Origin of the sequence: Streptomyces sp. NPDC090106 (assembly GCF_044747265.1) — a bacterium.
Lineage (GTDB): Bacteria > Actinomycetota > Actinomycetes > Streptomycetales > Streptomycetaceae > Streptomyces.
Window position 1 is genome coordinate 115,344 of the sequence record NZ_JBIVDS010000018.1, and the last position, 56,472, is coordinate 171,815.

51 protein-coding genes (2 of these 51 running past the window's edge) are annotated in these 56,472 nt (G+C 72.5%); 20 read left to right on the forward strand and 31 right to left on the reverse strand.

Annotation, left to right across the window (positions count from 1 at the left end):
* The 3 genes from dapF to miaA all read right to left on the reverse strand — a co-directional run.
* Positions 1-240, reverse strand: the start of a protein-coding gene (dapF, locus tag ACIPSE_RS41335; protein ID WP_401673814.1) for a diaminopimelate epimerase. 630 nt of this gene lie to the left of the window's left edge; the window shows 240 of its 870 coding nt (coding positions 1-240); its start codon is at positions 238-240; the stop codon falls past the left edge of the window.
* Positions 241-381: 141 nt separating this feature from the next.
* Positions 382-885 (reverse strand): hypothetical protein, encoded by a 504-nt coding sequence (locus ACIPSE_RS41340; protein ID WP_401673941.1) that lies wholly within the window; start codon positions 883-885, stop codon positions 382-384.
* Between the two features lie 108 nt (positions 886-993).
* A complete protein-coding gene (gene miaA, locus ACIPSE_RS41345) occupies positions 994-1,932 on the reverse strand; it encodes a tRNA (adenosine(37)-N6)-dimethylallyltransferase MiaA (RefSeq protein WP_401673817.1) in 939 nt (312 codons plus the stop codon).
* A gap of 125 nt (positions 1,933-2,057) precedes the next feature.
* Between miaA and ACIPSE_RS41350 the strand changes: the two genes are divergently transcribed.
* Positions 2,058-2,297, forward strand: a complete 240-nt coding sequence (locus tag ACIPSE_RS41350) for an antitoxin (protein WP_401673819.1) — start codon at positions 2,058-2,060, stop codon at positions 2,295-2,297.
* 25 nt (positions 2,298-2,322) lie between these two features.
* On the opposite strand, the gene ACIPSE_RS41355 is transcribed toward ACIPSE_RS41350, so the two are convergent.
* From ACIPSE_RS41355 to ACIPSE_RS41380, 6 genes are all read right to left on the reverse strand, one after another.
* Positions 2,323-3,036 (reverse strand): class III extradiol dioxygenase subunit B-like domain-containing protein, encoded by a 714-nt coding sequence (locus ACIPSE_RS41355; RefSeq protein WP_401673822.1) that lies wholly within the window; start codon positions 3,034-3,036, stop codon positions 2,323-2,325.
* Between the two features lie 64 nt (positions 3,037-3,100).
* Positions 3,101-4,627, reverse strand: a complete 1,527-nt coding sequence (gene miaB, locus ACIPSE_RS41360; RefSeq protein WP_401673825.1) for a tRNA (N6-isopentenyl adenosine(37)-C2)-methylthiotransferase MiaB — start codon at positions 4,625-4,627, stop codon at positions 3,101-3,103.
* Positions 4,628-4,714: 87 nt separating this feature from the next.
* Positions 4,715-7,642: an AfsR/SARP family transcriptional regulator gene (locus ACIPSE_RS41365; RefSeq protein WP_401673828.1), complete on the reverse strand. Its 2,928-nt coding sequence runs from the start codon at positions 7,640-7,642 to the stop codon at positions 4,715-4,717.
* Positions 7,643-7,748: 106 nt separating this feature from the next.
* Positions 7,749-8,585, reverse strand: coding sequence for an alpha/beta fold hydrolase (locus ACIPSE_RS41370; RefSeq protein ID WP_401673831.1), 837 nt, complete (start codon positions 8,583-8,585; stop codon positions 7,749-7,751).
* Between the two features lie 260 nt (positions 8,586-8,845).
* Complete coding sequence (locus ACIPSE_RS41375; RefSeq protein ID WP_401673833.1) at positions 8,846-10,207, reverse strand: glycosyltransferase; 1,362 nt, start codon at positions 10,205-10,207, stop codon at positions 8,846-8,848.
* A 184-nt stretch (positions 10,208-10,391) separates the two neighbouring features.
* Entirely contained in the window at positions 10,392-11,273 is an 882-nt protein-coding gene (locus tag ACIPSE_RS41380; protein ID WP_401673836.1) for a LysR family transcriptional regulator, read from the reverse strand.
* 181 nt (positions 11,274-11,454) lie between these two features.
* On the opposite strand from ACIPSE_RS41380, the gene ACIPSE_RS41385 reads away from it, so the two are divergent.
* The 3 genes from ACIPSE_RS41385 (at position 11,455) to ACIPSE_RS41395 (ending at position 15,616) form a co-directional block, all read left to right on the forward strand.
* Positions 11,455-12,669 (forward strand): MFS transporter, encoded by a 1,215-nt coding sequence (locus tag ACIPSE_RS41385; RefSeq protein WP_401673838.1) that lies wholly within the window; start codon positions 11,455-11,457, stop codon positions 12,667-12,669.
* Positions 12,670-12,736: 67 nt separating this feature from the next.
* A complete protein-coding gene (locus ACIPSE_RS41390) occupies positions 12,737-14,866 on the forward strand; it encodes a hypothetical protein (RefSeq protein WP_401673841.1) in 2,130 nt (709 codons plus the stop codon).
* 135 nt (positions 14,867-15,001) lie between these two features.
* Positions 15,002-15,616, forward strand: a complete 615-nt coding sequence (locus ACIPSE_RS41395) for an FxLYD domain-containing protein (protein WP_401673844.1) — start codon at positions 15,002-15,004, stop codon at positions 15,614-15,616.
* Positions 15,617-15,632: 16 nt separating this feature from the next.
* Here the strand turns inward: ACIPSE_RS41395 and ACIPSE_RS41400 are convergent, their stop codons facing one another.
* Both ACIPSE_RS41400 and ACIPSE_RS41405 read right to left on the reverse strand, forming a co-directional pair.
* Positions 15,633-16,283 (reverse strand): response regulator, encoded by a 651-nt coding sequence (locus ACIPSE_RS41400; RefSeq protein WP_401673846.1) that lies wholly within the window; start codon positions 16,281-16,283, stop codon positions 15,633-15,635.
* A complete protein-coding gene (locus tag ACIPSE_RS41405; RefSeq protein ID WP_401673849.1) occupies positions 16,280-17,218 on the reverse strand; it encodes a sensor histidine kinase in 939 nt (312 codons plus the stop codon). The genes ACIPSE_RS41400 and ACIPSE_RS41405 overlap by 4 nt, the downstream gene beginning before the upstream one ends.
* Positions 17,219-17,402: 184 nt before the next feature.
* Here ACIPSE_RS41405 and ACIPSE_RS41410 point away from each other — a divergent pair, with 184 nt between their 5' ends.
* Together ACIPSE_RS41410 and ACIPSE_RS41415 are read left to right on the forward strand one after the other, a co-directional pair.
* On the forward strand, positions 17,403-17,888 hold the full coding sequence (locus ACIPSE_RS41410; protein WP_401673851.1) for a cation:proton antiporter regulatory subunit: 486 nt from the start codon (positions 17,403-17,405) through the stop codon (positions 17,886-17,888).
* A 6-nt stretch (positions 17,889-17,894) separates the two neighbouring features.
* Positions 17,895-19,115 (forward strand): cation:proton antiporter, encoded by a 1,221-nt coding sequence (locus ACIPSE_RS41415; protein WP_401673853.1) that lies wholly within the window; start codon positions 17,895-17,897, stop codon positions 19,113-19,115.
* Between the two features lie 478 nt (positions 19,116-19,593).
* Here the strand turns inward: ACIPSE_RS41415 and ACIPSE_RS41420 are convergent, their stop codons facing one another.
* Positions 19,594-20,007 carry a MazG nucleotide pyrophosphohydrolase domain-containing protein gene (locus ACIPSE_RS41420; RefSeq protein WP_401673855.1) on the reverse strand — a complete coding sequence of 138 codons (414 nt, stop codon included), beginning with the start codon at positions 20,005-20,007 and terminating at the stop codon, positions 19,594-19,596.
* Positions 20,008-20,116: 109 nt separating this feature from the next.
* Between ACIPSE_RS41420 and ACIPSE_RS41425 the strand changes: the two genes are divergently transcribed.
* Positions 20,117-21,106: a TAXI family TRAP transporter solute-binding subunit gene (locus ACIPSE_RS41425; protein ID WP_401673857.1), complete on the forward strand. Its 990-nt coding sequence runs from the start codon at positions 20,117-20,119 to the stop codon at positions 21,104-21,106.
* 14 nt (positions 21,107-21,120) lie between these two features.
* On the opposite strand, the gene ACIPSE_RS41430 is transcribed toward ACIPSE_RS41425, so the two are convergent.
* A complete protein-coding gene (locus ACIPSE_RS41430) occupies positions 21,121-22,506 on the reverse strand; it encodes an ATP-binding protein (RefSeq protein WP_401673859.1) in 1,386 nt (461 codons plus the stop codon).
* A gap of 9 nt (positions 22,507-22,515) precedes the next feature.
* On the reverse strand, positions 22,516-23,202 hold the full coding sequence (locus tag ACIPSE_RS41435; protein WP_401673862.1) for a response regulator transcription factor: 687 nt from the start codon (positions 23,200-23,202) through the stop codon (positions 22,516-22,518).
* A gap of 288 nt (positions 23,203-23,490) precedes the next feature.
* Here ACIPSE_RS41435 and ACIPSE_RS41440 point away from each other — a divergent pair, with 288 nt between their 5' ends.
* The 8 genes from ACIPSE_RS41440 to ACIPSE_RS41475 all read left to right on the forward strand — a co-directional run bounded on the left by ACIPSE_RS41440 (position 23,491) and on the right by ACIPSE_RS41475 (position 30,088).
* Positions 23,491-24,267, forward strand: coding sequence for an amino acid ABC transporter ATP-binding protein (locus ACIPSE_RS41440; RefSeq protein ID WP_401673865.1), 777 nt, complete (start codon positions 23,491-23,493; stop codon positions 24,265-24,267).
* Between the two features lie 105 nt (positions 24,268-24,372).
* Entirely contained in the window at positions 24,373-25,221 is an 849-nt protein-coding gene (locus tag ACIPSE_RS41445) for a glutamate ABC transporter substrate-binding protein (RefSeq protein WP_401673868.1), read from the forward strand.
* 123 nt (positions 25,222-25,344) lie between these two features.
* A complete protein-coding gene (locus tag ACIPSE_RS41450) occupies positions 25,345-26,013 on the forward strand; it encodes an amino acid ABC transporter permease (RefSeq protein ID WP_401673870.1) in 669 nt (222 codons plus the stop codon).
* Positions 26,010-26,951 carry an amino acid ABC transporter permease gene (locus ACIPSE_RS41455; protein WP_401673872.1) on the forward strand — a complete coding sequence of 314 codons (942 nt, stop codon included), beginning with the start codon at positions 26,010-26,012 and terminating at the stop codon, positions 26,949-26,951. Before ACIPSE_RS41450 ends, ACIPSE_RS41455 begins: the two co-directional genes overlap by 4 nt.
* 184 nt (positions 26,952-27,135) lie before the next feature.
* The gene (locus ACIPSE_RS41460) at positions 27,136-28,779 is read left to right on the forward strand and encodes an FAD-dependent monooxygenase (protein WP_401673873.1); all 1,644 of its coding nucleotides are present in this window, start codon (positions 27,136-27,138) and stop codon (positions 28,777-28,779) included.
* Positions 28,780-28,876: 97 nt separating this feature from the next.
* The gene (locus tag ACIPSE_RS41465; protein ID WP_401673943.1) at positions 28,877-28,963 is read left to right on the forward strand and encodes a putative leader peptide; all 87 of its coding nucleotides are present in this window, start codon (positions 28,877-28,879) and stop codon (positions 28,961-28,963) included.
* A gap of 91 nt (positions 28,964-29,054) precedes the next feature.
* A complete protein-coding gene (locus tag ACIPSE_RS41470) occupies positions 29,055-29,588 on the forward strand; it encodes a cysteine dioxygenase (RefSeq protein WP_401673875.1) in 534 nt (177 codons plus the stop codon).
* Complete coding sequence (locus ACIPSE_RS41475) at positions 29,585-30,088, forward strand: rhodanese-like domain-containing protein (protein ID WP_401673877.1); 504 nt, start codon at positions 29,585-29,587, stop codon at positions 30,086-30,088. The genes ACIPSE_RS41470 and ACIPSE_RS41475 overlap by 4 nt, the downstream gene beginning before the upstream one ends.
* Here ACIPSE_RS41475 and recX read toward each other — a convergent pair.
* Both recX and recA read right to left on the reverse strand, forming a co-directional pair.
* Complete coding sequence (gene recX, locus ACIPSE_RS41480) at positions 30,082-30,912, reverse strand: recombination regulator RecX (RefSeq protein WP_401673879.1); 831 nt, start codon at positions 30,910-30,912, stop codon at positions 30,082-30,084. The genes ACIPSE_RS41475 and recX overlap by 7 nt on opposite strands.
* Positions 30,913-30,918: 6 nt before the next feature.
* A complete protein-coding gene (gene recA, locus ACIPSE_RS41485) occupies positions 30,919-32,046 on the reverse strand; it encodes a recombinase RecA (RefSeq protein ID WP_401673882.1) in 1,128 nt (375 codons plus the stop codon).
* 221 nt (positions 32,047-32,267) lie between these two features.
* On the opposite strand from recA, the gene ACIPSE_RS41490 reads away from it, so the two are divergent.
* The gene (locus tag ACIPSE_RS41490) at positions 32,268-32,429 is read left to right on the forward strand and encodes a hypothetical protein (RefSeq protein ID WP_401673885.1); all 162 of its coding nucleotides are present in this window, start codon (positions 32,268-32,270) and stop codon (positions 32,427-32,429) included.
* A gap of 138 nt (positions 32,430-32,567) precedes the next feature.
* On the opposite strand, the gene ACIPSE_RS41495 is transcribed toward ACIPSE_RS41490, so the two are convergent.
* Together ACIPSE_RS41495 and ACIPSE_RS41500 are read right to left on the reverse strand one after the other, a co-directional pair.
* Positions 32,568-34,034 (reverse strand): AI-2E family transporter, encoded by a 1,467-nt coding sequence (locus ACIPSE_RS41495; RefSeq protein WP_401673887.1) that lies wholly within the window; start codon positions 34,032-34,034, stop codon positions 32,568-32,570.
* Between the two features lie 126 nt (positions 34,035-34,160).
* Positions 34,161-34,355, reverse strand: a complete 195-nt coding sequence (locus ACIPSE_RS41500; protein ID WP_401673890.1) for a DUF3046 domain-containing protein — start codon at positions 34,353-34,355, stop codon at positions 34,161-34,163.
* 80 nt (positions 34,356-34,435) lie between these two features.
* Here ACIPSE_RS41500 and ACIPSE_RS41505 point away from each other — a divergent pair, with 80 nt between their 5' ends.
* A complete protein-coding gene (locus ACIPSE_RS41505) occupies positions 34,436-35,380 on the forward strand; it encodes a hypothetical protein (protein WP_401673892.1) in 945 nt (314 codons plus the stop codon).
* 16 nt (positions 35,381-35,396) lie between these two features.
* Here ACIPSE_RS41505 and ACIPSE_RS41510 read toward each other — a convergent pair whose 3' ends face one another.
* From ACIPSE_RS41510 to ACIPSE_RS41520, 3 genes are read right to left on the reverse strand one after another with little or no spacing between them, the layout of a single operon-like run.
* Entirely contained in the window at positions 35,397-35,705 is a 309-nt protein-coding gene (locus ACIPSE_RS41510) for an AzlD domain-containing protein (protein ID WP_401673895.1), read from the reverse strand.
* On the reverse strand, positions 35,702-36,430 hold the full coding sequence (locus tag ACIPSE_RS41515; RefSeq protein ID WP_401673898.1) for an AzlC family ABC transporter permease: 729 nt from the start codon (positions 36,428-36,430) through the stop codon (positions 35,702-35,704). Before ACIPSE_RS41515 ends, ACIPSE_RS41510 begins: the two co-directional genes overlap by 4 nt.
* Positions 36,334-37,311, reverse strand: coding sequence for an AraC family transcriptional regulator (locus ACIPSE_RS41520; protein WP_401673900.1), 978 nt, complete (start codon positions 37,309-37,311; stop codon positions 36,334-36,336). The genes ACIPSE_RS41515 and ACIPSE_RS41520 overlap by 97 nt, the downstream gene beginning before the upstream one ends.
* A 113-nt stretch (positions 37,312-37,424) precedes the next feature.
* Between ACIPSE_RS41520 and ACIPSE_RS41525 the strand changes: the two genes are divergently transcribed.
* The 3 genes from ACIPSE_RS41525 to ACIPSE_RS41535 all read left to right on the forward strand — a co-directional run bounded on the left by ACIPSE_RS41525 (position 37,425) and on the right by ACIPSE_RS41535 (position 44,159).
* Entirely contained in the window at positions 37,425-42,437 is a 5,013-nt protein-coding gene (locus ACIPSE_RS41525) for an ATP-dependent helicase (RefSeq protein WP_401673902.1), read from the forward strand.
* 41 nt (positions 42,438-42,478) lie between these two features.
* Positions 42,479-43,285 (forward strand): Fpg/Nei family DNA glycosylase, encoded by an 807-nt coding sequence (locus ACIPSE_RS41530; RefSeq protein ID WP_401673905.1) that lies wholly within the window; start codon positions 42,479-42,481, stop codon positions 43,283-43,285.
* 112 nt (positions 43,286-43,397) lie between these two features.
* A complete protein-coding gene (locus ACIPSE_RS41535) occupies positions 43,398-44,159 on the forward strand; it encodes an SDR family NAD(P)-dependent oxidoreductase (protein WP_401673908.1) in 762 nt (253 codons plus the stop codon).
* Here the strand turns inward: ACIPSE_RS41535 and ACIPSE_RS41540 are convergent.
* From ACIPSE_RS41540 to ACIPSE_RS41585, 10 genes are all read right to left on the reverse strand, one after another.
* Positions 44,107-44,376, reverse strand: coding sequence for a hypothetical protein (locus ACIPSE_RS41540; RefSeq protein ID WP_401673910.1), 270 nt, complete (start codon positions 44,374-44,376; stop codon positions 44,107-44,109). The two genes, ACIPSE_RS41535 and ACIPSE_RS41540, sit on opposite strands and share 53 nt — an antisense overlap.
* Positions 44,377-44,488: 112 nt before the next feature.
* Positions 44,489-44,959: a Dps family protein gene (locus ACIPSE_RS41545; protein WP_401673913.1), complete on the reverse strand. Its 471-nt coding sequence runs from the start codon at positions 44,957-44,959 to the stop codon at positions 44,489-44,491.
* Positions 44,960-45,137: 178 nt separating this feature from the next.
* Entirely contained in the window at positions 45,138-45,518 is a 381-nt protein-coding gene (locus ACIPSE_RS41550) for a helix-turn-helix domain-containing protein (RefSeq protein WP_401673914.1), read from the reverse strand.
* Positions 45,519-45,627: 109 nt separating this feature from the next.
* Positions 45,628-46,164, reverse strand: coding sequence for a CinA family protein (locus tag ACIPSE_RS41555; protein WP_401673916.1), 537 nt, complete (start codon positions 46,162-46,164; stop codon positions 45,628-45,630).
* Entirely contained in the window at positions 46,161-46,898 is a 738-nt protein-coding gene (gene pgsA / locus ACIPSE_RS41560) for a CDP-diacylglycerol--glycerol-3-phosphate 3-phosphatidyltransferase (protein ID WP_401673918.1), read from the reverse strand. Before pgsA ends, ACIPSE_RS41555 begins: the two co-directional genes overlap by 4 nt.
* A complete protein-coding gene (gene rimO, locus ACIPSE_RS41565; RefSeq protein WP_401673920.1) occupies positions 46,895-48,364 on the reverse strand; it encodes a 30S ribosomal protein S12 methylthiotransferase RimO in 1,470 nt (489 codons plus the stop codon). Before rimO ends, pgsA begins: the two co-directional genes overlap by 4 nt.
* Positions 48,365-48,475: 111 nt before the next feature.
* Entirely contained in the window at positions 48,476-49,312 is an 837-nt protein-coding gene (locus tag ACIPSE_RS41570; protein ID WP_401673923.1) for a helix-turn-helix domain-containing protein, read from the reverse strand.
* Positions 49,313-49,557: 245 nt separating this feature from the next.
* A complete protein-coding gene (locus ACIPSE_RS41575; protein WP_401673925.1) occupies positions 49,558-52,260 on the reverse strand; it encodes a DNA translocase FtsK in 2,703 nt (900 codons plus the stop codon).
* A gap of 124 nt (positions 52,261-52,384) precedes the next feature.
* On the reverse strand, positions 52,385-53,068 hold the full coding sequence (locus ACIPSE_RS41580) for a two-component system response regulator (protein ID WP_401673927.1): 684 nt from the start codon (positions 53,066-53,068) through the stop codon (positions 52,385-52,387).
* Between the two features lie 322 nt (positions 53,069-53,390).
* On the reverse strand, positions 53,391-56,472 hold the 3' portion of the coding sequence (locus ACIPSE_RS41585; RefSeq protein ID WP_401673929.1) for a HAMP domain-containing protein. It continues 2,372 nt past the right edge of the window; only the last 3,082 of its 5,454 coding nucleotides appear in the window; its start codon lies off the right edge, out of view; its stop codon occupies positions 53,391-53,393.

Sequence of the window (56,472 nt, forward strand, 5' to 3'; positions counted from 1 at the left end):
CGAGCCGTCGCCGTTGCGGTAGTCCATGAACCACTCGGCCTCGGCCGCCATGCCCTGGGCCTCGGGGTGCGCGGCGGACCGCACGACGTGCAGCAGGCCGTCCCCGCCGATGCCCGCGCGGCGGTCGCACAGGGCGGCGACGGCGGCCGGGGGGAGGTCGAGGGCGTTCTCGGGGTCCGGGACGATCACGAAGTCGTTCTCGGTGCCGTGACCCTTGAGGAAGGCGATCCGCGTGCTCATTCCTCGATCGTACGGGGTGGGTACGACACCGGGTCACGGCCGCCGGAAGGGCACCCGCACGCACGCGTGGCCGTACGGCACCCGCACGCACGCGTGGCGTCACGGCACCGGCACACGCGCGCGTGGAGAGCGTTCGGCGGCTCAGCGCAGCCGGGCCACGCGCCAGACGGCCAGCGCGATCACGGCGGCGACGAGCGCGATGTACAGCAGCGCGACCCGCCAGTCCGCGCGCCGGCCCGACCCCCGCTGGGGCAGGCCGGGCCAGGCGTGACCCACGCGGCGGGCGGCCATCATGCCCCAGCCGGCCGCGCAGGAGCAGATCAGCAGACCCAGCATGGCGATCACGGCCCCGCTGTCGCCGAAGTCGAAGGCGAGCGGGAAGGCGAACATCAGGGAGCCCAGCGCGGCCAGGGCGACGATGGGGGCGAGCTGCCAGATGCGCAGCCTGCGCTGCGGACGCAGCTCGACCTCGACCTCGGGGCCGTCGGCGAACATCTCCTCGGGCTCGGGGCCGTCGTCGATCACACCGCCCGGCACCTCGTCGGGTTCGTCGGAGCTCAGCGGGCCGCCGTCGAACTCCGGTTCACCGCTGTCGGCGGTGCGGGGCTCGGTGCCTTGTGCGGTGTCGCGAGGGCCGGCCTCCATCGCCACGCGCCCTCCCAACTCGGACTCCACTTGGTCGATCGAAGCTCGATGATGGCACGGCGCCGGAGGGCCGGATGACGGCCTGAGCGTCCCGATGCCATGACGTGATCAGGCTGTGACCGGTCGTTCGACCAACGCCAGTGCGAGCTTTGGAAGTTCTGTGAGATCCGCCGCGGCCCCACTGAGCCAGTGCACCCGGGGATCGCGCCTGAACCATGAATCCTGGCGGCGCGCGAAGCGCTTGGTGGCACGGATCGTCTCCGTCCGCGCCTCCTCCTCGGCGCACTCCCCCGTGAGCGCCGCGAGCACCTGCTGGTAGCCGAGCGCGCGCGACGCCGTGCGCCCCTCGCGCAGTCCTCGCGCCTCCAGCGCGCGCACCTCGTCGACCAGGCCCGCGTCCCACATCCGGTCGACCCGGCGGGCGATGCGCTCGTCGAGTTCGGGGCGGGCGACGTCGACGCCGATCTGGACGGTGTCGTAGACCGAGTCGTGGCCGGGGAGGTTGGCGGTGAAGGGCTTGCCGGTGATCTCGATGACCTCCAGGGCGCGCACGATCCGGCGTCCGTTGCTGGGCAGGATGGCGTGGGCGGCCTCGGGGTCGGCGGCGGCGAGGCGGGCGTGCAGGGCGCCGGAGCCGCGCAGCGTGAGCTCCTCCTCCAGGCGGGCCCTGACCTCGGGGTCGGTGCCGGGGAACTCCAGGTTGTCGACGGCGCCGCGGATGTACAGGCCGGAGCCGCCGACCAGGACCGGCCAGCGGCCCTCGGCGAGCAGCGCGTCGATCCGTGCGCGGGCCAGGCGCTGGTACTCGGCGACGGAGGCGGTGACGGTCACGTCCCAGATGTCCAGGAGGTGGTGCGTCACGCCGCCGCGTTCCTCGGGCGTCAGCTTGGCGGTGCCGATGTCCATGCCCCGGTAGAGCTGCATGGAGTCGGCGTTGATGACCTCGCCGCCGAGCCGCTGGGCCAGGAAGACGCCCAGATCGGACTTTCCGGCCGCGGTCGGTCCGACGACGGCGATGACGCGAGGGGCGGGGAGTGCGGTGCTCACCGGACCAGTCTCCCAAAGGTCGTGGGGTGGACTCGAACGAGTACCGTGTGAACGGAATGAACTGTATGAAGTGTTATGCGAGCTTTCGCATCACTTGTTCGTCAGTCGAGTCGAGAAGGTGAACGATGGGCCTGCTGGACAATCTCAAAGCCAAGCTCAACCCCGCCAAGGACAAGGTCTCCGGTCTCGCGCAGCAGCACGGGGACAAGATCCAGGGCGGAATCGACAAGGCCGCGAAGGTCGTCGACGAGAAGACCAAGGGCAAGTACAGCGACCGGATCCAGACCGGCACCGGCAAGGCCAAGGACGCCGTGGACAAGCTGGCCCAGAAGGACGAGGGCGGCACGCGGCCCCCGGCCTCCTGACCGGCGCCGCCGCCCCCGGGCCCCGTCAGGACCAGGCGGCCACCACGTACCCCACGCCGTAGGGCGCGTCCTCGTAGAGCAGGTCGCCGCCGAGTCCCGCGCCCTCGGCGGCACCGGCCAGCACCTGCCAGGGGGCGCGCCCCGACACCTTCAGCTCGTACGCGAGCCCGGCGTCGACCGCCGCGAGGGCCGCCACGTCGGCCGTGCCGAGCGCACGCGAGAGCTCCGCGTCGAAGGGCTGCGCGCGCTCGTCGAGGTAGCCGGGCGCCTTGAGCGTGCGGCAGGCGCTGGCGTCGCCCATCACCAGCATCGCCACCCGCTCGGCCCGGGCCGCGAGGTCTCTTCCAGTACGGATACACCGCTCGGGCTCCAGCGGTTCCCCCACACCGAGTCCCTCGATCGGGGCGTCGGACCAGCCGGTGCGGCCCAGCAGCCACGCGGCGACCGCGAGCGAGGGCGGCAGCGCCCGCTCGGCCGGGGCGCCAAAGCCTTGGCCGAGCGTCACGTCGAGGTCCACGCCGAAGGTCCGGAACGAGCCCCGCGCCCCCTCGGGGTGCGGCCCTCTCCCGGCCTGTCCGGCGGGCCCGACGACGAGCAGCAGATCGGGCCGGGCCGCGGCGAGCACGCCCAGCGCGTCCGCGCAGGCGGCACGCGCCGCGTCCAGTTCGGGTGCGGCGCCCGCGGCGACCTCCGGCACGAGGAGCGGCGGACAGGGGCAGACAGCGGCTGCGACAAGCATGATCAGCAGCGTAACGCCGCCCGGCGCCGACGCGTGACTCCGCGCTCCCCGATACCGGACCGGGTCAGTTCACCGCGCAGCCGCCCGTGGCCGCCGGCAGGGGCTCGGGGACGCCGATCTTCGGCAGACCCAGCAGGACACCGGCGGGCTTCGCGGCCTCGGCTGCGTTGCGCTTGTCCCAGGCGTCGCCCGCGCGGGTGCGGCGCACGCCGAGGACGGCACCCTCGGCGAGGAGGTGGTGCGGGGCGGCGTAGGTGATCTCGACGGTGACCACGTCGCCGGGGCGGACCTCCTGGTCCGGCTTGGTGAAGTGGACGAGACGGTTGTCGGGGGCGCGGCCGGAGAGCCGGTGGGTGGAGCCGTCCTTGCGGCCCTCGCCCTCGGCGACCATCAGCTCCAGGGTGCGGCCGACCTGCTTCTTGTTCTCCTCCCAGGAGATCTCCTCCTGGAGGGCGACGAGCCGCTCGTAGCGCGCCTGGACGACCTCCTTGGGGATCTGGCCGTCCATCGTGGCGGCCGGGGTGCCGGGGCGCTTGGAGTACTGGAAGGTGAAGGCGTTGGCGAACCGGGCCTCGCGCACGACGTGCATGGTCTGCTCGAAGTCCTCCTCCGTCTCGCCGGGGAAGCCCACGATGATGTCGGTGGAGATGGCGGCGTGCGGGATGGCCGCGCGGACCTTCTCGATGATCCCGAGGTAGCGCTCCTGGCGGTAGGAGCGGCGCATCGCCTTGAGGATCGGGTCCGAGCCGGACTGGAGCGGCATGTGCAGCTGCGGCATCGCGTTGGGGGTCTCGGCCATCGCCGCGATCACGTCGTCCGTGAAGTCGCGCGGGTGCGGGGAGGTGAAGCGGACCCGCTCCAGGCCCTCGATCTGCCCGCAGGCGCGCAGCAGCTTGCTGAACGCCTCGCGGTCGCCGAGGTCGGAGCCGTAGGCGTTGACGTTCTGGCCGAGCAGGGTGATCTCGGAGACGCCCTCGGCGACCAGCGCCTCGACCTCGGCGAGGATGTCGCCGGGGCGGCGGTCCTCCTCCTTGCCGCGCAGGGCGGGGACGATGCAGAAGGTGCAGGTGTTGTTGCAGCCGACGGAGATCGACACCCAGGCCGCGTAGGCGCTCTCGCGGCGGGTCGGCAGGGTGGAGGGGAACGCCTCCAGCGACTCCGCGATCTCGACCTGCGCCTCTTCCTGCACGCGCGCGCGTTCCAGCAGGACGGGCAGCTTGCCGATGTTGTGCGTGCCGAAGACGACGTCGACCCAGGGCGCCCGCCGGACGATCGTGTCGCGGTCCTTCTGCGCGAGACAGCCGCCGACCGCGATCTGCATGCCGGGCCGCTTGGTCTTCATCGGCGCGAGGTGACCGAGGTTGCCGTACAGCTTGTTGTCGGCGTTCTCGCGGACCGCGCAGGTGTTGAAGACGACGACGTCGGCGTCGCCGTTGGAGCCCTCGGGGGCGCGGACGTAGCCCGCGTCCTCCAGCAGTCCGGACAATCGCTCCGAGTCGTGGACGTTCATCTGGCACCCGTAGGTACGAACTTCGTAGGTCTTGGGCGCTGAGAGGTCCACTGCCGGGCTCCGGTCGCTGCTGATGGTCATGGGTCAAGGGTAGGCGCTCCCGGAGGGGCACCACCCCGGCCTCGCTCCGCGCACCCGTGACCGCGCTCCGTCCGTGCTGGGGCGGGCTCAGGGCCCGGTGTCCCCCCGTTCGGTTCGCCGGGTGACCGCCGTGATGCGGGGGGCGGGGACCTCGTCGCCGAGGGCGAGGAGTCTGGTGCGGATCTCGGCGGCGGCCGTGGGGTCGGCGCGCGCGAGGAGACGCAGGGCGCGTTCCCAGACGGTGCGGGCGGAGCCGGGGTCGCCGGTGGCGAGATAGGTGTCGCCGAGGTGGCGCAGGGTGCCGGCCTCCCCGAAGGCGTCGTCGACCTCGCGGTAGAGGCGCAGCGCGCACTGGTAGGCGGCGACGGCACGGGCGTGCTCGCCGAGGTGGTGGCGGGCGATGCCGAGGCTGTCCCAGGTGCCGGCCTCGCCGTACCGGTTGCCGTCGGAGAGCCGGTCCAGGCCGTCGAGGGTCTCCTCGAAGTAGGCGGCGGCCCGGCGGTGTTCGCCGCGCAGGACGTGCGTCCAGCCGAGGGCGTGCAGCGCGCTGGTCTCGGCGGCGAGGTCACCGAGGTCGCGGTACAGGGCGAGGGCCCGGCCGGACGCGTCGAGCGCCCCGTCGAGGTCGCCGAGCCGGTCCAGGAGCCAGCCGTGGCTGCGGTGGGCGTGCGCGAGGCCGATCCGGTCGCCGAGGGCGGCGAACCGGTCGAGGGAGTGCCGTATGTGGGCGCGGGCGTCGTCGTACCGTTCCAGGCGGGCCGAGGCACGGGCCAGGCCGCGGTGGAGATGGGCCCGCGCGGTGGGATGGCCGTCGCGGACGGCGGCGTCCAGGCCGAGGCGTTGCAGGGCGGCGGAGTCGTGCCAGTGGCCCTGCCGGTCCATGAAGCGTTCCAGGGCCCAGGCCAGGCCCCACACATGGGCGTGCTCGCCGAGCGCGCGGGCCCGTTCGACGACGGCGGACAGGACCTGGCTCTCGGCCGTGTACCAGCGCAGCGCCCGTCCGTCGCCGGCGAACGCCTCGGGGCGGGCGCCCGGGGCGGCCTCGGGAGGCGGGTGCAGCCGCCAGAACGGGGAGTAGGCGCCGCCCGCGGCGTGGGCGGTGTGCAGGTAGTGGTCGAGGAGCCGGCGGACGGCTGCCTCCCGTTCGCCCTCGCTGTCGTGCTCCGCGGCACGTTCGGCGGCGTAGGTGCGCAGCAGGTCGTGGCAGGCGTAGCGGCCAGGTGCGTGCTCGGTGAGCAGGTGGGCGCGGGCGAGTTCGGCGAGCAGGGCGCGGGTGCGCGCCGGGTCCGTGCCCGCGACGGCCGCCGCCGCGGACGGGGTGACGTCCGGTCCGGGGTGCAGGGACAGCAGCCGCAGCAGGCGGGCGGCGTCCGGGGTGAGCGCGCGGTACGACCAGGACAGCACCGCCCGTACGTCGCCGGCGGGGTCGGCGTCGGTGAACGCGTCGAGGCTGCCGTGCGCGTCGCGCAGTTCCTCGGCGATCACGGCGAGCGGGAAGCCGGGGTGGGCGGCGGCGCGGGTGGCGACGACGGCGAGGGCCAGCGGGAGCCCGGAGCAGTGGGCGACGATCTCGTCGACGGCGGCCCGCTCGGCGAGCACCCGGTCGGCGCCGAGGCGGCGGGTGAGCGACTCGCGGGCCTCGGCGTCGGGCAGCCGGTCCAGGGCCAGGGGCCGGGCGGCCTCCGCGGTGACCAGGCCGTGGAGGTGGTCGCGGCTGGTGACGACGACCAGACAGCCGGGGCTGCCCGGCAGCAGGGGCCGCACCTGTTCGGCGTCCCGCGCGTTGTCGAGCAGGATCAGCACCCTGCGCCGGGCCAGCAGGCTGCGGTAGAGCCCGGCCTGGGCGTCGGCCCCGCCGGGTATGCGCTGCGGGGGCACGCCGAGGGCCTCCAGGAAGCCGCGCAGCACCTGCGCCGGGTCCGCGGGGGCGCCGCCCGGGTCGAAGCCGCGCAGGTTCGTGCAGAGCTGCCCGTCCGGGAAGCGGTGGGCGACGCGGTGCGCCCACCGTACGGCCAGGGTGGTCTTGCCGATGCCGCCCATCCCGCTGATCACGGCGATCCGGGTGCCGGGCGCCGCCGCACCGGACACCTCCATCACCTGGGCGAGCTGAGCCCGCCGCCCGGCGAACGCGGGCAGGTCGGCGGGGAGTTGGGCGGGCCGCACGAAGGGGGCGTCCGGGGCGGGGGGCGATGTGGCGTCGGGGACCACGGTCAGCCGGAACGGCGTCTCGCGCCCCCGGGCGGCGCCACGACCGCCGCCTCGCCCTGCCTCCTGACGGTGGTCGTCCCCGCTCAGCACCTCCCGCTGGGCGGCGCGGAGTTCGGGGCCCGGTTCGACGCCCAGTTCCGCGTCGAGCCGGGCCCGTACCCGGTGCCAGGTGTCGAGGGCCTCGGCGCGCTGGCCGGTGGCGCCGAGCGCGCGCACCAAGCGGGCCTGGACCGTCTCGTCGAGGGGGTGTTCGGCGGCGACGCGGTGCAGAACGGCCAGCAGCTCTCCGGCCGCCCCCGTGGTCAGCGCCGCGTCCGCCGCCTCCTTCACGACCGCGAGGTGCTCGCGTTCCAGGGCGTTGAAGGCGGGGTGGGACCGTGCCTCCACGGGCACGCCGGTGGCGACGGGCCCGGTGCGCAGGCCGATCGCCTCCAGCAACAGCGGCACCCGGGGCTCCTGTTGCCGTGCCCGGCGGACCAACTCCCGGAAGCGCAGCAGGTCCAGTGTCTCCGGGGTCGCGTTGAGCCGGTAGCCGCCCGCCTCCCGGACCAGCCAGCGGCCCGGTGCCCTGACCGGCAGGCGGGGTTCCAGCAGCCGGCGCAGGACGCCGATGTGCCGGTAGACGGCGTTGGCGGGCGAGCCCGGCGGGGACTCGCCCCAGAGCGCGTGCTGAAGCTCCTCCATGGCCACGGGCCGCCCCGCGTGCGCCATCAACTGGGCGAGCAGCAACCGCTGCTGGGCGGCGCCGAGCCCCACCTCCGCGCCGTCGCGCCAGACCCGCACCGGTCCCAGTACCTCGAACCGCATCGTCACCGTCGTAGTCCCCGTGTGCCCATGTCCCCGTGTCCCCGTGTTCCCGTGTCCCCGTATCGCTCAGGAGCGTCCCCGCCCCCGAACCGCCCTCCCCCTGAGGTCAGTCGGCGGGCAGTCCTTCCAGCCATCCCAGCACCAGCGCGTTGAACTCGGCGGGCCGTTCCTGGAACAGCCAGTGGCCCACCCCTTCCACCACCACCGACACGCTGTACGGGTGCCGGCCGAGCGTCTCCTCCCAGTCGCCGTCGATGCCCTTGGCCTTGAGCGAGGCCGCCGCGTTCAGCGACAGCACCGGGCAGGCGCGGCGGGCGAGATACGCCTCGACGCCGGGCCGGGCGGTCAGTGGGGCGGCGGCCGTGTCGAACAGGCCGTGGAAGACGTCCCGCACCGTCATCGGGTCCATGGCGAGGATGCGGCGCCGGTGCCAGACCCGCAGCGCGTCCGTGTCGGTCCCGGCCGTGGCCGGGTTCTCCAGACCGCCGAGGACCGCGACGGCGGTGCCGACCGGGTCCGGGACGCGGAAGGCGGCGGCGAGCTGCGGCCCGAACCCGGCCTCGAAGCCGTAGCCCGGGTCCACCGCGACCACCGCCCGTACCAGGGAGGGGTGTTCGACCGCGAGGACGGAGGCGACGACGGCGCCGAGCGAGTGCCCGACGACGACCACCGGTCCGGTGCCGATGCCGTCGAGGAGTTCGGCGAGGTCGGCGGCGAAGTCCCTCGGCCGCATGCCGCCGGTGAGCCCGCTGGACCGTCCGTGGCCGCGCAGGTCCGGCGCGATGACCCGGTGCCGGGCCGAGAACGCGGCGATCTGCGCGGACCAGTCGTGCGAGTCGCAGGTCCCGCCGTGGACCAGCAGCACCGTCTCGCCGCCGCTCTCCGCGGTCGGCCCCTCGTCGGTGTGGAACAGCCGGTTCCCGTTGATCATCGTGTACGTCATGTGTGTCGCTCCCCCTGGACGGGTGTGGATGGGTGGCGGGAGCGTAGGCAGGCGGCAGTGGACGAAAAGTGCCCGCCTTGTTGGCCCCCCGGCCTCCGCCCCGTCCCCGTCCCCGTCCGGCCCTGCCCCGTCCCCATCCGCCCCGCCCGCTCCCACCTGTCGTAGCTCGTCGCGGCCCGTCGCGTCCTTCACCCGGCCGCCCTCCCCCGGGCGGAGCCACATGCTAGGGAGCGGCGGGGCGCCTCTCACGGGGCTGGACATTACGGGCGTGCCGCGCCCCTTTCCGGCGGCCTGACGCCCTCGCGCGAGCGCTCCGGAACGTCCTGGGCGACCCGTGCGACCAGGTCCGCGACCGCCGCCAGCGCGTCATGGCGCCCGCACTCCTCCCGCAGCTCCCCCGCCCGTGCGCGGAACCCCGGCTCGGCCAGCAACCTCCGCACCGCGTCGCGGAGTTCGGCGGGCGACGGGTCGCCGGTGCGCAGGTCGAGACCGGTGCCGCTCCACTCGACCCGGGCGGCCACCTCCCGCTTGTCCTCGCCGTCGCCGCCGACCAGGAGCGGGACGCCGTGCCGCAGGGCCTCGTGGACTCCGCCGTAGCCGCCGTTGGTGACCAGCACGGACGCGTGGGGCAGCAGCGCCTCGAAGGGCAGGTAGCCGCCGACGCGGGCGTTCGCCGGTACGGCTCCGGCGGCCTCGATCTCGGCGGGGCCGTCCGCGCGGCCGGTGGCGGCGACGACGAGGACGTCCTCGCCGGCGAGCGCGTCGAGGGCGGGCCGGACGAGCCGGCCGAGGTCCCGGTTGGCGAACGAGCCCTGGGTGACCACGACGACCGGCCGCCCGGTCCCTTCCACCTCCCCCCACCAGGACGGCAGCGGGCGCGGCGGGCGGGGCGCGGCGGGCAGCGGCCCGATGAACCGGAAGCTCCGCGGCAGATCCCCGCGCGGGTACTCGAACCCCGGGACGGTGAGCTGGAGATAGTGGTCGGGCACGGTGACCAGGCAGTCGAGGACGAACCCGGGCAGCCGGGTGCCGGCCTCCCCGAAGTTCTCCTCGATGTGCCGCTGGGCGCCCGCCAGGACCTCCTTGATCTGGTCGTTCATCTCCCGGTGCCGTTTCCCGGCGCCCTCGCCGACCAGCGGCGGCATCCCGAACCCGATGGGCGGCGCGTCCTCGCTGAGCAGGGTCGGCATGGTGATGCCCAGACCGACGGTGACGGGGCGGGCGCCGGCCGGCGCGGACAGGGTCAGGGCCGTCGTCCCGAGGAAGAGCGGGTCGCCGATGACGGCGGCGACGGGCGACCGGCGCTCCAGCAGGGTCCGCAGGGCCCGGTACTGGGCGGCGGTCGGGTCGCCGAAGACGTGCTTCATGTCGTACTCCAGCTGGGCCGGGCCCGGCGGGAAGGCGGCTCGGTCGGGGAAGTACAGGTCGAGCTGACGGTCGTCGAAGTCGGCGGCGGGCGGCAGCGACACATGCTGGGCACCGGCGGCCCGCACGTCCTCGGCGAACCGGCTCCCGGTCAGCACGACGACCTCGTGTCCGCGCCGCACCAGGTCGGCCGCGACGGTCAGGACGGGCTGGACATGTCCGTGGAAGGGCGACGCGGCGGCGACGATCAGTGCCATGGAGGGCTCCCTGGGCTCGGTGGTCGGTGTCGCCGGGAGCGTAGGAAGACGTTGTGCACAAGAAGTGCGCTTCCGACCGCGCCGCTTCCGACCACGCCCTGCTTGCCGCGCCGCTACCAGCCGGCCGCCGCTACCAGTCGGCCGCCGCTACCGGCCCCGCCGCGTGGGCGGCCCGCCGCGTTCCTTACGGTGTCCGCGCGTCGGACGGGCCGACGTGGCGCAGGAGTGCGGTCACCGCCGGTGGCAGTTCGCCCCGCGGGTGGACGACGCTGATCCGCCAGTTCGGGGCGTGCGCGGCGAAGCGACGTACCGACAGGTCGGGGAAGCGGGCGGCGAGGGAGAGCGGGAGGACGCAGACGCCGAGGCCGTGGCGGACCAGGTCGACGGCGCCGAGGATGTCGTTGACCTCGAAGGTGGTGGCGCGTTCGACGGCCGCCGCGCGCAGGGCCCGGTCGACGGAGGCGCGGATCGCCCAGCCCAGCGGGAAGTCGACCAGCGGCAGCGCGACCGCCTCGGCGAGGGTCACCGGCCGCTCGGGCAGCCGCCCGTCGCCGGGGGCGGTCACCAGGACCATCTCCTCCCGGGCCAGCGAGCGGGAGACGAGTCCGCGCAGCCGCTCCGGTTCGAGCGCGACGACGGCGAGGTCGACGGTGCCGTCCCGCAGCGCCTGCGGGATCTCCCCGGCCGGCGCCTGGCGCAGCCGGACCACCACGGCCGGGTGTTCCCGGTGGAAGGCGGCGAGTCCGGGGGCGAGCCCGGCGTGCAGGCTGGTCATGATCCCGACGGTGATCTCGCCGCGCAGCTCGCCCTGGGCCTGGGCGACCGCCGCGCGGGCCTCCTCGGCGGCCTGCAGCGCCGCGCGCGCGGACGTCAGGAACGCCCGCCCGGCCGGGGTCAGGGAGACCCGGTGGGTGGTGCGGTGGAAGAGGCGCGCGCCCAGTTCGCGCTCCAGCGCCCGCACCGTCCCCGAGACGGCCGACTGGACGACGTGCAGCCGCCGGGCCGCCGCGCTGAACCCGCCCTCCTCGGCGACCGCGACGACGACCGCCATCTGCCGCAGCTCCACGCGCCCTCCCCCTCTCCGGCTCGCTCATCTCCTTCGGAGATTACCGTCATCTTCGATCATCTCCACCGGAGGGGAAGCAGGAGTCCCTGGCAGCCGTTGGCAACGACGCACAGGGCAGCGCAGGGCGGTGAGGCAGCCGCCCGTCCCGCGATCGCCCGGAATCGGAGAACCCCTCATGTCGATGTCCACGCTCACGCGCCCCGCCCGGACGGCGACGCCCGCCGCCGGTTTCTGGGCCGTCGCCGCCGTGTTCGTCACGGCCATGGCGTTCTCGACGGTCCCGACCCCGCTGTACCCGCTCTACCAGGCGCACGACGGGTTCTCGACGTTCACGGTGACCGTCGTGTTCGCGGTGTACGCGGTCGGCGTCCTGGTCAGTCTGCTGCTCGCCGGACACGTGTCCGACTGGGTCGGCCGCCGCCAGGTGATCGCGGCGGCCCTGTCCCTCGAACTGCTGGCCACCGCGCTGTTCCTGGCCGGCACGTCCCTGCCGGTGCTGCTGGTGGCGCGGCTGGTCACGGGGCTCGGGGTCGGCATGCTGAGCGCCACGGCCACCGCGTACCTGCACGATCTGCACCGGGCCCACCGGCCCGACGGATCGCCGCAGCGCTTCGAGATCGTGTCGACGGCGGCGAACATCGGCGGCCTCGGGCTCGGCCCGCTGCTCGCCGGTCTGCTGGCCCAGTACGCGGTCGCGCCGCTGCGCCTGCCGTACGCCGTCGTCGGAGTCCTGCTGCTGCTCGGGCTCGTCACCGTGGCGCTGGTGCCGGAGACCGTGACGAAGCCGGAGACGCGGCCCGCGTACCGGCCGCAGCGGGTGAGCGCCGACCACGGCGACCGGGCCGGGTATCTGGCGGCGTCCGCCGCGGGCTTCGCGTCCTTCGCGGTGTTCGGGCTGTTCACCTCGCTGGCCCCGGGGTTCGTCGGCGGCACCCTGCACCACCCGTCGCGCGCGCTGGCCGGGCTGATCGTGTTCGTGGTGTTCGGCGCCGCCGCCGCGGCCCAGGTGTCCACGGGCACGCTCGCCCCGCGTGTGCGGCGGGACGCGGGCCTGGTCGCGCAGGCCGCCGGGGTGATCGTCCTCGCGGTGGCCGTGCGCACGGCGAACCTCGCCCTGTTCGTGGTGGCCGGGGCCGTGGTCGGCGCGGGCGCGGGCATGCTGTTCAAGTCCGCCGTGGGCGCGGTCGCGGCGATGGCGGCACCGGCGCGGCGCGGTGAGGCGCTCGCGGGGCTGTTCCTGGTGTCGTACGTGGGCCTGGCGCTGATGCCGGTCGGGCTCGGGGTGGCGACCCTGTACGTGACGACGGCGACCGCGCTGACCTGGTTCGCCGGGGTCGTCCTCGCCCTCCTCGCCGGGGTGGCGCTGCTGGGCCGGCGGGTGCGCGCCGCCCACTGAGCCGCGCGGCGGCGCGAATTGCGGGATGCGCGGCCCGAGATCACCATGAGGACCAGGTAGGTGCCCCATGGATCCCTCCGCCCCGCGCGCCTGGCCGCGCGTCCTGGCCTTCGCCGTCGCGGCGCTGTGCACGCTGGTCGTCGCGCTGACGGCCACGGCCCGCGCCACGGTCCTCTCGCCCGGCTTCCACCGGTCGGTGCTGGACGGGCAGTCGACGTACGACCGGCTCTACGACGAGGTCCTCACCGAGCCTCAGTCGGCGGCCGTGGTCCGGGACCTGCTGGCCGGGCTGCCGGTGCCGGAGGCGGTGGTGACCTCCAACATCAAGCTGGTGGTGCCGCCGGAGACGGTCCGGGACCTCACGAACGAGCAGATCGACAACGTCGTCGGCTATCTCGCGGGCGACCGCGCGACCCTCGACACCACCGTCGACCTCGGGCCCGTGCTGGACAACGTCGACGATCTGGCGCAGCTCTACTTCGGCGACCTGGTCGCCTCGGTGCAGAGCAGGACCGAGCCGGACTTCGAGGCGTTCTCGGACGACCTCTCGGCCGCGCTGCGGGAGGTGGTCGCGGGCCGGGCCCCGGGCGCGCTGCCGGCCCTCCCGCTCTCCGAGGAGCAGGCCGCCACGGTGGCCGGGCATCTGGTGAGCGCGCTGCCCGAGGCGGACCGCGAGGCGCTGCGCCCGGAGGTCGAGGTGGCCCTGGGCGACGGGGACGTGGCCACCGCGCTCGCCACGGTGGCGCCCGCCCTGGTGTCGGAGCGCACGCACGACGCGGTCGCCCGGCTGCGGACGCTCACCGACGGCGGCCACTGGAGACTCGACGTGGACACGGCCGCGATCCACGACGTCCGCCCCTGGACGGCGGTCGGCCTGGGCCTGGTGGAGGCCCTCGCCGCCGCTCTCCTGGTCGCCGCCCTGGCCGCGCTGTGGGTCCTCACCGCGCCCGCCCGCCGGCCGCTGCTGCTGGGCTGGGCGCTCGCCGCCGGGGGCGCCCTGACGGCGCTGACGGTCCTCGTCGTACGGCTGGCCGGTGACGGGCGGGTCGTCGATCCGCCCGCGGGGTGGCCGCCCGCCCTGGCGCGGCTGGTGGACGACCTCCAGGACGCCGCCGTGCACGACGTGACCCTCACCGCGCTGGGTGCCGCGCTGATCCCGGTGGCCGCCGGGGCGCTGCTCGCCGGGTTCGGCTGGGCGATCCAGGTCAGGCCGCGGCTGCGGACCGCGTCGGCGTACGCGCGTCCCGCGGCGCTCGGGGCGAGCACGCTCGCCGTCGCCGGTCTCCTGCTGGCGCCGCTCGCGGCCCCCTCGGCACCGCGCCGGTGCGAGGGCAGCGCGGCGCTGTGCGACCGGCCGTACGACGAGGTCGCCTTCCTGACCTCGCACAACGCGATGTCGACGACCGTGGACCGGTTCATCGGCCCGCTCCAGGACCCGGCGATCACCACCCAGCTGGACGGCGGGGTGCGCGGGCTCCAGCTCGACACCTACCGGTGGGAGCAGCCGCAGCAGATCACCGCGCGGCTGGACGGCTCCGACTTCTCCGTGGCGCAGCGGGCGCTGATCGCGAACGTCGTGAACAAGGTGAACCCGCCGCGCGAGGGGCTGTGGCTGTGCCATGCCGTGTGCCGGGCGGGGGCGGTCGAGCTGGAGCCGGAGCTGCGGGAGATCGGGGACTGGCTGCGCGACCATCCCACGGAGGTGCTGACGCTGATCGTCCAGGACGCGATCTCGGGCGAGGACACGGCCGGGGCGTTCGAGCGGGCGGGCCTGTCGGACCTGCTGTTCACCCCGTCCGAGGATCCCGCCGACCCCTGGCCGACACTGGGCGAGATGATCGACAGCGGGCACCGCCTGGTCGTCTTCGCCGAGGAGGCCGACGGCCCGGCCGCCTGGTACCGCAACTTCTACCGCTACGGCATGGAGACCCCGTTCTCCTTCAGGCGCCCCGCGCAGATGAGCTGCGAGCCGCACCGGGGCGGCACCGGCAAGCGGCTGTTCCTGCTCAACCACTTCATCACCTCGGGCGGCGGCAGCCGGCTGGACGCGGGCGAGGTCAACACGGAGCGGTTCGTCCTCGACCGGGTCGAGGAGTGCGAGCGGCAGCGGGGCCGTCCGGTGAACTTCGTCGCGGTGGACTACACGACGATCGGCGACGCGCAGGCGGCGGTGGCCGCGCTGAACGCCGCCCGATAGCCGCGGACCCCCGTCCGCTGTCCGTCAGCCGTCAGCCGTTAGCCGTTAGCCGTTAGGGCTCGCCGAGGTGGCCGGGGGGCCGGACGGCACGCACGATGGGAACGAATCGCCACAAAAGCCGCCCGAGGGGACTCCATGTCACAGCCCACGCACCGACGCCGGATCGCGACCGCGCTCACCGGACTCGTCCTCACGGCGGTGAGCGCCGCCTCGCTCGTCGCGTGCGGCGACGACGACTCCTCGTCCTCCTCCGACGCGACCAGGAGCGCGGCGGTCACGGCGTCGTTCTCCGGCTCCGCCCCCTCCGCGCTGGCCTCCGTGAAGGAGTCCGTCAAGGAGTCCGTCACGGCGGCGGCCTCCTCCGCCGCGGCCAGCGTCTCGGCCCGCGCCTCGGAGTGGCTGGCCTCGGTCGACGCGAACACCGAGCGGTCGCGGCAGGCCGCGCAGGACGCGCTCGAGGACGTCGACGGCAAGGGCAACGCGACCGCCGACGTCTCCCTGACCGGCAAGCCGCGCTCGGAGACCTCCGGGTTCCTGGCCGTCGTCGTGACCATCAGGAACAGCACCGACGACACCGCCTCCTACGCCGTCCAGGTCGACTTCCGCGACGCCGACGGCAAGGTCGTCGAGACCCGTTACGTCGGCGCGGAGGACCTCGCGGCCGGCGCGAAGGTCCAGCCCCTCGCCATCAGCCACGACTCGGACGGCACGCAGCTGACGGCCGTGGTGACCAAGGCCCAGCGCTACTGAGCGTGCCGCCGGGCGCTCAGGGTTCGATCAGCCCCGCGCGGATCGCGTACCGGGTGAGCTCCAGCCGGTCCCGCATGCCCAGCTTGGCCAGCAGGTTCGCGCGGTGGCGTTCCACGGTCTTGGTGCTGATGAACAGCAGCTCCCCGATCTCCTTCGAGGTGTGCCCCTCGGCGACGAGCTTGAGGATCTCCTCCTCCCGCTCGGTGACCGCCCGCGCGGGCAGCGACTCCCCCCGGTGCATCCGGTCCAGGTACGACCGTACGAGGGCCCGCTCGGCACCGGGGTAGACGAACGGCTCGTCGCGCACGGCGGCCCGGCACGCCTCGACGAGATCGCGGTCGGCGACGGACTTGAGGACGTACCCGCTGGCCCCGGCCTTGAGCGCCTCGAAGAAGTACTGCTCGTTGTCGTACATGGTCAGGATGAGGATGCGCAGGTCAGGCAGGCGCCGGGACAGCTCGCGGGCCGCCTGGAGCCCGGTCATCCTCGGCATCGCGATGTCGAGGACCGCCAGATCCACCTCGCACGCGCGCGCCAGCTCGACGGCCTCCGCGCCGTCCCCGGCCTCGGCGACGACCGTCAGATCGTCCTCGCCGTCGAGAATGAGCCGCACCCCGCGCCGTACGAGGGTGTGGTCGTCGGCGAGCAGTACACGTACCGGGGTCATCGCGCGCCTCCGACCAGCAGCCGTACGTCCGTGCCTCCGTCGGGTGCCGCGCCGAGGGTGAGTTCGGCGCCGATGAGCAGCGCGCGCTCCCGCATCCCCCGCATCCCGGCCCCTTCGGGCGCGTCCCCGATCCCCTTGCCGTTGTCGCGTACGACGAGTTCGACGCCGCCGGTGACGGGCGTGAGCCGGATCTCCGCGCGGTCGGCGCCCGCGTGCCGCGCGGTGTTGGTGAGGCCTTCCTGGGCGACCCGGTAGAGCACGAGTTCCGCCTCCTCCGTCAGGGGCGGCAGTCCGCCGGCGATGTGGTGGCGCACGGTCAGTCCGTGCGTGTCGAACTCCGTGGCGAGGGCGCGCAGGGCACTGGCGAGGCCGAGCTCCTCCAGCACGCCGGGCCGCAGCCGCCGGGCGATCCTGCGGATCTCGTCGAGCCCCGCGCGGGTGGCCTCCTGCGCCTGGCCGACCTCCTCGCCCAGTTCCGCGGGGACCCGGTCGGCGACCCGTTTGAGCTGGAGCAGGACGGCGGTCAGGGTCTGGCCGACCTCGTCGTGCAGCTCGCGGGCGATGCGCTGGCGTTCGCGTTCCTGCGCGGACAGCGCCCGCGCGGTCCCGGCGGCCCGCTCCGCCGCCAGCCGGTCGAGCATGGTGTTGTACGTCCTGATCAGCTCGGCGGCCTCCGCGGGACCGGCGACGTCCGCGCGTCCTCCGGGCCGGCGCAGATCGGCGGTGACCATGGCCCGGCCGAGCCGCTTGAGCGGGGCGAGCCCTATCCGCAGGACCAGCGCGTTGCCCGCGAGCAGCAGGGCGAGCCCGGCGACGACGACCAGCGCCTCGGCGGAGGTGACCGGTGTCGACACGGTGACCGGACCGAGGAGCAGTGCGGCGGCCAGGACGAGGCCGACCGCGTTGAGCGAGAAGATCCGCCAGAACAGCGACACTTTTCCGCCCTCCGTGCGTGATCCCGCGCCACCGACCAGCCTCTCCGCTGGTCCGTGTGGCCGTATATCCGTGCTGACACCCATGTCGCCACCGTACGGACCGATGGCAGCATTCGGATTCCGCACTCGCACGATCGCATGGTGCACCACCGAGTGCCCGAACCGAGTACCAAGGGGAAGAAACGTGTCTGCTCCGCGCCTGAGGGCGACGCCGCTGCCGGGGATCGGGGTCCAGTACGACCTCGTGACCCGGGAACACCGTCATCTGTCCGTGGTGGCGCACCGCGACGGCGCCCGGACGGTGAGCGTCTACCGGGCCGACGACCCCGACTCCTGTGCCCAGTCGCTGCGGCTGACCGGCGCGGAGGCGGGTTCCCTGATCGACGCGCTGATGCCCTCGCACCACAGCGCGAGCCTGCTCTACACGACCGACCTGGGGCTCGTCGCCGAGCGCATCGAGGTCGCCGCGACGTCCAACTGGAACGGGCGGCTGCTGGGCGACACCCGGATGCGGACCGAGACGGGCGCGTCGATCGTGGCGGTGCTGCGGCGGGCCGAGGCGATTCCGTCGCCCGCCCCGGACTTCCGGCTCGCGGGCGGGGACACGGTGATCGTCGTCGGCACCCGTGAGGGCGTCGACGCCGCCGCGGCGATCCTCGGGCGGGAGTGATACGGAGTGCACTCCTCCGCGGTCCTGCTGATCGAGTTCGGCTCCATCATCCTCGGCCTGGGTCTGCTCGGGCGGTTCGCCGCCCGGTTCAGCCTGTCCCCGATCCCGCTCTATCTGCTGGCCGGTCTCGCCTTCGGTGAGGGCGGGCTGCTGCCCCTCGGCGCGAGCGAGGAGTTCGTGGCGACCGGCGCCGAGATCGGCGTCATCCTGCTGCTGCTGATGCTCGGCCTGGAGTACTCGGCGGGCGACCTGGTCACCAACCTGAAGGCGCACTACCCCTCCGGGCTGGTCGACGGCGCGCTCAACGCGCTGCCGGGCGCGGCGGCGGCCCTGCTGCTGGGCTGGGGTCCGGTGGCCGCGGTCGTCCTGGCGGGCGTCACATGGATCTCCTCGTCCGGGGTGATCGCGAAGGTCCTCGGTGACCTGGGCCGGGTGGGCAACCGCGAGACACCGGTGATCCTCAGCGTGCTGGTCCTGGAGGACCTGGCGATGGCGGTCTACCTGCCGATCGTCACCGCGCTGGTGGCGGGCGCCGGGCTGATGGCGGGCAGTGTGACCCTGGCGATCGCCCTGGCGGCGGCCGGCCTGGTCCTGTTCGTCGCCGTCCGCTACGGCCGTCTGATCTCCCGTTTCGTGTCGAGCGACGACCCGGAGAAGCTCCTCCTGGTCGTCCTCGGCCTGACGATCCTGGTCGCGGGCGTGGCCCAGCAGCTCCAGGTGTCGGCGGCGGTCGGCGCGTTCCTCGTGGGCATCGCGCTCTCGGGCGAGGTGGCGGAGGGCGCGCACACGCTCCTCAGCCCGCTCCGGGACCTCTTCGCGGCCGTCTTCTTCGTCTTCTTCGGCCTGCACACCGACCCGGCGAGCATCCCGCCGGTCCTGCTCCCGGCGCTGGCCCTCGCGGTCGTCACCGCCGCGACGAAGATCGCGACCGGCTACTGGGCGGCCCGCCGTGCCGGTATCTCGGTCAAGGGCCGCTGGCGCACGGGCGGCGCGCTCGTCGCCCGCGGCGAGTTCTCGATCGTCATCGCGGGTCTGGCCGTCACCGCGGGCATCGAGCCCTCCCTGGGCCCCCTCGCCACCGCCTACGTCCTCATCCTGGTCGTCCTCGGCCCCCTCACGGCGCGCTACACGGAACCGATAGCCATGTGGTGGACCGGCCGCTTCGGCAAGCCCCCGAAGCCGACCCCGGAACCCGCACTCCGCGAACCGACCTCGGTACCGGAGTAATCCCCGGCCGGGCCGCGGCCCCAGCACCACACCACCCGCGGCCCGGGGGCGGACCCGACGCCGAGAGCACGCAAACGCCCCGTCCCTGCCGTCTCTCGCCCCAGCGGCCACCCACCGGACTCCGGCAGCAACGAGACGCCCCCGCCGCCCGTACGGCCCGGCACGTGGCACCGGCAGCGGCAGCGGCAGCGGGCGACGCCCGAACCCGGCACCTCCTCGGCCGGCGCCCCTCGGCACACCGGGCCGTCGACCGCGGCGCCCCTGCGCACCCGCCGAGCGGGCACGTATCACGGGCCGGCGTCCGAGCAGGCCGCAGGCGCTCCGGCGTTGCGCCGGCCCCACGGCCCGGACGCGTCGACCGTCAGCGTCCCACCGGGTCCGGGCCCGGGCCGGACGCCCTCGGACCCGGCAGCACGGCCCCGCGCCGACCCTTCCGAGAGGGGCCCCATCAGCCCCCGGTCCCTCCCGCAGCGCCCCCTCAAGCCGTCGTCGGGTCCGTCTGCCGCCAGCCCTGGTCGCGCAGGACCGTCGTGACGTCCGGGGCGCGGTAGTGGTCGCCCTTGAGGACCTTGCCGTCGGCGCGGCGGGACACCGTGCCGTCGGGGGCGAGCTTGGTCATGTTGGAACGGTGGATCTCGGCGAGCACGGCGTCGAGGTCGATGCCGTGGACGAGAGCGGTGCCGTAGGCGACGTAGACGACGTCGGCGAGTTCGTGCGCCAGTCTGTCGAGCGGGCCCTCGACGGACACCTCGGCGACCTCCGCGGCCTCCTCGGCGAGCAGCTCGCCCCGGTGGGCGGCCAGCTCGGCCGGCACCTCGGTGGGCGTGGAGCGGGCGTCGAGCCCGAAGGCGAGATGGAATTCACGGACCAGGTCGGCGGGGGAAGAGCTCATGACGGCGACCCTATCGGCCACCACTGACACCGCCCGGGGCGAGCAGGGCAACCGGCGCTGTGACCCCGGCCCTGGTCAGCACGGCGCCCCGCCTGGCAGGATCGCGCGCATGTCCAGGTCGTTCCCTTACGGCATCAGCCGGAGCCGGGCCCTTCAGGGCGCCGCCGCCGGCTTCGTCGCGTTCGGGCTGCTGCTGTGGTGGCTGCTCCCGCTGAGCGAGGCCCCGCCGAGCGGGACGATCAAGTTCAGCACGGGCTCCCCCGGCGGCGTGTACCAGGAGTACGGCGACCTGCTGAGCATCGCGTTCGCCAAGGACATGCCCGATCTCCAGGTACGGCTGAGGACCAGCGCCGGATCGCAGCAGAACATCGCGCGCGTGGCCTCCGGCGAGGCCGACTTCGCCATCGCCACGGCCGACGCCGTCGATTCGTACACCCTCGACCACCCCGCCGAGGCGGCGCGCCTGCGCGGGGTGGCCCGCCTGTACGACGACTACGTGCAGCTCGTCGTCCCGCCGAACTCGGACATCGACTCCGTCCAGGACCTGAAGGGCAAGCGGGTCTCGATAGGGCTCCCCCAGTCCGGCGTCCGGCTGATCGCCAACGAGGTCCTGGAGGCGGCCGGCATCGACCCGGCCGAGGACATCACGCCCGAGGCGTACGGCATCGACGCGGCCGACCAGCTCGGCACCCGGTTCGACGCGTTCTTCTGGTCGGGCGGCCTGCCCACGAACGGGCTGAAGAACCTCGCCACGTCCTTCAAGTTCGTCCCCATCGACACCGACCTGGTCGCCAAGGTGCACGCGCAGGGCGGCGCCACCCGCTACTACCGCGCCACCAACATCCCGGAGTCGGCCTACGAGGGCATGCACCCGGGCGCGGCGGTCCCGACCATCGCCGTCTCCAACCTGCTGATCACCCGCGAGAACGTGGACGACCGGCTCACCCAGTGGCTGACCCGGACGGTGATCCGCAGCCGCGACAGCATCGGCGCCGACGTGCACTCCGCCCAGCTCGTGGACCTGCGCACGGCCATCTACACGGCCCCGCTCCAGCTCCACGACGGGGCCCGGCGCTACTACCGCTCGGTCAAGCCCTGACGGCCGTACGCGGCTCAGGTGGCGGTGCTGCTCCTGGGCACCGTCACGGTCACCTCCAGGCCGCCGTGCGGCTCGTGGCGGGCGTAGGAGATCCGGCCGTCGCCCGCCTGGAGCAGGGCCCGGGAGATGGACAGGCCGAGGCCGGAGCCCTTGATGTTCTGATGGCGGCCACTGCGCCAGAAGCGGTCGCCGACCCGCGCAAGTTCCTCGTCGGTGAGACCGGGGCCGCGGTCGGCGACGACGACGGTGGCGCGCTCGCCGTCGGAGGAGACGGTCACCTCGACGCGCTCGCCCGCGGGCGTGAACTTGACCGCGTTGTCGATGACCGCGTCCAGCGCGCTGGACAGGGCGACCGGGTCGGCCCAGCCGGTGGTGGGCGGGCACTCCCCGGCCAGGGTCACGCCCTTGGCCTCGGCGGACGGCGCCCAGGCGGCGACCCGCTCGGCGGCCAGCGCGCCGATGTCGGTGATGCGCAGATCGGCCTCGGTGTGCTCGGCGAGGGCGAGGTCGAGCAGGTCGTCGAGGACCTGGGCGAGGCGCTTGCCCTCGGTCTGGACGGAGGCGATCTCCTTGTTGCCCGGGGGCAGTTCGAAGGCGAGCAGCTCGATGCGGAGCAGCAGCGCGGCGAGCGGGTTGCGCAGCTGGTGGGAGGCGTCGGCGACGAAGGCGCGCTGCTGTTCCAGCACGTCCTCCATGTTGTCCGCCATCTCGTTGAACGACCGGGCCAGACGCTGGAGTTCGGGCGGTCCGCCGGCCGCCGCGACGCGTGACTTGAGCCGGCCGCTGGTGATCGCGTGGGTGGTGGCGTCCAGGATCCGCACGGGCCGCAGCACCCAGCCGGTGAGCCGCAGCGCCGCGCCGACGGCGACCAGCATCGCCGCCATCAGGCCCGCGCCGATGATCAGCCAGCCGTGCAGGATGCGGGACCGCATCTCGCCCGTCGGGGAGTCGGTGACGACCACCGCGACGACGTCACCGTCCCGGATGACCGGGGAGGCGACGACGAGCCGCCCTCGCTGCCAGGGGAAGACCTGGGGCGGGTCCTCGCTGCGCCGGCTCAGCCGGGCCTCCTCGAACGCGTCCCGCATCGCGCCGGTGGACGGCAGCAGCCAGGTGGCCGGCGCGTTGGCCATCAGGTCCTCGTTGCGGTAGAAGACGCCGACGCGGATGCCGTAGACCTCGTAGTAGCTCTCCAGTTCGCTGGAGAGCGTGGTGAGCCGCTCGTCCTCGGGACCGGTGACGTACTGCGCGAGCGCGGCGAAGTGCGCGGTGTCGTCGATCCGGTCGACGACCACCTTCTGCTGCTGGGCCGAGGCCACGCCCACGGCGAGCGGGACGCCCAGCGCCAGCAGCACGCTCGCCATCAGGACGATGAGCAGCGGGAGAAGTCGTGTGCGCACCCGGTTCCTCTACGCGGAGGGGGCGACGAGCCGGTAGCCGACGCCGCGTACGGTCTCGATGAGGGCCGGCATGCGCAGCTTGGCGCGCAGGGAGGCGACATGGACCTCCAGGGTGCGTCCGGTCCCCTCCCAGCTGGTCTGCCAGACCTCGCTGATGATCTGTTCCCGGCGGAAGACCACACCGGGGCGCTGGGCCAGCAGGGCGAGCAGGTCGAACTCCTTGCGGGTGAGCTGGACGACCGTGCCGTCCACGGTGACCTGGCGGGTGGGCAGTTCGATGCGGACCGGGCCGAGCAGCAGCGCGGTCTCGGCGCCGCCGGGGGCGTCCTCGTGGACGGTGCGCCGGCTGACGGCGTGGATCCGGGCGAGCAGCTCCCCCGTGTCGTACGGCTTCACCACGTAGTCGTCGGCGCCGAGGTTCAGGCCGTGGATGCGGGAGCGGACGTCGGAGCGGGCGGTGACCATGATCACCGGGGTGGTGGTGCGCTTGCGGATCTTCCCGCAGACCTCGTAGCCGTCCTGGTCCGGCAGCCCCAGGTCGAGCAGGACGACCCCGAAGCCGGCGCCTTCCGGGACGAGTGCCTGGAGAGCTTCCTCCCCGCTGCGGGCGTGCGTCACGTCGAACCCGTGCCGTGCCAGGACCGCGGACAGAGCGGCGGCGACGTGATTGTCGTCCTCCACGAGGAGCAGTCTCATCCGGGCCTCCTTCGGTTGATCGGCCGTACGATCGAGTTGTGTACAAAAGCGCGTGCACGCGCGCGCGTGCACGTTGCAGTGACGCTGATGGAAGAGGACGGCGTCAAGCTGGTTCCGGTTGCGCCCGGCTTCCGTTATCCGGCCGATACGGACCTCGCCCGTAACTGCTACGACACGTGTCCGATTGCTATCGGATCGTGATGCTCAGATCTCCCTCAAAGTTAATGACGCAGGTCGCACCGGGTCACTACTGTCCTGCGAAACCGAGGAGGACGGAGCCGAAAAGCGATGACCGAAGTAACGGCGACCAAGGAAGACGCGGCCCCCGGCGGCGAACTGGTCGTCCTGAAGAGCGTCAACAAGCATTTCGGCGCGTTGCATGTTCTCCAGGACATCGATCTGACGATCGCACGTGGTGAGGTCGTCGTGGTGATCGGGCCCTCCGGGTCCGGTAAATCCACGCTGTGCCGCACCATCAACCGCCTGGAGACGATCGACTCCGGCGACATCACCATCGACGGCAAGGCACTGCCCGCCGAGGGCAAGGAGCTGGCCCGGCTCCGCTCGGACGTCGGGATGGTGTTCCAGTCGTTCAATCTCTTCGCGCACAAGACCGTGCTCGAGAACGTGATGCTCGGACAGATCAAGGTCCGCAAGGCGGACAAGAAGGCGGCCGAGGAGAAGGCGCGTTCTCTGCTCGACCGGGTCGGCGTGGGCACCCAGGCCGAGAAGTACCCGGCGCAGCTCTCCGGCGGCCAGCAGCAACGCGTCGCCATCGCCCGGGCCCTGGCGATGGACCCCAAGGTCATGCTCTTCGACGAGCCGACCTCGGCTCTCGACCCCGAGATGATCAACGAGGTCCTGGAGGTCATGCAGCAGCTCGCCCGCGACGGCATGACCATGATCGTCGTCACCCATGAGATGGGCTTCGCCCGTTCGGCCGCCAACCGGGTGGTCTTCATGGCTGACGGCCGGATCGTCGAGGAAGCTGTGCCCGACCAGTTCTTCAGCGCTCCGCGCAGCGACCGTGCCAAGGACTTCCTCTCCAAGATCCTGCACCACTGAGGCGTGCGGCCCGCACCAGGGCCGTCACGACCCGAGGCGCCCGTTTCGCACCGCTGTCACCCGCACGACGGCTTGGAACCCTTCACCACACAAAGGATGTTCACCATGAAGCTCCGCAAGGTCACCGCCGCGGCCGCCGCTGCGCTCGTGCTCTCGCTGACCGCGACCGCCTGCGGCGGAGACAGCGACAGCGACTCCGACTCCGGCTCCGGCTCCGGCGGGGGCGGCAAGATCAAGGTCGGCATCAAGTACGACCAGCCCGGTCTCGGCCTCAAGGAGCCCGACGGTTCCTTCTCCGGCTTCGACGTGGACGTGGCGACGTACGTGGCCAAGCAGCTGGGCTACGACGCCGACAAGATCGAGTTCGTCGAGACCAAGAGTGCCGACCGTGAGAACGCGCTGGCCCGCGGCGACGTGAAGTTCATCGTGGCCACCTACTCGATCAACGACGAGCGCAAGCAGAAGGTCGACTTCGCCGGCCCGTACCTGCTGGCCCACCAGGACCTGCTCGTCAAGGCCGACTCCTCCATCGCCGAGGGCACCGACCTCAACGGCAAGAAGCTGTGTTCGGTGACCGGCTCGACCTCCGCGCAGAACGTCCAGAAGGACATCGCGCCGAAGGCCCAGCTGAAGCAGTACTCCGGCTACTCGGAGTGCATCGCCGCCCTGCAGAACGGCGCCGTCGACGCCGTGACCACGGACGACTCGATCCTCGCGGGCTTCGCCGCGCAGGACAAGTACAAGGGTCAGTTCAAGCTCGCCGGCCTCAAGCTGAGCAACGAGAACTACGGCATCGGTGTCAAGAAGGGCGACACCGCCACCACGGACAAGATCAACAAGGCCCTCGAGAAGATGGTCAGCGACGGCGCCTGGGACACCGCGGTGAAGGACAACTTCGGCCCCGCCGACTACAAGAACGAGCCCGCCCCGAAGATCGGCGTGATCGTCTCGTAACGCAGGGTCCACGGGGCCCGTCCCCACCCACGGAAACCCCGGCGCGCCGCCGCCCGTCGCGATCACGGCGGCGGCGCGCCGAGCCCTGTCCTCAAGACCACACACCCGGAAGCGCGGGAGATCGTGTTCGACTTTCTAGAAGGTTACGACGTCCTAGGGGCGTTCTGGATGACGGTGAAGCTCACCGCCCTCTCCGCTCTGGGCTCCCTGGTCTGGGGCACCCTGCTGGCCGGGATGAGGGTCAGTCCGGTCCCGCTGATGCGCGGGTTCGGCGCCGTCTACGTCAACATCGTGCGGAACATTCCGCTGACCGTGATCATCGTCTTCTGTTCCCTCGGTCTCGCCGACGTGTTCGGCGTGACGATGGGAGCCCCCGACGACTTCGACGTCCAGGGCTTCCGCCTCGCGGTGCTCGGCCTGACCGGCTACACGGCGGCCTTCGTCTGTGAGGCGCTGCGCTCCGGCATCAACACGGTGCCGATGGGCCAGGCCGAGGCGGCCCGGGCGATCGGACTGAACTTCAGCCAGACCCTGCGGCTGATCGTGCTGCCGCAGGCCTTCCGCGCGGTCATCGGCCCCCTGGCCAACGTCCTGATCGCGCTGACCAAGAACACCACGGTGGCGGCGTCGATCGGCGTGGCCGAGGCAGCCCTGCTGATGAAGAGCATGATCGAGAACGAGGCCCAGACCCTCCTCATCGGCGCGGTCTTCGCGTTCGGGTTCGTGGTCCTGACCCTGCCGACCGGTCTGATCCTCGGCTGGCTGAGCAAGCGACTGGCGGTGAAGCGATGAGCTCGGTCCTGTACGACACCCCGGGCCCCCGGGCCAAACGGCGCAACGTCCTGTTGTCGGTGGTCTTCGTCCTCCTGATGATCCTGCTGGTCTGGTTCGTCTGGCAGAAGATGGACGACAAGAACCAGCTGGAATGGGACCTGTGGGAGCCGTTCACCACCGGTCAGGCGTGGACCACCTATCTGCTGCCCGGCCTCGGCAACACCCTGAAGGCCGCCGCGATCGCCATGGTGATCGCGCTGCCGCTGGGCGCCGTCTTCGGTATCGCCCGGCTCTCCGACCACCGCTGGGTGCGCGGCACGGCCGGCACGGTGGTCGAGTTCTTCCGGTCCATCCCGGTCCTGCTGCTGATGCTGTTCGCCAACGAGATCTACGTCCGCTCCACGGACGTCAGCAGCGAGCAGCGCCCGCTGTACGCCGTCATCACCGGCCTGGTGCTCTACAACGCGTCCGTGCTGGCCGAGGTCGTCCGCGCCGGCATCCTCGCCCTGCCCAAGGGCCAGACGGAGGCCGCGAAGGCGATCGGTCTGCGCAAGGGCCAGACGATGACCAGCATCCTGCTGCCGCAGGCGGTCACCGTGATGCTGCCGGCCATCGTCAGCCAGCTCGTGGTCATCGTGAAGGACACCGCGCTGGGCGGCGTGATGCTCGGCTTCGCCGAACTGCTGACCGCGCGCCAGACGCTGGCGGCGAACTACGCCAACGTCATCCCGAGCTTCATCGTCGTCGCGATCATCTTCATCGTCGTGAACTTCATCCTCACGAGCTTCGCGAGCTGGCTGGAGCAGCGGCTCCGGCGCAGCAAGCGCAGCACGGGCGCGGTGCTCGGCGCCGACGACATGGAGGAGCTGAACCCGGCGGGCGTGGGCGGCACGTTCGGGACGGGTGGCGAGGGCGGCGGCCCGAGCGGCCCGACCTTCCCGGGGAAGCAACCCTGACGATCTGACGATCGGTCAAGTGTCCTGAACGGTACGGAGGCAGTGGCATGATCCGCCACTGCCTCCGTCACTTGACGCAAGCACCGGCAATGGGTTGCATACGTTCTGTGATCGTGCACCCTGCTCCAACCTCCTGTTCACATACGTCCCACGGGACGCCGCCACGAGCAGCGGGAGCCGTGCCGTGGACCCGGTGATCATCGTCGGAGCGGGGCCTGTCGGGCTCACGCTCGCCCTCGCGCTGGCCCGCCAGGAGGTGCCTTCCGTCGTCCTGGACGAGGGTCCCGGCAAGGACGAACCCCGCTTCGCGCGCACGGCCGTGCTGCGCGAGGACACCGCCGCGCTGATGGAACGGCTGAGCGGCGTCCCCCTCGACGAGGCCGGGGTCCGCTGGGCCGGATGGCGGTCGATGCGGCGCAGGCAGGTGATGCGCGAGGTCGCCTTCGACGACGGCGGGCCCGTGCACATCGCCCAGCACGTGCTCACCGGCGCGCTGCGCGACGCGGTCGCCGGCGAACGGCTCGTCAGACTCTGCGTCGACAGCCGCCTGGACTCCGTCGAGCAGGAACCCTCGGGCGTCACCGCCCACACCCGCGGCGCCAAGGGCACCTGGTGGCGCGGCAGCTACCTGGTCGGCTGCGACGGCCCGCGCTCGACGGTCCGCAAGCTCCTCGACATCCGCTTCCCCGGCCGTACGGCGGTGGAGCGCCACGCGGTCGCCACGCTGCGCACGGAACTCCCCTGGGAGGACGAGGCGTTGCTGCACCGGATGCCTCCGTGGCGGATGTCGGGGCCCTCCGCGGGCGAGATCTCCGGCCGCCCGCTGCCGGACGGGGTGTGGCGCCTGGACTGGCTGCTGCCGCCCGGCAAGGACCTCGTCACCCCGGAGCTGCTGGTCTCCCGCGTCCGCGAGACCCTCGCCGGCTGGACGGGCGGACCGACCCCGCCGTACGAGCTGCTCGACACCGGCGTGCACACCGTCCATCACCGGCTCGCGCGGCGCTGGCGGGTCGGGCGGGTCCTCCTCGCCGGGGACGCGGCGCATCTGCTCGGCGCGCTCGGCACACAGGGCCTCGACGAGGGGCTCAGGGACGCCGACAACCTCGCCTGGAAGCTGGCCCTGGCCTGGCACCACGGGCCGCACGAGGCGCTGCTCGACAGCTACCAGGCCGAGCGGCGCGCGGTCGTCGCCGCCCGGCTGCGCGCCGCCGACCAGGCGCTGCCGCTGCTGCGCGGGGGCGGCGGACTGCGCGCCTACGTCCCCGGCTCGGGCCGCGGCAACGACGCGCTCCTGACCGACGGTCACCTGGGACAGGGCCCGCTCGGCGCGCCGGGGGCGTACACCGGTTCCCCGCTCGCGCCGCTCCATCTGGAGGCGGAGGTGGCCGTGGACACGCCGCCGGGCGCCCCGGTCGCCGACGTGCGGGTCACCGCCGAGGACGGCGCCTTCGTACGGCTGCGGGACCGCCTCGGGCACGGGGCGCTGCTCGTGGTGCTGGTCGCGCCGGGCACCGGCGTGTGGGAGCGCAGGCACTGGGTGGGCGCGGGACTGATGCCCCGGCTGGCCGCCGCGGTGACGGCGCTGCCGCACCCGGCCGAGCTCCTGGTCGCCGAGAGCTACCCCGGCGCCCCCGCGCACACGGTGCTTCTCGTACGGCCCGACGGCCATCTGGTGACCGCGCTGAACGGGGTGCGGCCGGCCGATCTGTACGCGGCGGCGGAAGCCACGCTGGGCGGTCCCGCGGCGGCCGGGGCGACGACGGGGCCGGCGGAGGGCTCCGGCGCGGAGACGGGAGCCGGGACCGGAGCGGGGGCAGGGTCCCGCTGAAGCCCTGGTGGGGGCCTGGTCGAGCTCGTACAACCGTGCGTTCCACATAGTGACTGCGAGTTGACCGGCCCCCGCCGCGGCTGCTGTACTCCGCATCATGACCGACACCTGTGTGCACCTGTGGCGGAAGGTCCATGTGGACCTCGTCCGCTATGCGGGCTGCATGTGTCGGCCGTCCTGCTGAATTCGCATCGCTCCACTTTCCCGCGCGTGCCGTGCCCTGTCCTCGGGCCGCTGACGCGCGCATTCCGCGAACGCTCTTCAGGACGGTACCCGTGTCTGTCTCCCCCTCCCCCGCCACCTCCGTCGCCGTCTCCGGCCCGACGCAGGCCGAGCTCCTCGACTTCGTCCGCCGTACCGCCGCGGACGCCGAGTTGATCTCCTCGCTCCCGCTCGACCCCGAGGGCCGTACCTGGGTGCGTCTCGAAGGGCCCGGCGGCAGTGAGGCCTGGCTGATCGGCTGGCCGCCCGGCACCGGCACCGGCTGGCACGACCACGCCGAGTCGGTCGGCGCCTTCGTCACCGCCTCCGGTGAGCTCAAGGAGAACTCGCTGGCCGCCCGGCTGCCCGCGGACGGCTGGAAGACCCTCGAACTCAGCGACGGGGTGGACCGCGAGCGGCGGCTGCCGTCGGGCAAGGGCCGTTCCTTCGGGCAGCACCATGTGCACGAGGTGCTCAACGAGTCCGCCGAGGAGCACGCCGTCTCCGTCCACGCCTACTACCCGCCGCTGCCGCAGATCCGCCGCTACAGCCGCAGCGGTCAGGTGCTGCGCCTGGAGCACGTGGAGCGGCCCGAGGACTGGCAGTGACGGACGCGGCGCCGGGCGGCGAGAGGGGCGCGGTGACGGGCGGCCCGGGGGACGAACAGCCGGTCGGCATCGACGAGTTGCTGGAGCGGGTGCGCTCCGGCTACGCGCGGACCGAGGCCCGGGAGGCGTACGACGCCGCCCGGCGCGGTGCGGCGCTGCTGGTGGACATCCGCTATGCCGCGCTGCGGGAGAAGGACGGTCTGATCCCCGGCGCCCTCGTCGTCGAGCGCAACGAACTGGAGTGGCGCCTGGACCCCTGGGGCAGCCATCGCGTCCCCGAGGCCACCGGCCATGATCTGCGGGTCGTGGTGATCTGCAACGAGGGGTACGCGTCCAGTCTGGCCGCGGCCTCGCTGCACGGGCTGGGGCTGCGCAGGGCCACGGATCTGGTGGGCGGATTCCAGGCGTGGCGGGCGGCGGGCCTGCCGGTGACGGCTCCGCCCGGACCCCCGGGCCCGGACGCCCTCGGTCCCGGCCCTGGCTCCGGCCCCGCTCAGTAGCCCCCGTCCTCCAGAAAGTCCGTGTCCTCGCCTTCCTCCTCCAGCGCCTGCCGGACCACTCTCAGGGCCATGCCCTCGGGGTAGCCCTTGCGGGCGAGCATGCCCGCGAGGCGGCGCAGTCGCTTGTCGCGGTCGAGGCCGCGGGTGGAGCGCAGCTTGCGGTCGACGAGCTCCCGGGCGGTCTCCTCCTCCTGCTCGGAGTCGAGCTGGGAGACGGCCGCGTCGATCAGCGTGGAGTCGACGCCCTTGGTCCGCAGCTCCTGGGCGAGGGCGCGGCGGGCGAGCCCCCGGCCGTGATGCCGGGACTCCACCCAGGCGTCCGCGAACGCGCCGTCGTTGATCAGCCCGACCTCCTCGAACCGGGACAGCACCTCCTCGGCGGCCTCGTCGGGGATGCCCTTCTTGCTGAGGGCGTCCGCCAGCTGCTTGCGGGTGCGCGGGGTCCCGGTCAGCAGGCGCAGGCAGATCGCCCGCGCCCGCTCGACCGGGTCCCTGGGAAGCCCCTCCTTCTCGGCCCTCGACGAGGAAGAGGCGCCTCCGTCCGCACCGGACGACGCGTCGTCCGGAGACCGACCGTACGGGGGCGGGTCGTTCGGGGACTCGCCGTACGCGGAATCGCCGCGCGGGGAGTCGCCGTACGGGGAGTCCCCGAAGCCGCGCCGACGGCGTCCACGCCCCTTGCGTGGACCGCCCTCACCTCGCGGCCGGTCGTGGACCTCCCCGTCCGTGCCGGGCGATGACGCACCGTCGTACTCCACGGAGGCCCCGTGTCCCCCGTGGTCGTACGCGGTGTCGTACTCCGCCCAGTCGGTTCGCCGTGTCACCGGGGATCAGCTCTTGGCCGCCGCGGCCTTGGTCTTGGCCGTCTTGGCCGCCGCCGGTGCGGGGACCGTCTTCGCGGCGTCGTCACCGGGGGCGGTGGCCGAGGCGTCGGCGCCGGGCTCGGCGGTGGGCTCCTGGGGACGGACCCCGACGCCCAGCTTCTCCTTGATCTTCTTCTCGATCTCGTTGGCCAGGTCGGGGTTGTCCTTCAGGAAGTTGCGCGCGTTCTCCTTGCCCTGGCCGAGCTGGTCGCCCTCGTACGTGTACCAGGCGCCGGCCTTGCGCACGAAGCCGTGCTCCACGCCCATGTCGATCAGGCCGCCCTCACGGGAGATGCCCTGGCCGTAGAGGATGTCGAACTCGGCCTGCTTGAACGGCGGCGCGACCTTGTTCTTGACGACCTTGACGCGGGTGCGGTTGCCGACCGCGTCGGTGCCGTCCTTCAGGGTCTCGATACGGCGGATGTCCATGCGCACCGAGGCGTAGAACTTCAGCGCCCGGCCACCGGTCGTGGTCTCCGGGGAGCCGAACATGACGCCGATCTTCTCGCGGAGCTGGTTGATGAAGATCGCCGTGGTCTTGGACTGGTTGAGCGCGCTGGTGATCTTCCGCAGGGCCTGGCTCATGAGACGGGCCTGGAGGCCGACGTGGCTGTCGCCCATCTCGCCCTCGATCTCCGCACGCGGCACGAGCGCGGCGACGGAGTCGATGACGATGAGGTCGAGGGCGCCGGAGCGGACCAGCATGTCCACGATCTCCAGGGCCTGCTCGCCGTTGTCCGGCTGGGAGAGGATCAGGTTGTCGACGTCGACGCCGAGCTTGCGCGCGTACTCGGGGTCGAGGGCGTGCTCCGCGTCCACGAAGGCCACCTGGCCGCCGGCCCGCTGGGCGTTGGCCACCGCGTGCAGCGTGAGGGTCGTCTTGCCGGAGGACTCCGGCCCGTACACCTCCACCACACGGCCACGCGGGATGCCGCCGACGCCGAGGGCGACGTCGAGCGCGGTCGACCCGGTGGGGATGACCTCGATGGGCTCGTTCGGCCGCTCGCCCATGCGCATGACAGCGCCCTTGCCGAACTGCCGTTCAATCTGTGCGAGCGCGGCGTCGAGCGCCTTCTCGCGGTCGGTTCCTGCCATGGGTTCCACCCGATTTGCTTGAGTCGATCGCTTCACGTCAAAGACGCTAACGCCTGCCACTGACAATGCGCCTCGGCGCCCGCCCGGCCTGTGGATAACTCGGGTATCTCTCCACCGAAAAGGTGCGGAAACACCCGCCGAAAGCCTCACCGGAGCTCCCATAAGAATGGATGTTCGATTTTTGTGTCAAGCGCACCACGCGGCACACGTACCCTTCGCTCATGAGTGACGCACTGCCGTCGCCGACGACCTTCGGCGGGTCGGCGACGGTCCTCGCCGACCGGGCGCCGGGCGCACGCGAAGAGGTGTCCTGCGCGCCGCGGACCCCCGGGCGGGACTCCGGTCCGCGCGGGCCGGTCCGCCAGGCACGGCGGCGGGGCTGACGGGCATGGGATCCGGATCCGACGGGACCTGGTGGGTCATCATCGTGATCGCGGTCGGGGTGACCGTGGTGCTGGGCGCGGTCCTGGTGTCGGCGATCGCCGTGATCGCCCTCGGAACGCACTGGGCACGGGAGAACCTCAGGAAGAGGCGCCGCCCTCGGAGTCCGGGGAACCGGTGGAGTCCGAGGAACCGGTGGAGTCCGAGGGGCGGGTGGAGTCCGTCGAGTCGGCGGAACCGCTCGGACGGGCGGAGCCGCTAAGGCCTGCGGCGTCAGCAGGACGAGCCGAGTCGGCCGGACCGACGGGATCGGCCGGGTCCATGGAGCCGCCCGGGTCCGTGGGGCCGCCCGGGTCCGTGGGGCCGCCCGGGTCCTCTTCCCCCCGTCGCCGTGCCCAGGCGTCGCGCGCGCGGGTGAGGAGGCCGGCCGGCTCGCCACGGCGGCGGCGGTGGCCGTGGACCCTGGGGTCGTCGGTGACGGCGTACCGCTTCACGTACGCGCCGAGGAACGCCTGGAGCGTGGCGACCGCGGGGATGGCGACCAGCGCCCCCACCGCGCCGAGCAGGGCGGTGCCGGCGATGACCGAGCCGAAGGCGACCGCGGGGTGGACGTCGACGGTCTTCGAGGTCAGCTTGGGCTGCAGGACGTAGTTCTCGAACTGCTGGTAGATCACGACGAAGACCAGCACCCACAGCGCGTACCAGGGGTCGACCGTGAACGCGATCAGCATGGGCAGGGCGCCCGCGAGGTAGGTGCCGATCGTCGGGATGAACTGCGAGACGAGGCCGACCCAGACGGCGAGCACGGGCGCGTTGGGCACTTCCAGCGCCTGGAGCAGGATGTAGTGGGCTATGCCGGAGATCAGCGCCATCAGACCGCGGGAGTACAGATAGCCGCCGGTCTTGTCGACGGCGATCTCCCACGCGCGCAGCACCTCGGCCTGGCGCGCGGGCGGCAGCACGGAGCACAGCGCGCGGCGCAGGCGCGGGCCGTCGGCCGCGAAGTAGAACGAGAACAGCGTGATCGTCAGCAGCTGGAAGAGCCCGCCGAGGACCTGGGCGGACAGGTCCAGGACGCCGGTGGCGCTGTTCTGGACGTAGTTGCGCAGCCAGTCGGACTTGAGCAGCCCCTCCTGGACGTCGATCCGCTTCAGATCGGTCTGGAAGTGGGTGTTGATCCAGTTGATGACCGAGTCGATGTACTCGGGGAAGTCCTCGACGATCTTGATGATCTGGCCCGCGAGCATGGACCCCAGCAGGATCACGAAGCCCGCTGAGGCGATCATCACAGCCAGGAAGACGAGGAAGGTGCCGAGCCCGCGGCGCAGCCCGCGCGAGGCCATCCAGCTCACCGCGGGTTCGATGGCCAGGGCCAGGAAGAACGCGATGAGGATGTTGATCAGCAGCCCGGTGAGCTGGTGGAAGGCCCAGGTGCCCAACTGGAAGGCGGCGTAGAGCCCGAGCGCCAGCACCACCGCGCGCGGCAGCCAGCGCGGCATGCGCGCGCCCGGTCCGGCGGCGCCGTCGGCCGGGGGCCGGGTGGGCGGCGTCGTGCCGAACGGGGATGCCTGCTGGGTGAACTCGCCGGTCTCGTCAGTGGGTGCCACGGACCAAGTCTCGCCCACGCCTGTGACACTCCGCTGCCCCCCTGCGATCTTCGTGACCGGTCAGCGCCCCTCTTGTGGCACGTTCATGACCGACCGGGCCCGATTCAGGGCCCCGTTCACGACGGGTCAACGCATCTCTTGCGGCACGTTCATGACCGTGCACACCACGCGCCACACGTCCTTGGCGTCCCAGCCCGCGTCCAGCGCCGCCTGCACCGTCCGCCCGCCGAGCTCCGCCATGACGTGGTCGCGCGCGAACGTGTCGGCGTACCCCTGTCCGAAGTGATCCGCCATCCGCTGCCAGAAGACCGTCAACCGCATGCCTCCAGTATCCCGCCCCTGAGAGTGGGCCTCGGCCCGGACCACTTGCCGAGACCGCTTTCCGCCCTACGGTCTGACGCATGGCCGAAACAGGAGCTTCCCCACTCCCCCCGACGCCCCCGGCGCACTCCCCGCTCTTCCGCGCCGAGCAGTTCGTCTGGCTCACCGCGCGTGTGCTGGAACAGCGCCTGTTCGCGCATCACTTCCTGAACGGGAGCGGCGACCCGGTGGAGACCGCGCTGGACGCGTACCGCAACGAGGACGGCGGGTACGGCCACGCCCTGGAACCCGATCTGCGCGGCCCGGTCAGCCAGCCCCTGCACGTCGGCCACGCGCTGCGCGTCCTGGACGCCATCGGACGCTGCGGCGGTCAGCGGGTGGAACGCGTGTGCCGTTATCTGACGTCGGTCTCCACCGCGGACGGCGCCCTTCCCGCGGTGTGTCCCAGCCAGCGCGGCTATCCGACGGCCCCGTTCATGCCGGTCGTCGACGACCCGCCGAGCGAACTCCTCGTGACCGGGCCGGTGGTCGGTCTGCTGCACCGCAACGAGGTGTGGCACGCCTGGCTGTTCCGGGCCACCGACTTCTGCTGGCAGGCCGTCGACGCCCTGCGCCGGTCGCACCCCTACGAGGTGCAGGCCGCCGTCGCCTTCCTGGACGCCGCTCCGGACCGCCCGCGCGCGGAAGCCGCCGCCGACCGGCTGGGCCGCCTGGTGCGCGAGCAGCGCCTCGCCGTCCTGGACCCTGAGCGCCCGGACGCCTTCCCGGTCGCACCGGGCTACGCGCCCGGCGAGCACCACTTCCCGTACGACTACGCGCGCACGCCCGACTCGCTCGCGCGCGCGTGGTTCACGGACGCGGAGATGAACGCCTCGCTGGACTTCCTGGCCGCCGCCCAGCAGGAGGACGGCGGCTGGCCCGTCCGGTGGCGGCAGTGGGCGCCGAGCACTTCTCTGGAGGCGCGCCCCATGGTGACGATCGAGGCGCTGCGCGTCCTGCGGAGGTACGGCCGCCAGGTCGGCTGATCATCCGCAGGCCGATTCATCCGCCGAGCGCGCGGACCCCCGCGGTCACCAGCACGGCCGCGGCGACGACGAGCAGGAAGGGCGCCCGCAGCAGCAGTGCCACCGCGGCGGCGGCGACCCCGGCGAGCCGGGCGTCCAGGACCAGCTCGCGCCCGTCGGCGAAGGTCTGCTGGGCGGTGAGGGCGGCGAGCAGGGCCACCGGCAGCAGCGCGGCCAGCCGCCGCACGAGCGGCCTCTCCAGGGCTCCGGCGGGGACGAGCAGCCCCACGAGCTTGACGACGTAGCAGCCGAGCGCGGTCACGCCGATCGCGATCCAGACGTTCACGCGTCCCCCTTGCGACGGCCCTCGGCCCACAGCACGGCGGGCGCCGCGAGCGCGGCCACCAGCACCGGCACCCCTGCGGGCAGCACGGGCAGCAGGCCGAGGCCCAGGAGCACGGCGAGGGCGGCGACGGCCCGCTCGGTGGCGGTCCGCAGCATGGGCGCGAGCAGCGCCAGGAAGACGGCCGGTCCGGCGGCGTCCAGGCCCCAGGTGTCGGTGTCGCCGATGGCCTCGGCCCCGAGGGCGCCGAGCAGGGTGGTGAGGTTCCACAGCAGGTACAGGCTGAGCCCGGTGACGGTGAACCCGATGCGCACGCTGCGCCGCGTGGGCTGGGCCAGCGCGACGGCGGTGGTCTCGTCGATGACCCACTGGGCGGCGAACGGCCGCACCGCGCGCGGGAGGGCCAGCAGCTGCGACAGCCGCAGCCCGTAGAACGCGTTGCGCACCCCGAGGAAGAACGCTCCGGCGGCGGCGGTGAACGGGTTCCCGCCGGCGGCGAGCGCCCCCACGAGCGCGAACTGGGACGCCCCGGTGAACACCAGCAGGCTGAGCGCGCAGGTCTGGAGCACGGTGAGCCCGCTGCCCGCCGAGGTCACCCCGAAGGCGAACCCGGAGAGTCCCACGGCGACCCCTACGCCGAGGGCGTCCCGTACGACGGCGGCGTCAGGCCGGTCCGCCCCGTCGACCCCGTCGACGTGTGTCTGTGCTGCTGCTGTCTGTTCTGCCACGCCTCGGACGGTACGAGGAGCTCCGGTGCGGCGTCTTGTACGTTCTTGCGCCCGGGTGCGTTCCCGTGTTCGCGCTGGTAGGACCCCGGAGGCACGCCGACGATACGGGTGAAGTGCCGGTTCAGGTGCGGCTGGTCGGTGAACCCGACGGCCACGGCGGCCTCGGCCGGGGTGGTGCCCGCGTCCAGGAGATGCCGGGCGCGGCGCACGCGCGCGTCGGTCAGCCAGGCGTGCGGGGGCATTCCGTAGGTGTCGCGGAAGGCCCGGAGCAGGGCGAAGGGGCTGGTCCCGAAGTCGGCGGCGAGCCGCTCCAGGGTGGGCGGCTCGGTCATGCGCTCCTCCAGCACGGCACGCGCGCGTGCGGCGATCCGCGCACCGGCGGTGTGCACCTCGCGCTGCGGCAGCGTCCCGCCGTTGAGCCTCAGGAGCCGGGTGACGGCGACCCGGAGCAGGGTGTCGGCGGCGAGCGCGTTGCCCTCGTCGGCGGCCCGCAGGATCTGGTGCACGAGCCCGACGCTGTACGGGTCGTCCACGACGGGCCGGACGAATCCGGGGGCCCCGCGCAGGGTCGTGGTCTCGGCGGCGATCTCGGCGACCACCTCGGGCGAGGGGTACACGGCGCCGTACCGCCAGCCCTCGGGCACCCCGGCCCGTCCGGTGTGCGGGGTGTCGGGGTTGACCAGGGCGAGGGCGCCGGCCCCCGCGTAGCGGTCGGCCCCCCGGTAGTGGAAGACCTCCACGCCGTCCGCGATGGCGGCGATCACGAAATTCTCGTGGGTGTGCCGGACGAAGTTCTTGCGGATGTACCGGGCGCGCAGCAGATCGACGCCGGGCAGCTCGGCGTACCGCCAGTGCCTCGCCCGTTCGCCCGAACCCGCCATGCCCCCATTCTCCGTCACCGCCCGGCGTCCCACCCCGGCGGTGCCGGGCGCCGCGGCGGGACGGAACCCGCAGGTCACTCCGTGTTGTCAGTGGCCGGGTGCAGGATGGACGCATGGTCAGTTCCGCACGCCGAGCCCTCGACGGCTTCTCCCCCGCGACCCGCGGCTGGTTCACGGGGGCGTTCTCCGCGCCCACCGCGGCCCAGGCCGGCGCGTGGAACGCCATCCGGGAGGGCTCGGACGTGCTGGTGGTGGCCCCCACCGGGTCCGGCAAGACGCTGGCCGCCTTCCTGGCCGCCCTGGACCAACTCACCTCGACGCCCCCGCCGGCCGACCCGAGGAAGCGCTGCCGGGTCCTGTACGTGTCCCCGCTGAAGGCCCTGGCGGTGGACGTGGAGCGCAACCTGCGCAGCCCGCTCACCGGTATCCGCCAGGAGTCCGTGCGGCTCGGCCTGCCCGAACCGGAGGTCAAGGTCGGTATCCGTTCGGGCGACACCCCGGCCGCCGAGCGCCGCGCGCTGTCCACGCGCCCGCCGGACATCCTGATCACCACCCCGGAGTCCCTGTTCCTGATGCTGACGTCGGCGACGCGGGACGCGCTGACCGGCATCGACACCGTGATCCTGGACGAGGTCCACGCGGTCGCGGGCACCAAGCGCGGCGCGCATCTCGCCCTCTCCCTGGAGCGCCTGGACGAGATCCTGCCGAAGCCGGCCCGCCGTATCGGCCTGTCGGCGACGGTCCGCCCGGTCGACGAGATCGCCCGCTATCTCTCCCCGCGCGGCAAGGTGGAGATCGTCCAGCCGACGTCGGGCAAGGAGTTCGACCTCTCGGTGGTCGTCCCCGTCGAGGACCTCGGCGAGCTGGGCGGCTCCCCGGTGGCCGACGGCGACGAGGGTGCGGAGCGGCCCTCGATCTGGCCGCATGTCGAGGAGCGGATCGCCGACCTCGTCCAGTCCCACCGCTCCACCATCGTCTTCGCCAACTCCCGCCGCCTCGCCGAACGCCTGTGCAACCGCCTGAACGAGATCGCCTACGAGCGGGCCACCGGCGTCCCCCTGGACGAGCATCACTCCCCGGCCGAGCTGATGGGCGGCTCCGGCGCCGCCCAGGGTGCCCCGCCCGTGATCGCCCGCGCGCATCACGGCTCGGTGTCGAAGGAGCAGCGCGCCCTGGTCGAGGAGGACCTCAAGGCGGGCCGCCTGCCCGCGGTGGTCGCCACCTCCAGCCTCGAACTGGGCATCGACATGGGCGCGGTGGACCTGGTCGTCCAGGTCGAGTCGCCGCCCTCGGTCGCCTCGGGCCTCCAGCGCGTGGGCCGCGCGGGGCACCAGGTCGGCGCGGTCTCCACCGGCGTGGTCTTCCCCAAGTACCGGGGCGACCTGGTCCAGGCCGCGGTCGTCACCGAGCGGATGCGCACCGGCTCCATCGAGTCCCTCAAGGTCCCCGCCAACCCTCTGGACGTCCTCGCCCAGCAGGTGGTCGCGATGACGGCGATGGACACCTGGCAGCTCGACGACCTGCTGGCGACCGTCCGCCGGGCGGCCCCCTTCGCCTCCCTCCCGGAGTCCGCCTTCACCGCGGTCCTCGACATGCTCGCGGGCCGCTATCCCTCGGACGCGTTCGCGGAGCTGCGCCCGCGCGTGGTCTGGGACCGGGTCGCGGGCACGGTCACCGGCCGCCCCGGCGCCCAGCGTCTGGCGGTCACCTCCGGGGGCACGATCCCCGACCGCGGCCTCTTCGGCGTCTTCCTCGCGGGCAGCGACCCCAAGAAGGGCGGCGGCCGGGTCGGCGAGCTGGACGAGGAGATGGTCTACGAGTCCCGTGTGGGCGACGTCTTCACCCTCGGCACCAGCTCCTGGCGGATCGAGGACATCACCCGCGACCGCGTCCTGGTCTCCCCCGCCCCCGGCGTACCGGGCCGGCTGCCGTTCTGGAAGGGCGACCAGCTGGGCCGTCCGCTCGAACTGGGCCGCGCGGTGGGCGCGTTCCTGCGCGAGGTCGGCTCCCTGGCCAAGGACGACGCCCGGCTGCGCCTGCTCGCCGCGGGCCTGGACACCTGGGCCGCCGACAACGTCCTGTCCTACCTCGCCGAACAGCGCGAGGCGTGCGGCCACATCCCGGACGACCGCACGATCGTCGTGGAGCGCTTCCGTGACGAGCTGGGCGACTGGCGCGTGGTCGTCCACTCCCCCTTCGGCGCCCAGGTGCACGCCCCCTGGGCACTCGCCCTCGGCGCGAAGCTCTCCGAGCGCTACGGCATGGACGCCCAGGTCATGCACGCCGACGACGGCATCGTCCTGCGCCTGCCGGACGCCGACCTGATGAGCCTCGACCTCCTCGACCAGGAGCCGATGAAGGCAGGCTCGGAGTACGACGCCGAACAGGCCCCCGTGGGCGCGGCGGACGTCGTCTTCGACAAGGGCGAGGTCGACCAGCTCGTCACCGACCAGGTCGGCGGCTCTGCCCTGTTCGCGTCCCGGTTCCGCGAGTGCGCCGCCCGCGCGCTGCTGCTGCCGCGCCGCAGCCCCGGCAAGCGCACCCCGCTGTGGCAGCAACGCCAGCGCGCTTCCCAACTGCTCCAGGTGGCGAGCGAGTTCGGCTCGTTCCCGATCGTCCTGGAAGCGGTCCGCGAATGCCTCCAGGACGTCTTCGACGTACCCGGCCTGGTCGAGCTGATGGGCGACCTGGAGTCCCGCAAGGTCCGTCTCGTCGAGGTCACCACCCCCGAACCGTCCCCCTTCGCCCGCTCCCTCCTGTTCGGCTACGTCGCCCAGTTCCTGTACGAGGGCGACTCACCGCTCGCCGAGCGCCGTGCGGCGGCCCTCTCCCTCGACTCCCGGCTGCTGGCCGAGCTGCTCGGCCAGGCGGAGCTGCGCGAGCTGCTCGACGCCGAGGTGCTGACCGAGCTGGAGCGGGAACTGCGCTGGCTCACCGAGGACCGCCGCGTCAAGGACGCCGAGGGCGTCGCCGACCTGCTCCGCCTCCTCGGCCCGCTCACGGACGCCGAACTGGCCGAGCGGGGTGCCGAGCCGCAGTGGGCGCAGGATCTCGCGGGCGCCCGCCGCGCGATCCGGGTGCGGATCGCCGGGACGGACCACTGGGCGGCGATCGAGGACGCGGGCCGCCTGCGCGACGCGCTGGGCACGGCGCTCCCGGTCGGTGTCCCGGAGGCGTTCACCGAACCGGTGAAGGACCCCCTCGGCGACCTCCTCGCCCGGTATGCCCGCACGCACGGCCCGTTCACCTCGGCGACCGCGGCGACCCGCTTCGGCCTGGGCGTGGCGGTCACGGAAGGCGCGTTGCAGCGGCTCGGCGCGAACGGGCGGGTCGTCCAAGGGGAGTTCCATCCGGCGGGCATCGGCCAGGAGTGGTGCGACGCGACGGTCCTGCGCCGTCTGCGCCGCCGTTCCCTGGCCGCGCTGCGCCATGAGCTGGAGCCGGTGTCTCCGCCCGCGCTCGCGCAGTTCCTGCCCCAGTGGCAGCACATCGGCAAGGGGCACGGGCTGCGCGGCATCGACGGCCTGGTCCGTGCCGTCGAGCAGGTGCAGGGAGCGTCGGTGCCCGCGTCCGCCCTGGAGAAGCTGGTCCTGCCGTCCCGCGTCGCCGGTTACACGCCCGCGATGCTCGACGAACTGACCGCGGCCGGCGAGGTGGTGTGGGCGGGCGCGGGCTCGCTGCCCGGCAAGGACGGCTGGGTCTCGGTGTATCTGGCGGACGCGGCGCCCCTGCTCCTGCCGCCCCCGCACCCGCTGGAGCTGACGGCGCTGCACGACTCGGTCCTGACGGCCCTGTCGGGCGGTTACGGTCTCTTCTTCCGTCAGATCGCCGACCAGGTCCGCGCGACCACCCACCCCGACGCGACGGACCCCCAACTCGCCGACGCCGTCTGGGACCTGGCCTGGTCCGGCCGACTGACCAACGACACGCTCACCCCCATGCGCTCGCTGCTCGGCTCGGGCCGTACCGCGGGCTCGACGGCCCATCGCGCCAAGCGCGCCGTCCCGCGCGGCCGGTACGGCTCCCTGACCGCCGCCGCGCGCCCGGCGTCCCGTACCGGCCCGCCCACGGTCGCGGGGCGCTGGTCCCTGCTGCCCGGCCGGGAACCCGACCCGACCCTGCGCGCCCACGCCCTGGCCCGCACCCTCCTGGACCGGCACGGCGTGGTGACCCGGGGCGCGGTCGCCGCGGAGGGGGTCGAAGGCGGCTTCTCGGCGGTCTACCGCGTCCTGTCCGCGTTCGAGGAGACCGGCCAGGCCCGCCGCGGCTATGTCGTCGAGGGTCTCGGCGCCGCCCAGTTCGCCATGGACGGCGCGGTCGACCGCCTGCGCGCGGTGGCCAACGCCCGCGAGCGCGGCACGAGCCCGACCGCCCCGGGCCCGGAATCCGGCTTCCCCGTCGACGGCTCCCCCAGCGACGGCTTCGGCGTGCCCGGCCTCCCGGACCCGTTCGCCACGCCCGGTTCCCCGCCACAGATGCCTCCCGACCCCACGCACACCGGCTCCGGCCCCTACGACCCGCTTCCCCCGGCCCCCGGCCTCGACGAGTCCTACGACCCCCTGCCGCCCGCCTTCGGCCCGGACAACCCGTACGCCCCGAGGCTCCCCGCCCGCGCCTCCCGGAACCAGGACCGGGACACCTACCTCTCCCCGCGCGACTACCCGCCCCCGGGCCCGTCCCGGGGCGGCTACCAGGGCCCCGGCACCCGCCGTACCGGCCACGGCTCGGGCCCCGATCCCAGAGCGGTCGTCCTGGCCGCCGCCGACCCCGCGAACGCGTACGGCGCCGCACTCCCCTGGCCGGACCCGCCGACGGAGGCGGGGCACAAGCCGGGCCGCAAGGCGGGCTCCCTGGTCGTGCTGGTCGAGGGCGAGCTGGCCCTCTACATGGAGCGCGGCGGCAAGACCCTCCTGGCCTGGCCGACCGACCCGGACGGCACCGCCACCGACGACCCCCGCCTCCGGCCCGCCGCAGAGGCCCTCGCGGCAGCGGCCCGCGCGGGCTCCCTCGGCACGGTCACGGTGGAGCGCGTCAACGGCGCCTCCGCGCTGACGTCCCCCCTCGGCACCCTCCTGGAGGCGGCGGGCTTCATCGCCACGCCCCGGGGCCTGCGGCTGCGCGCATGAGCCGTCGCTCACCGCGCGCCGCTCCGTGCCACCCTTGACCCATGCCCGAAGGAGACACGGTCTGGCGAACGGCACACCGCCTGCACACCGCCCTCGCGGGCAAGCCCCTGACCGTCAGCGACCTGCGCGTCCCCAGGTTCGCGACGGCCGACCTCACCGGCCGCACGGTCCTGGACGTCACCCCGCGCGGGAAGCATCTCCTGACCCGTGTCGAGGGCGACCTCACCCTGCACTCGCATCTGAAGATGGACGGCGCCTGGAAGGTCTTCACGGCCGACCAGCGCTGGACCGGCGGCCCTGCCCACCAGATCCGGGCGATCCTCGGCACCGCCGACCGCACGGCCGTCGGCTACCGCCTCCCCGTCCTCGAACTGCTCCGCACCGCGGACGAGGCCCGGGTCGTGGGCCATCTCGGCCCCGACCTGCTGGGCCCGGACTGGGACCCGGACCTCGCCCTCGCCCGCCTCCTCCGGGACCCGGCCCGCCCGCTCGGCGAGGCCCTGCTCGACCAGCGCAATCTCGCGGGCATCGGCAACGTCTACAAGAGCGAGCTCTGCTTCCTCCTCGGCGTCACCCCTTGGCTCCCCGTCGGCGCCCTCCCCGCCGGCCGCGCCGCCGGGCTGCCCGCGCTCGCCAAGAAGCTCCTGGAGGCCAACCGGGACCGCCCGGTCCGCACCACCACAGGCCGCTACGCACGCCACCCCGGCCAGGACCTGTTCGTCTACGGCCGCGCCCGCCGCCCCTGTCTGCGCTGCGGCACCCCGATCCGCGGCGCCGACCAGGGCGACGGCTCCCGCGAACGCCCCACGTACTGGTGCCCGGCCTGCCAGGCGGGCCCGACCCCGTAGAACCGAACGCCCTCACCGCCCCACCGTCCAACGCCGAGCACCCGGAGCCGAGCACCCAGCGCCCCGGACACGACAATTGACGACCCGTCAGAAACCCTCGTACCGTCCCCCCATGACCGTCAGCGCATACGACCTCACCGGACGCACCGCATTCGTCACCGGCGCCGCGGGTGGCATCGGCCGGGCCTCGGCGGTCCTGCTCGCCGAAGCCGGCGCCACCGTGCACTGCGCCGACCGCGACGCCCAGGGCCTGCACGAGACGGCGACCCTGATCAAGGACAAGGGCGGCACGGCCCGCACCCATCACCTCGACGTGACGGACCGGGCCCAGGTCCAGCAGGCCGTCGCCGCCTGCGACCGTCTGGACGTCATGGCCGCGATCGCCGGGATCATGCACAGCAGCCCGGTCCTGGAGACGAGCGACGAGGATCTCGACCGCGTCCTGGACGTCAACTTCAAGGGCGTGCTGTACGCGTGCCAGGAGGCGGCCCGCCTGATGCTCGCCCGGGAGACCGGGGGCAGCATCGTCACGATGGCGTCCGGCGCGATCGACACCGGCGGCCCCGGCCTCCTCGCCTACGGCGCCGCCAAGGCCGCCGTCGTCCAGCTCACGAAGACCCTGGCCAACGAGGTCGGCCGGCACGGCATCCGGGTCAACGCGGTCGCCCCCGGCTGGATCCGCACGCCCATGACCGACCGGCACGGCGAGGAGCAGGCACGTACGGAGGCGGTGATGGCCCGGATGTCACCGCTGAAGCGGGTCGGGCGGGCCGAGGACGTCGCCCACACCGTGCTCTTCCTCGCCTCGGACGCGTCCTCGTTCACGACGGGCCAGATCCTGCGTCCGAACGGCGGGGTGGCGATGCCGTGGTGACCCCCCAGGCCGCCCGCCACCGCCCGGCGGCCAGCGCGCCGATCGCCCGTGACCTCGGCACGCAGTGCACCGGCAGCAGACTCAGCCCCCACCCGCCGGCGGCCACGGCACCCTCCAGCGCCCCGGCGTCCGGGGCCGTGGCCAGGCGCAGCACCGCCCACCACCACAGCGCCCCCGCACCCGCGGCCACCCCCCAGCGCACTATCGGGAGTGCCATGAACCCACCTCCAAGCCGAGAACCCCGAGGCTAGGCCGCCACGTCAGCCGAGCGGCAGGGCGCACCAAGGGCACACCGAAGCACCAGGGCACCCCGGCACTCGCCACGCACCTCATCCGTTCTCGGCCTGGAACATCCAGTGATGCTTCTCCAGATCGGCCGTCACGCCGATGAAGAGGTCCTGGCTCACCGGATCGGCGTCCCCGGTCGCCGCGACCCGCTCCCGCATCCGTACGATCACCGCCCCGAGGGCCTCCACCAGCGTCCCCACGGCGTCCGTGTCCTTGACCCATCCGTCGGGCACCGCCCCGATGCCACTGCCGGCCGCCACGGTCGCCGCACGCCCGTCGGGCGGGACGCCCAGCGCGGAGGCCCGCTCGGCCACGGTGTCGGAGTGGGTGCGCGCGATGTCGACGACCTCGTCGAGTTGCAGATGCACGGACCGGAACCGCGGCCCGACGACGTTCCAGTGGATCTGCTTCGCCACGAGGGCGAGGTCGACCAGATCGACGAGGGCACCCTGCAACGCCCCGGCCACGGTCTTCAGGTCCGCCTCGGACAACGGGCTCTTCACGACGTACATCCGCATGCTCCGATCACTGCGCCTGTGCACGACCCCGAGCCCCCACCCGTCCCACGATGCACGAAAGCCCCGGCCGACGCCTCTCCAGACGATCCGAGGATCGGGAGAGACCCGGCCGGGGCCTCCGGCACTTCTCAAGCGCTCTCGGACATGTCCTTGAGCACTGCCTGGGTGACGCTCAGGCGGCGACGACGTCCACTGCCTCGGCGGGTGCCTTGATGGTCACCCGCTCCGGCGGCACACCGGTCACCGACACGGAGCCCAGCATCGGACGAACCGGCCTGGGCACGGGCTCGCTCGGGGTGGCCGCGGCGGACGCGGCCAGCTCGGCGAGGGCGAGCTCGTCGCTCACTTCCCGCATCAGTTCCGACATCCGTACGTCCAGCGCGTCGCAGATGGCGGAGAGCAGCTCGGAGGACGCCTCCTTCTGCCCCCGCTCCACCTCGGAGAGATAGCCGAGTGAAACTCGGGCGGACGAGGAGACTTCGCGCAGAGTACGGCCCTGGCGTTGGCGCTGCCGACGCAGCACGTCACCCAGCAGGCGACGGAGCAGAATCATCGGTGGCTCCCTCCTCGGACCGCGTAGCCGCATCCTTCACGCCCCACCGTACCGCCTTGCGCCGCGGCCGTGCGGGGAGCGATGTCGTGTTCACTCAGGGCTGCAAACATCAAAACCCCCCGTTCCGTTCCGTATCCTGTGCCCGCTCATTCCCGGTCTGTTCGCCCGCAAGCTCCCGAAGGAGCAGTGCGAGTACGCTCCGTACACTCTCCATACGAATTTCCGCGCGGTCGCCGTTCAACCGCAACGACGTCACTTTCCCGCCATCCGGAATTCCGGAGGCGGGTCCGTCCACCGCCACGTAGACCGTTCCGACCGGTTTTCCGTCCTGTTCGTCAGGGCCTGCCACGCCGGTGGTGGCGATGCCCCAGTCCGCGCCGAGCGCCTTGCGCACTCCGGCCGCCATCTGGGCCGCGACCTGCGGATCCACCGCCCCGTGGGCCGCCAGCAGGCCGGCGTCGACACCGAGCAGTTCCCCCTTGAGCTCGGTGGCGTAGGCCGTCACCGAGCCCCGGAAGGCCCTGGAGGCGCCGGGGACCGAGGTGATCTCCGCCGCGACCAGCCCACCGGTGAGCGACTCCGCGACCGCGAGCGTCTCGCCCTTCACGGTCAGTAGTCGCACCACGTCGGTGGCCGGGGAACTCACGCTTCCGTCTCCTCCAACGCCGCCTCGCGCTCGGCGATTCCCTGCCTGCGCAGCACAATGGCCTGTCTCACATAGTCCAGCCCGGTCGCGACGGTCAGCACGAGTGCCGCGCCCATCACCCAGAACCTCAGCGTGGCCAGCCATCCCGTCAGCGCCAGGATGTACATGCCGACGGCCACGCCCTGCGTGAGCGTCTTGAGCTTGCCGCCGCGGCTAGCCGGGATGACGCCGTACCGGATGACGATGAAACGCAGAAGGGTGATCCCGAGTTCCCGGCCGAGGATGACGACCGTGACCCACCACGGCAGATCGCCCAGCGCGGACAGGCAGATCAGCGCCGCACCCATGATCGCCTTGTCGGCGATGGGGTCGGCGATCTTCCCGAAGTCGGTGACCAGGTTGTAGGTGCGCGCCAGGTGGCCGTCGAACAGGTCGGTGATCATCGCGATGGCGAAAGCCGCCCAGGCCAGCGAGCGCCAAGCGGGGTCGTAGCCGCCGTCGGCCAGCATCAGCGCGACGAAGCCGGGCACGAGCAGGAGCCGGACCATCGTCAGGATGTTCGCGATGTTCCAGAGGCTGGCCTCGTTGACGGCGGCAGCGGCGATCTTGCCGCCGCGGGGCGCCTTCCCGGCACCCCGCTGGACCTCGCCGCGCTGGATCTCACCACGCTGCACGTCACCCTGTGCACCCGCCGGGGAGGAGCCACCCGCGGCGGACGCCGGTACTCCGCTCATCTGCCCGCCTCCTCACTACACGCGAGCGAGCCCGCCAGCGGCTCGGCCACCAGGTCGACACCCTCGGTTCCGACCACCTTCGCCTCGACGATACGGCCGACGCTCAGACCCTCGCCGCTCGTGAGGAGCACCTGGCCGTCCGTCTCCGGCGCCTGGTGCGCGCCGCGCCCGTACACGCCCTCGTCGTCGACGGACTCCACCAGTACGTGCACGGTCTCGCCGACGCGCTCCTCGGCGCGCTGGGACACCAGCTCCTCGGCGAGCCGCGAGACCCGCGCGAGCCGCTCGGCGACGACGTCCACGTCCAGCTTGTTCTCGTACGTGGCGGCTTCGGTGCCCTCCTCGTCGGAGTAGCCGAACACACCGATGGCGTCGAGCCGCGCGCCGTTCAGGAAGCGCTCCAGCTCGGCCAGGTCGGACTCGCTCTCACCGGGGAAGCCCACGATGAAGTTGGAGCGCACACCCGCCTGGGGCGCCTTGCTCCGGATGGTGTCGAGCAGCTCCAGGAACCGGTCGGTGTCGCCGAAGCGGCGCATGGAGCGCAGCACGGCGGGGGCGGAGTGCTGGAAGGAGAGGTCGAAGTAGGGCGTGACCTTGGGCGTGGACGTCAGGACGTCGATCAGGCCGGGCCGCATCTCGGCCGGCTGGAGGTAGCTGACGCGCACCCGCTCGATGCCGTCGACCTCGGCCAGCTCGGGCAGCAGGGACTCCAGCAGCCGGATGTCGCCGAGGTCCTTGCCGTAGGAGGTGTTGTTCTCGGAGACCAGCATGATCTCCTTGACGCCCTGCTCGGCCAGCCAGCGCGTCTCGTTCAGCACGTCGCTCGGGCGGCGGGAGATGAAGGAGCCCCGGAAGGACGGGATCGCGCAGAAGGTGCAGCGGCGGTCGCAGCCGGAGGCGAGCTTCACCGAGGCGACCGGGGAGCCGTCCAGACGGCGGCGCAGCGGCGAGCGGGGGCCGGAGGCCGGGGCGAGGCCCTCCGGGAGGTCCACGGGGGCGTGCCCGGGCAGGGCCACCTCGGCCGCGGACTCCTGGCGCTCGGCCGGGCTGATCGGCAGCAGCTTGCGCCGGTCGCGCGGGGTGTGCGAGGCGTGGATGCCGCCGTTGAGGATCGTCTGGAGCCGGTCGGAGATGTCGGCGTAGTCGTCGAAGCCGAGCACGCCGTCGGCCTCGGGCAGCGCCTCCGCGAGGTCCTTGCCGTACCGCTCGGCCATGCAGCCCACCGCCACCACGGCCTGGGTTCTGCCATGACCCTTGAGGTCGTTGGCCTCCAGGAGGGCGTCGACGGAGTCCTTCTTGGCGGCTTCGACGAAGCCGCAGGTGTTGACGACGGCGACGTCCGCGTGGGCGGCGTCCTCGACGAGATCCCAGCCGTCCGCCTCCAAGCGGCCTGCGAGCTCCTCCGAGTCCACCTCGTTACGGGCGCAGCCAAGAGTGACGAGTGCGACGGTACGGCGTTCAGGCATGGGCTCAAGAGTACTTCGTTCCACTGACACCCCACGTCGACGGGGTTGGCCGCTTCGACCAACCCCGTCCATTTCTCACCCAGGCCCCAGCCAGGCTCCCGAAGACCGGGTTCAGCCGACCTGCGGGTCGCCCTTCGTGTACGTCAGGCGTTCCACGGCGCCCGGGCGCCAGTCGTCGTCGATCTTCTTGCCGTTGACGTAGAGCTGGATCGCCCCGGCGTCACCGAGGACGAGGTTGATCTTCTCGCTGTCCTGGAAGGTCTTCGAGTCGCCCTGCTGGAGGAGGCCGTCGAACAGGAGGCGGCCGTTGTGGTCCTTGGCGGAGATCCAGCTCTTGCCGTCGGCGGCGCTGACCTGGACGGTCACCTTGTCCTGGGGAGCCGCCGCGATGGCGCTGTCGGACGGGGCCGGCGTCGGCGTCCCGGGCTTCTCGTTCTTGGGCGTCGGCGAGGCGGTCTTGCTGGTCGAGGGCGTGGAGCCGTCGGCGACCTGCGCGGTGCCGCCGTCGTCGCCCTTGAACGCGGTGAACCCGACGAACCCGACGACGGCCACGATCGCGGCGACCATCGCCGCGGTCCAGTTCGGCCCGCGGCGCTCGGGGCGGATGCGTTCCGCCTCGAACAGGGGCGCGGCCGGGGTCGGTGCCGGACGTCCGCCGCCGTGCGTGGCGGAGAACTGCTCCAGGAGGGGGGCCGGGTCGAGGTCGACGGCCTTGGCCAGGGTCCGGATGTGGCCTCGGGCGTAGACGTCTCCCCCGCAGGGGGTGAAGTCGTCGGCCTCGATGGCGTGCACGATGGCGATACGGACCCGGGTCGCGTTGCTGACGTCGTCGACGGTCAGCCCCGCTGCGATACGGGCCTGCTGGAGGGCCCGGCCGATCGACGGGCGGGCATCCTCGCGGTCGTCTTCGAACGGACGCTCGTCTTCAGGGGAGTTGCCGATGGACACGGGGGCGCCTTTCGAGCGTTTGAGCCACCTGTGCTGAGGGTTCAGTCTAGGGGGGGTGCGAAAGGGTGGGGCAACCGGGCGGAGGGACTTTGTACGCCATCGGTATGGCCCAGGCACGCCGATGGTGAGGCAGCAGCTTGTCGCTTCCCTCAACTTGACGTACGCCGAAGGGAAACGGTTGCTCAATGATCCCTTACGGGTGAGTCACGATCGAACATCGGGGGCCCACCCGCACAGGACTCACCTCAAGCCTCCCCGCGGATCACCGCCAGCACGCCATCCAGCTCGTCACCCTTCACAAGAACGTCACGAGCCTTCGAGCCCTCGCTCGGCCCGACGATCCCCCGCGACTCCATCAGGTCCATGAGGCGCCCCGCCTTGGCGAACCCCACGCGCAGCTTGCGCTGGAGCATCGACGTGGACCCGAACTGGGTGGAGACGACCAGCTCGGCGGCCTGGCACAGCAGGTCGAGGTCGTCGCCGATCTCCTCGTCGATCTCCTTCTTCTGCTTGGTGCCCACGACGACGTCGTCCCGGAAGACGGGTGCCATCTGGTCCTTGCAGTGCTGGACGACCGCGGAGACCTCGTCCTCGGTGACGAAGGCGCCCTGCATACGGGTGGGCTTGTTCTGCCCCATCGGCAGGTACAGCCCGTCGCCCTTGCCGATCAGCTTCTCGGCGCCGGGCTGGTCGAGGATGACCCGGGAGTCGGCGAGCGAGGAGGTGGCGAAGGCGAGCCGCGAGGGCACGTTCGCCTTGATCAGACCGGTGACGACGTCGACCGAGGGGCGCTGCGTGGCGAGCACCAGGTGGATGCCGGCCGCGCGCGCGAGCTGCGTGATGCGCACGATCGAGTCCTCGACGTCGCGCGGCGCGACCATCATCAGGTCCGCGAGCTCGTCGACGATCACCAGCAGGTACGGGTAGGTCTTCAGCTCCCGCTCGCTGCCCTCCGGCGTCTTGAGCTTGCCGTCGCGGATCGCCTCGTTGAAGTCGTCGATGTGCCGGTACCCGAACGCCGCCAGGTCGTCGTAGCGCAGGTCCATCTCGCGCACGACCCACTGGAGGGCCTCGGCGGCCCGCTTCGGGTTGGTGATGATCGGCGTGATCAGGTGCGGGATGCCCTCGTAGGCCGTCAGCTCCACGCGCTTGGGGTCGACGAGGACCATACGGACGTCCTCGGGGGTCGCGCGGACCATGATGGAAGTGATCAAGCAGTTAATGCACGACGACTTACCGGAACCGGTGGCTCCGGCGACGAGGACGTGCGGCATCTTCGCGAGGTTGGCCATCACGTAGCCGCCCTCGACGTCCTTGCCGAGCGCGACGAGCATCGGGTGGTCGTCCTCGGCCGCCGCGGCGAGCCGCAGCACGTCACCGAGGTTGACCATCTCGCGGTCGGTGTTCGGGATCTCGATGCCGACCGCGGACTTCCCGGGGATCGGGCTGATGATCCGCACGTCCGGGCTGGCGACGGCGTACGCGATGTTCTTGGTCAGCGCGGTGATCCGCTCGACCTTGACCGCCGGGCCCAGCTCCACCTCGTAGCGCGTGACCGTCGGCCCGCGCGTGAAGCCGGTGACGGAGGCGTCGACCTTGAACTCGGAGAAGACGTTGGTCAGCGAGGCGACGACCGCGTCGTTCGCCGCGCTGCGCGCCTTGCCCGGCCCTCCGCGCGCGAGGAGGTCCAGCGAGGGCAGCGAGTACGTGATGTCCCCGGACAGCTGGAGCTGCTCGGCGCGCGGCGGCAGGTCGTCCAGCGGCTCGGGCGCGGGCTTGGTGAGGTCGGCGACCTCGACCTTGAGCTTCTCCTGCCGGGACCGCGCGGCGGGCGCGGGCTTCGGAATCGGCGTCGGGGTGGTCTCCTCGCCGTCGCCGACGCGCACACCCTGGGTGAGGTCGGCGACCAGCGGCGACGGCGGCATACCGTGCAGGACGGCCCCGTCCAGGTCTGCCGCGGCGGCGGCCGCGAGGTCCACGGCGTCCATCTGGCGGTCCATCGCGGGCTGCGGCACCGCGGAGCGCCGGGGACGGCCGCGCCGCCGTGAGAGGGCCTCCTGCTCGGCGCCGTCGGGGTCGTACGGCTCGTCCGGCGAACGCCGTCCACGCGCGCGTGCGGGCAGCGCCTCGCGCCACTGGTCGTCGTAGCGCTCGTCGTCCTCGCTGAACTCGTCCGTCTCGGGCGCGTCCAGCACCCCGAGGCGTACGGCGAGCTCGCGCACCCGGCGCGGGATCGCGTTGACCGGGGTGGCGGTGACGACGAGCAGCCCGAACACCGTCAGCAGCACCAGCAGCGGCACCGCGAGGACATCGCCCATGGTGTACGACAGCGGGGTCGCCGCGCCCCAGCCGATGAGCCCGCCGGCGTCCCTTATGGCCTGCATGCCCTCGCTGCGGGCGGGCGAGCCGCACGCGATGTGGATCTGCCCGAGCACCCCGATGACGAGCGCGGACAGCCCGATGACGATCCGCCCGTTCGCGTCGGGCTTCTCGGGGTGCCGGATGAACCGCACGGCGATGACCGCGAGCAGTATCGGCACGAGCAGGTCGAGGCGGCCGAAGGCGCCGGTGACGATGATCTCGACGAGGTCGCCGACCGGCCCGCGCAGGTTCGACCAGGTGCCCGCAGCGACGATCAGCCCGAGCCCGAGCAGCAGCAGCCCCACGCCGTCCTTGCGGTGGGCCGGGTCGAGGCCCTTGGCGCCGTTCCCTATGCCGCGGAACACCGCGCCCACGGCGTGCGCCAGGCCCAGCCAGACGGCGCGGACGAGCCGGTAGACACCGCCGGTCGGGTTCGGCGCGGGCTTGGGCGGCGGCGCGGTCTTCCTCGCGGCGGCTTTCCTGGCGGGCGCCTTCTTGGCCGGAGCCTTCTTGGCCACGGCCTTCTTCGCCGGAGCCGCCGCCTTCTTCGCGGGCTGCTTCTTGGCAGCGGAGGGACGTGAGGCCATGGGTGTGAGGTTACCGGGGGAGACGGGAGCGGACACGTGTGGTCAGTGCTTCACCCGTTCGTGTCGCCCTTGCGCGGGCACGGAACTGACGTGTGGTCACACGCAACTCGTCCGTGCCCGGGCCTCAGTTCTGGGACGGCAGCGGCGGGGCGGCAGCGGCACCGGGCTCCAGCGCGTCCAGCGCCCGCCGCAGTCCGGTGAGTTTGCGTTCGAGGTGCGCGGCCGTGGCGACGGCCGCCGCGTCCGCCGACTCGTCGTCGAGCTGCTTGGACAGCGCCTCGGCCTGCTCCTCGACCGCCGCGAGCCGCGCGGACAGCTCGGCGAGCAGTCCCGCCGGCTCCTTCGCCTCGCCGGCCGGGGTCTTGCCCGCGCCGCCCTCCAACTGGAGCCGCAGCAGCGCCGCCTGCTCACGCAGCTGGCAGTTCTTCATGTACAGCTCGACGAAGACCGAGACCTTGGCGCGCAGCACCCACGGATCGAACGGCTTGGAGATGTAGTCGACCGCGCCCGCCGCGTACCCCCGGAAGGTGTGGTGCGGGCCATGGTTGATCGCGGTCAGGAAGATGATCGGGATGTCCCGGGTGCGCTCCCGCCGCTTGATGTGCGCCGCGGTCTCGAAGCCGTCCATGCCCGGCATCTGGACATCCAGCAGAATCACCGCGAAGTCGTCAGTGAGCAGTGCTTTGAGCGCTTCCTCCCCGGACGATGCCCGCACCAGTGTCTGATCGAGCGCGGAGAGGATGGCCTCCAGCGCGAGCAGATTCTCCGGCCGGTCATCGACCAGGAGGATCTTGGCCTTCTGCACCATGGCCCGCCCTCCTCGCCCCGGATGTGCACCGGGCGCCGCCCCTGGGGACGACTCCCTTTCGCCGCCCGTCCTTGTGCCGGTCATGGTAGCCGCACCCTGTCCGTCGCCACACCCTGTCACCGCGATGTCACTGTGCACGTAGCAGAAACGCAGCGGGAGACCAGAAGGTTCCCCGAATCCCGTACTTCTACACGGCGACGGGCACACTGCGTCAGCAACTCCGCGTGAACTCCGGAGGTTCTCGCAGCATCCACGCGAAGCCCGCCCCCTCCGGTCACGCGACCCGCACGTGCTCGGGCCGCGCGGCGCGCACGCCCCCCGCTCACACGCCCCTCGCCATCCACTGCTCCATGACCGCGAGCAGATGATCGGGGTCGACCGGCTTGGTCACGTAGTCCGAGGCGCCCGACTCGATGGCCTTCTCCCGGTCGCCCTTCATCGCCTTCGCCGTCAGCGCGATGATCGGCAGCCCCGCGAACTGCGGCATCCGGCGGATCGCGGTCGTCGTCGCGTACCCGTCCATCTCGGGCATCATGATGTCCATCAGCACGACCGTCACGTCGTCGTGCTGCTCCAGGACCTCGATGCCCTCACGGCCGTTCTCGGCGTACAGAACGGACAGCCCGTGCTGTTCGAGCACGCTGGTCAGCGCGAAGACGTTGCGGATGTCGTCGTCGACGATGAGCACCTTCTCGCCGCCGAACCGGATGCCCCGGCGCGGCTCCGGCGCCGGACTCTGCTCGGCGAGCGACCACTGCTCCTGCGGCAGCCCGCGCGGCTCGACCTCGGGCAGCGTCCTGCGGCGCCGCCGGAAGAGCGCCGCGGGCCCGTTCTGGGTCTCCTGGTACGACTTGACCTCGGCCGGCGTCTCGATCTCCACGTCGGGCCGGCCGTTCTCCGAGGCGAGCAGTTCCCCGGCCTCCAGCGCGGGCATGGGCTGCTGATAGCCCTGCGGCGGCAGTTCGCTGGGGTGCAGCGGCAGATACAGCGTGAACGTCGAGCCGCGGCCCGGCTCGCTCTGCGCGTGGATCTCGCCGCCGAGCAGCTGCGCGATCTCCCGCGAGATGGACAGCCCGAGGCCCGTACCGCCGTACTTGCGGCTGGTCGTACCGTCGGCCTGCTTGAACGCCTCGAAGATCACCCGCATCTTGCTGGCCGCGATCCCGATGCCGGTGTCGGTCACCGAGAACGCGATCAGCGGCGCGTCCGGGTCGGTGAGCGACCCGGTCTCCAGCAACTGCTCCCGGATCGCCACCGGCACGTCGGCCCCGGACGGCCTGATCACCAGCTCCACGGCCCCGGAGTCGGTGAACTTCACCGCGTTGGACAGCAGGTTGCGCAGCACCTGGAGGAGGCGCTGCTCGTCGGTGTGCAGCGTCGCGGGCAGCTCCGGGGAGACCCGTACGGACAGGTCGAGACCCTTCTCCGCGGTCAGCGGGCGGAAGGTGGCCTCCACGTAGTCGACGAGCTGCACCAGGGCGATACGCGTCGGGGAGACGTCCATCTTGCCCGCCTCGACCTTGGACAGGTCGAGGATGTCGTTGATCAGCTGGAGCAGGTCGGAACCGGCGCCGTGGATCGTCTCGGCGAACTCGACCTGCTTGGGGGTGAGGTTGGTGTCCGCGTTGTCGGCGAGCAGCTTGGCCAGGATCAGCAGCGAGTTGAGCGGGGTGCGCAGCTCGTGCGACATGTTGGCGAGGAACTCGCTCTTGTAACGCATCGAGACGGCGAGTTGCTCGGCGCGCTCCTCCAGGACCTGCCGCGCCTCCTCGATCTCGGTGTTCTTGACCTCGATGTCGCGGTTCTGCTGGGCCAGCAGTTCGGCCTTCTCCTCCAGTTCGGCGTTGGAGGACTGCAGGGCCTTCTGCCGGTTCTCCAACTCGGCCGACCGCTCACGGAGTTGCTCGGTCAGCTCCTGCGACTGGCTCAGCAGCACCTCGGTCTTGGTGTTGACCGAGATGGTGTTGACGCTGGTCGCGATCATCTCGGCGATCTGGTTGAGGAAGTCCTTCTGGATCTGCGTGAACGGCGTGAAGGACGCCAGCTCGATCACACCCAGCACCTTGCCCTCGAACAGCACCGGCAGCACGATCACCTGCGCGGGCGGCGCCTCGCCGAGCCCCGAGGAGATCTTCAGATAGCCGCTGGGCGCGTTCTCCACGAGGATCGTGCGCTTCTCCTGGGCCGCCGTCCCCACCAGCGCCTCACCGGGCCGGAACGAGGTCGGCATGGACCCCATGGAGTAGCCGTAGGACCCCAGCATCCGCAGCTCGTACTGGTCGTCGCCGCTCTGGCTGACGTCGGCCATCGCCAGGAAGAACGCGCCGTGCTGCGCGGAGACCACCGGCGTGAGCTCGCTCATGATCAGCGAGGCCACGTCCTGGAGGTCCCGGCGGCCCTGCATGAGGGCCGAGATGCGCGCCAGGTTGCCCTTGAGCCAGTCCTGCTCCTTGTTGGCGATCGTGGTGTCACGCAGGTTGGCGATCATCTTGTTGATGTAGTCCTGGAGTTCCTGGATCTCCCCGGACGCGTCCACGTCGATCTTCAGGTTCAGGTCGCCGCGGGTCACCGCGGTCGCCACGCGCGCGATGGCCCGCACCTGCCGGGTCAGGTTCCCGGCCATCTCGTTCACCGACTCGGTCAGGTCGCGCCAGGTGCCGTCCACGTCACGCACGCGTGCCTGGCCGCCGAGCTGCCCCTCGGTGCCCACCTCACGGGCGACACGGGTGACCTCCTCCGCGAAGGACGAGAGCTGGTCGACCATCGTGTTGATGGTGGTCTTGAGCTCCAGGATCTCGCCGCGCGCGTCGATGTCGATCTTCTTGGTCAGGTCGCCCTTGGCGATGGCGGTCGTGACCATGGCGATGTTGCGCACCTGACCGGTCAGGTTGGACGCCATCTGGTTCACGGACTCGGTGAGGTCCTTCCACGTACCGGCCACACCGGGTACGCGTGCCTGGCCGCCGAGGATGCCGTCGGTGCCCACCTCACGGGCCACCTTGGTGACCTGGTCGGCGAACGAACTCAGCGTCTTCACCATGGTGTTGAAGGTGTCGGCGAGCTGCGCCAGCTCACCGCGCGCCTCGATGGTCACCGTGCGGGTCAGGTCGCCGTTGGCGACCGCGTTGGCGACCTGGGAGATGTTCCGCACCTGCATGGTCAGGTTGTTGGCCATCAGGTTGACGTTGTCGCTCAGGTCCTTCCAGATGCCGACGACACCCGGCACGTGCGCCTGGCCGCCCAGGATGCCCTCGGTGCCCACCTCACGGGCCACCCGGGTCACCTGCTCGGCGAAGGACGACAGCTGGTCGACCATCGTGTTGACGGTCGTGACGAGTTCGAGGATCTCGCCCTTGGCGTCGACGGTGATCTTCTTCGACAGGTCGCCCTTGGCGACGGCGGTC

Bases quoted from the DNA above. Each gene is read 5' to 3' on its own strand.
- ACIPSE_RS41340 (WP_401673941.1), bottom strand. From the start codon at position 885: ATGGAGGCCGGCCCTCGCGACACCGCACAAGGCACCGAGCCCCGCACC.
- ACIPSE_RS41350 (WP_401673819.1), top strand. From the start codon at position 2,058: ATGGGCCTGCTGGACAATCTCAAAGCCAAGCTCAACCCCGCCAAGGAC.
- ACIPSE_RS41355 (WP_401673822.1), bottom strand. From the start codon at position 3,036: ATGCTTGTCGCAGCCGCTGTCTGCCCCTGTCCGCCGCTCCTCGTGCCG.
- miaB (WP_401673825.1), bottom strand. From the start codon at position 4,627: ATGACCATCAGCAGCGACCGGAGCCCGGCAGTGGACCTCTCAGCGCCC.
- ACIPSE_RS41365 (WP_401673828.1), bottom strand. From the start codon at position 7,642: ATGCGGTTCGAGGTACTGGGACCGGTGCGGGTCTGGCGCGACGGCGCG.
- ACIPSE_RS41370 (WP_401673831.1), bottom strand. From the start codon at position 8,585: ATGACGTACACGATGATCAACGGGAACCGGCTGTTCCACACCGACGAG.
- ACIPSE_RS41375 (WP_401673833.1), bottom strand. From the start codon at position 10,207: ATGGCACTGATCGTCGCCGCCGCGTCGCCCTTCCACGGACATGTCCAG.
- ACIPSE_RS41385 (WP_401673838.1), top strand. From the start codon at position 11,455: ATGTCCACGCTCACGCGCCCCGCCCGGACGGCGACGCCCGCCGCCGGT.
- ACIPSE_RS41390 (WP_401673841.1), top strand. From the start codon at position 12,737: ATGGATCCCTCCGCCCCGCGCGCCTGGCCGCGCGTCCTGGCCTTCGCC.
- ACIPSE_RS41395 (WP_401673844.1), top strand. From the start codon at position 15,002: ATGTCACAGCCCACGCACCGACGCCGGATCGCGACCGCGCTCACCGGA.
- ACIPSE_RS41400 (WP_401673846.1), bottom strand. From the start codon at position 16,283: ATGACCCCGGTACGTGTACTGCTCGCCGACGACCACACCCTCGTACGG.
- ACIPSE_RS41420 (WP_401673855.1), bottom strand. From the start codon at position 20,007: ATGAGCTCTTCCCCCGCCGACCTGGTCCGTGAATTCCATCTCGCCTTC.
- ACIPSE_RS41425 (WP_401673857.1), top strand. From the start codon at position 20,117: ATGTCCAGGTCGTTCCCTTACGGCATCAGCCGGAGCCGGGCCCTTCAG.
- ACIPSE_RS41435 (WP_401673862.1), bottom strand. From the start codon at position 23,202: ATGAGACTGCTCCTCGTGGAGGACGACAATCACGTCGCCGCCGCTCTG.
- ACIPSE_RS41440 (WP_401673865.1), top strand. From the start codon at position 23,491: ATGACCGAAGTAACGGCGACCAAGGAAGACGCGGCCCCCGGCGGCGAA.
- ACIPSE_RS41445 (WP_401673868.1), top strand. From the start codon at position 24,373: ATGAAGCTCCGCAAGGTCACCGCCGCGGCCGCCGCTGCGCTCGTGCTC.
- ACIPSE_RS41455 (WP_401673872.1), top strand. From the start codon at position 26,010: ATGAGCTCGGTCCTGTACGACACCCCGGGCCCCCGGGCCAAACGGCGC.
- ACIPSE_RS41465 (WP_401673943.1), top strand. From the start codon at position 28,877: ATGACCGACACCTGTGTGCACCTGTGGCGGAAGGTCCATGTGGACCTC.
- recA (WP_401673882.1), bottom strand. From the start codon at position 32,046: ATGGCAGGAACCGACCGCGAGAAGGCGCTCGACGCCGCGCTCGCACAG.
- ACIPSE_RS41490 (WP_401673885.1), top strand. From the start codon at position 32,268: ATGAGTGACGCACTGCCGTCGCCGACGACCTTCGGCGGGTCGGCGACG.
- ACIPSE_RS41500 (WP_401673890.1), bottom strand. From the start codon at position 34,355: ATGCGGTTGACGGTCTTCTGGCAGCGGATGGCGGATCACTTCGGACAG.
- ACIPSE_RS41505 (WP_401673892.1), top strand. From the start codon at position 34,436: ATGGCCGAAACAGGAGCTTCCCCACTCCCCCCGACGCCCCCGGCGCAC.
- ACIPSE_RS41520 (WP_401673900.1), bottom strand. From the start codon at position 37,311: ATGGCGGGTTCGGGCGAACGGGCGAGGCACTGGCGGTACGCCGAGCTG.
- ACIPSE_RS41525 (WP_401673902.1), top strand. From the start codon at position 37,425: ATGGTCAGTTCCGCACGCCGAGCCCTCGACGGCTTCTCCCCCGCGACC.
- ACIPSE_RS41530 (WP_401673905.1), top strand. From the start codon at position 42,479: ATGCCCGAAGGAGACACGGTCTGGCGAACGGCACACCGCCTGCACACC.
- ACIPSE_RS41535 (WP_401673908.1), top strand. From the start codon at position 43,398: ATGACCGTCAGCGCATACGACCTCACCGGACGCACCGCATTCGTCACC.
- ACIPSE_RS41540 (WP_401673910.1), bottom strand. From the start codon at position 44,376: ATGGCACTCCCGATAGTGCGCTGGGGGGTGGCCGCGGGTGCGGGGGCG.
- ACIPSE_RS41545 (WP_401673913.1), bottom strand. From the start codon at position 44,959: ATGTACGTCGTGAAGAGCCCGTTGTCCGAGGCGGACCTGAAGACCGTG.
- ACIPSE_RS41550 (WP_401673914.1), bottom strand. From the start codon at position 45,518: ATGATTCTGCTCCGTCGCCTGCTGGGTGACGTGCTGCGTCGGCAGCGC.
- pgsA (WP_401673918.1), bottom strand. From the start codon at position 46,898: ATGAGCGGAGTACCGGCGTCCGCCGCGGGTGGCTCCTCCCCGGCGGGT.
- rimO (WP_401673920.1), bottom strand. From the start codon at position 48,364: ATGCCTGAACGCCGTACCGTCGCACTCGTCACTCTTGGCTGCGCCCGT.
- ACIPSE_RS41575 (WP_401673925.1), bottom strand. From the start codon at position 52,260: ATGGCCTCACGTCCCTCCGCTGCCAAGAAGCAGCCCGCGAAGAAGGCG.
- ACIPSE_RS41580 (WP_401673927.1), bottom strand. From the start codon at position 53,068: ATGGTGCAGAAGGCCAAGATCCTCCTGGTCGATGACCGGCCGGAGAAT.